The organism is Ostreibacterium oceani, assembly GCF_009362845.1.
Classification (GTDB): Bacteria; Pseudomonadota; Gammaproteobacteria; order Cardiobacteriales; family Ostreibacteriaceae; genus Ostreibacterium; species Ostreibacterium oceani.
This window is the reverse complement of record NZ_WHNW01000014.1, coordinates 1-52,882: the sequence shown is the minus strand read 5'-3', so window position 1 is coordinate 52,882 and position 52,882 is coordinate 1. Positions and strand designations below refer to the sequence as shown.

The 52,882-nt window shown below is 45.3% G+C and carries 40 protein-coding genes and 1 pseudogene; 14 read left to right on the top strand and 27 right to left on the bottom strand.

Translation table 11 applies throughout. The features are described 5' to 3' along the window. The first annotated feature begins 499 nt into the window (after positions 1-499). Together GCU85_RS09515 and GCU85_RS09510 are read left to right on the top strand one after the other, a co-directional pair. Positions 500-1,105: a superoxide dismutase gene (locus tag GCU85_RS09515; RefSeq protein WP_152810947.1), complete on the top strand. Its 606-nt coding sequence runs from the start codon at positions 500-502 to the stop codon at positions 1,103-1,105. A 446-nt stretch (positions 1,106-1,551) separates the two neighbouring features. Next, positions 1,552-2,421 carry a DMT family transporter gene (locus GCU85_RS09510; protein ID WP_152810946.1) on the top strand — a complete coding sequence of 290 codons (870 nt, stop codon included), beginning with the start codon at positions 1,552-1,554 and terminating at the stop codon, positions 2,419-2,421. Positions 2,422-2,424: 3 nt separating this feature from the next. On the opposite strand, the gene GCU85_RS09505 is transcribed toward GCU85_RS09510, so the two are convergent. Both GCU85_RS09505 and GCU85_RS09500 read right to left on the bottom strand, forming a co-directional pair. Then, positions 2,425-2,781, bottom strand: a complete 357-nt coding sequence (locus GCU85_RS09505; RefSeq protein WP_152810945.1) for a chorismate mutase — start codon at positions 2,779-2,781, stop codon at positions 2,425-2,427. Positions 2,782-2,887: 106 nt separating this feature from the next. Further along, positions 2,888-4,882, bottom strand: coding sequence for a UvrD-helicase domain-containing protein (locus GCU85_RS09500; RefSeq protein ID WP_152810944.1), 1,995 nt, complete (start codon positions 4,880-4,882; stop codon positions 2,888-2,890). 381 nt (positions 4,883-5,263) lie between these two features. Here GCU85_RS09500 and GCU85_RS09495 point away from each other — a divergent pair, with 381 nt between their 5' ends. Continuing rightward, on the top strand, positions 5,264-6,424 hold the full coding sequence (locus GCU85_RS09495) for a phosphoserine transaminase (RefSeq protein ID WP_152810951.1): 1,161 nt from the start codon (positions 5,264-5,266) through the stop codon (positions 6,422-6,424). 24 nt (positions 6,425-6,448) lie between these two features. On the opposite strand, the gene mfd is transcribed toward GCU85_RS09495, so the two are convergent. Continuing rightward, positions 6,449-9,976, bottom strand: a complete 3,528-nt coding sequence (gene mfd, locus GCU85_RS09490; RefSeq protein WP_152810943.1) for a transcription-repair coupling factor — start codon at positions 9,974-9,976, stop codon at positions 6,449-6,451. 476 nt (positions 9,977-10,452) lie between these two features. Here mfd and GCU85_RS09485 point away from each other — a divergent pair, with 476 nt between their 5' ends. The 4 genes from GCU85_RS09485 (at position 10,453) to GCU85_RS09470 (ending at position 12,972) form a co-directional block, all read left to right on the top strand. Continuing rightward, positions 10,453-11,097 carry a response regulator gene (locus tag GCU85_RS09485; protein ID WP_152810942.1) on the top strand — a complete coding sequence of 215 codons (645 nt, stop codon included), beginning with the start codon at positions 10,453-10,455 and terminating at the stop codon, positions 11,095-11,097. 309 nt (positions 11,098-11,406) lie between these two features. Continuing rightward, positions 11,407-12,216: a septum site-determining protein MinD gene (minD, locus tag GCU85_RS09480; RefSeq protein WP_152810941.1), complete on the top strand. Its 810-nt coding sequence runs from the start codon at positions 11,407-11,409 to the stop codon at positions 12,214-12,216. A 1-nt stretch (position 12,217) separates the two neighbouring features. Continuing rightward, a complete protein-coding gene (minE, locus tag GCU85_RS09475) occupies positions 12,218-12,508 on the top strand; it encodes a cell division topological specificity factor MinE (RefSeq protein WP_152810940.1) in 291 nt (96 codons plus the stop codon). Positions 12,509-12,522: 14 nt separating this feature from the next. Then, on the top strand, positions 12,523-12,972 hold the full coding sequence (locus tag GCU85_RS09470; protein ID WP_218110657.1) for an RNA-binding S4 domain-containing protein: 450 nt from the start codon (positions 12,523-12,525) through the stop codon (positions 12,970-12,972). A gap of 36 nt (positions 12,973-13,008) precedes the next feature. Here the strand turns inward: GCU85_RS09470 and GCU85_RS09465 are convergent, their stop codons facing one another. Further along, positions 13,009-14,241, bottom strand: a complete 1,233-nt coding sequence (locus GCU85_RS09465) for a succinylglutamate desuccinylase/aspartoacylase family protein (protein ID WP_152810939.1) — start codon at positions 14,239-14,241, stop codon at positions 13,009-13,011. Between the two features lie 82 nt (positions 14,242-14,323). Here GCU85_RS09465 and gltX point away from each other — a divergent pair, with 82 nt between their 5' ends. Both gltX and GCU85_RS10075 read left to right on the top strand, forming a co-directional pair. Then, positions 14,324-15,778: a glutamate--tRNA ligase gene (gene gltX / locus GCU85_RS09460; protein WP_152810938.1), complete on the top strand. Its 1,455-nt coding sequence runs from the start codon at positions 14,324-14,326 to the stop codon at positions 15,776-15,778. Between the two features lie 21 nt (positions 15,779-15,799). Continuing rightward, positions 15,800-15,943: pseudogene (locus GCU85_RS10075) on the top strand (adenine methyltransferase); the annotation flags it as partial. A gap of 198 nt (positions 15,944-16,141) precedes the next feature. Here GCU85_RS10075 and GCU85_RS09450 read toward each other — a convergent pair. The 6 genes from GCU85_RS09450 to GCU85_RS09425 form a co-directional block, all read right to left on the bottom strand. Further along, on the bottom strand, positions 16,142-16,540 hold the full coding sequence (locus tag GCU85_RS09450) for a DUF2306 domain-containing protein (RefSeq protein WP_152810937.1): 399 nt from the start codon (positions 16,538-16,540) through the stop codon (positions 16,142-16,144). A 92-nt stretch (positions 16,541-16,632) separates the two neighbouring features. Then, positions 16,633-17,442, bottom strand: a complete 810-nt coding sequence (gene phnE / locus GCU85_RS09445) for a phosphonate ABC transporter, permease protein PhnE (RefSeq protein ID WP_152810936.1) — start codon at positions 17,440-17,442, stop codon at positions 16,633-16,635. Further along, positions 17,439-18,284, bottom strand: coding sequence for a phosphonate ABC transporter, permease protein PhnE (gene phnE / locus GCU85_RS09440; RefSeq protein ID WP_218110655.1), 846 nt, complete (start codon positions 18,282-18,284; stop codon positions 17,439-17,441). Before phnE (GCU85_RS09440) ends, phnE (GCU85_RS09445) begins: the two co-directional genes overlap by 4 nt. After that, a complete protein-coding gene (gene phnC / locus GCU85_RS09435; protein ID WP_152810935.1) occupies positions 18,281-19,138 on the bottom strand; it encodes a phosphonate ABC transporter ATP-binding protein in 858 nt (285 codons plus the stop codon). Before phnC ends, phnE (GCU85_RS09440) begins: the two co-directional genes overlap by 4 nt. A gap of 101 nt (positions 19,139-19,239) precedes the next feature. Beyond that, on the bottom strand, positions 19,240-20,190 hold the full coding sequence (gene phnD, locus GCU85_RS09430) for a phosphate/phosphite/phosphonate ABC transporter substrate-binding protein (RefSeq protein ID WP_152810934.1): 951 nt from the start codon (positions 20,188-20,190) through the stop codon (positions 19,240-19,242). 215 nt (positions 20,191-20,405) lie between these two features. Next, positions 20,406-21,701, bottom strand: a complete 1,296-nt coding sequence (locus GCU85_RS09425) for a glycerophosphodiester phosphodiesterase family protein (protein ID WP_152810933.1) — start codon at positions 21,699-21,701, stop codon at positions 20,406-20,408. Positions 21,702-22,044: 343 nt separating this feature from the next. On the opposite strand from GCU85_RS09425, the gene GCU85_RS09420 reads away from it, so the two are divergent. Beyond that, positions 22,045-23,190 (top strand): glycine cleavage T C-terminal barrel domain-containing protein, encoded by a 1,146-nt coding sequence (locus GCU85_RS09420; protein ID WP_152810932.1) that lies wholly within the window; start codon positions 22,045-22,047, stop codon positions 23,188-23,190. 103 nt (positions 23,191-23,293) lie between these two features. Here GCU85_RS09420 and GCU85_RS09415 read toward each other — a convergent pair whose 3' ends face one another. The 8 genes from GCU85_RS09415 to tal all read right to left on the bottom strand — a co-directional run bounded on the left by GCU85_RS09415 (position 23,294) and on the right by tal (position 35,656). Next, entirely contained in the window at positions 23,294-24,634 is a 1,341-nt protein-coding gene (locus tag GCU85_RS09415; protein WP_152810931.1) for a DUF58 domain-containing protein, read from the bottom strand. Between the two features lie 22 nt (positions 24,635-24,656). Further along, positions 24,657-25,658 carry an AAA family ATPase gene (locus GCU85_RS09410; RefSeq protein WP_407944984.1) on the bottom strand — a complete coding sequence of 334 codons (1,002 nt, stop codon included), beginning with the start codon at positions 25,656-25,658 and terminating at the stop codon, positions 24,657-24,659. A gap of 71 nt (positions 25,659-25,729) precedes the next feature. Then, positions 25,730-27,244 carry a hypothetical protein gene (locus tag GCU85_RS09405; protein ID WP_152810929.1) on the bottom strand — a complete coding sequence of 505 codons (1,515 nt, stop codon included), beginning with the start codon at positions 27,242-27,244 and terminating at the stop codon, positions 25,730-25,732. Further along, complete coding sequence (locus GCU85_RS09400) at positions 27,244-28,827, bottom strand: hypothetical protein (RefSeq protein WP_152810928.1); 1,584 nt, start codon at positions 28,825-28,827, stop codon at positions 27,244-27,246. The genes GCU85_RS09405 and GCU85_RS09400 overlap by 1 nt, the downstream gene beginning before the upstream one ends. Further along, a complete protein-coding gene (locus tag GCU85_RS09395) occupies positions 28,817-29,812 on the bottom strand; it encodes a stage II sporulation protein M (RefSeq protein WP_152810927.1) in 996 nt (331 codons plus the stop codon). The genes GCU85_RS09400 and GCU85_RS09395 overlap by 11 nt, the downstream gene beginning before the upstream one ends. Further along, the gene (locus tag GCU85_RS09390) at positions 29,812-30,519 is read right to left on the bottom strand and encodes an RDD family protein (RefSeq protein ID WP_152810926.1); all 708 of its coding nucleotides are present in this window, start codon (positions 30,517-30,519) and stop codon (positions 29,812-29,814) included. Before GCU85_RS09390 ends, GCU85_RS09395 begins: the two co-directional genes overlap by 1 nt. Before the next feature lie 37 nt (positions 30,520-30,556). Then, the gene (locus GCU85_RS09385) at positions 30,557-31,927 is read right to left on the bottom strand and encodes a TolC family protein (protein WP_218110654.1); all 1,371 of its coding nucleotides are present in this window, start codon (positions 31,925-31,927) and stop codon (positions 30,557-30,559) included. A gap of 84 nt (positions 31,928-32,011) precedes the next feature. Continuing rightward, complete coding sequence (gene tal / locus GCU85_RS09380) at positions 32,012-35,656, bottom strand: transaldolase (protein ID WP_152810924.1); 3,645 nt, start codon at positions 35,654-35,656, stop codon at positions 32,012-32,014. 469 nt (positions 35,657-36,125) lie between these two features. Here tal and GCU85_RS09375 point away from each other — a divergent pair, with 469 nt between their 5' ends. The 3 genes from GCU85_RS09375 to GCU85_RS09365 all read left to right on the top strand — a co-directional run bounded on the left by GCU85_RS09375 (position 36,126) and on the right by GCU85_RS09365 (position 39,607). After that, the gene (locus tag GCU85_RS09375) at positions 36,126-37,346 is read left to right on the top strand and encodes an NADP-dependent isocitrate dehydrogenase (protein WP_152810923.1); all 1,221 of its coding nucleotides are present in this window, start codon (positions 36,126-36,128) and stop codon (positions 37,344-37,346) included. Between the two features lie 372 nt (positions 37,347-37,718). Beyond that, a complete protein-coding gene (locus tag GCU85_RS09370; RefSeq protein ID WP_152810922.1) occupies positions 37,719-38,642 on the top strand; it encodes an AEC family transporter in 924 nt (307 codons plus the stop codon). Between the two features lie 305 nt (positions 38,643-38,947). Then, positions 38,948-39,607, top strand: coding sequence for a hypothetical protein (locus GCU85_RS09365; RefSeq protein ID WP_152810921.1), 660 nt, complete (start codon positions 38,948-38,950; stop codon positions 39,605-39,607). 314 nt (positions 39,608-39,921) lie between these two features. Here GCU85_RS09365 and katG read toward each other — a convergent pair whose 3' ends face one another. The 8 genes from katG to GCU85_RS10070 all read right to left on the bottom strand — a co-directional run bounded on the left by katG (position 39,922) and on the right by GCU85_RS10070 (position 50,040). Then, positions 39,922-42,102: a catalase/peroxidase HPI gene (gene katG, locus GCU85_RS09360; protein WP_152810920.1), complete on the bottom strand. Its 2,181-nt coding sequence runs from the start codon at positions 42,100-42,102 to the stop codon at positions 39,922-39,924. Positions 42,103-42,562: 460 nt separating this feature from the next. After that, positions 42,563-43,246: a hypothetical protein gene (locus tag GCU85_RS09355; RefSeq protein WP_152810919.1), complete on the bottom strand. Its 684-nt coding sequence runs from the start codon at positions 43,244-43,246 to the stop codon at positions 42,563-42,565. 102 nt (positions 43,247-43,348) lie between these two features. Next, positions 43,349-44,428: a lipoyl synthase gene (gene lipA, locus GCU85_RS09350; protein ID WP_235896283.1), complete on the bottom strand. Its 1,080-nt coding sequence runs from the start codon at positions 44,426-44,428 to the stop codon at positions 43,349-43,351. Positions 44,429-44,640: 212 nt separating this feature from the next. Then, the gene (locus GCU85_RS09345) at positions 44,641-45,171 is read right to left on the bottom strand and encodes a glycine cleavage system protein R (RefSeq protein ID WP_152810918.1); all 531 of its coding nucleotides are present in this window, start codon (positions 45,169-45,171) and stop codon (positions 44,641-44,643) included. Positions 45,172-45,183: 12 nt separating this feature from the next. After that, the gene (gcvP, locus tag GCU85_RS09340; protein ID WP_152810917.1) at positions 45,184-48,099 is read right to left on the bottom strand and encodes an aminomethyl-transferring glycine dehydrogenase; all 2,916 of its coding nucleotides are present in this window, start codon (positions 48,097-48,099) and stop codon (positions 45,184-45,186) included. Positions 48,100-48,212: 113 nt separating this feature from the next. After that, positions 48,213-48,578, bottom strand: a complete 366-nt coding sequence (gene gcvH / locus GCU85_RS09335) for a glycine cleavage system protein GcvH (protein WP_152810916.1) — start codon at positions 48,576-48,578, stop codon at positions 48,213-48,215. Positions 48,579-48,654: 76 nt separating this feature from the next. Then, positions 48,655-49,767, bottom strand: a complete 1,113-nt coding sequence (gcvT, locus tag GCU85_RS09330) for a glycine cleavage system aminomethyltransferase GcvT (protein ID WP_152810915.1) — start codon at positions 49,765-49,767, stop codon at positions 48,655-48,657. A gap of 111 nt (positions 49,768-49,878) precedes the next feature. Beyond that, complete coding sequence (locus tag GCU85_RS10070) at positions 49,879-50,040, bottom strand: hypothetical protein (protein WP_218110653.1); 162 nt, start codon at positions 50,038-50,040, stop codon at positions 49,879-49,881. Between the two features lie 91 nt (positions 50,041-50,131). On the opposite strand from GCU85_RS10070, the gene GCU85_RS09325 reads away from it, so the two are divergent. Continuing rightward, a complete protein-coding gene (locus GCU85_RS09325; protein WP_152810914.1) occupies positions 50,132-51,640 on the top strand; it encodes an N-acetylmuramoyl-L-alanine amidase in 1,509 nt (502 codons plus the stop codon). 62 nt (positions 51,641-51,702) lie between these two features. Here the strand turns inward: GCU85_RS09325 and GCU85_RS09320 are convergent, their stop codons facing one another. Then, positions 51,703-52,611, bottom strand: coding sequence for a hypothetical protein (locus GCU85_RS09320; protein WP_152810913.1), 909 nt, complete (start codon positions 52,609-52,611; stop codon positions 51,703-51,705). Positions 52,612-52,882: the final 271 nt, after the last annotated feature.

Genomic DNA, 52,882 nt, shown 5'->3' with positions numbered 1-52,882 from the left:
TTTTTGAATTGACAAGTAAAATACTCGCACAAATTATTTTGTCTACCATCTGTTAAAGATCTGCCCCAAAAGGCGAGGATGCGTATTATACACCCCAGCAAACACCCGTCAAATACTTTTTGATAAGTTTTTGCAGAAAACGAACGATTAATGGCTGACTTTCTGTTTTTAAAGGCTATTTATTTTGCACTTTATAATGGCAATCCACGATTAATCTATTTGCTGCGCTTTTTCGGTGCTTTTCTGCGTGTTTTTTTATGGTTTTTGTGTCGGTTTTTTGTGTCGGTTTTTTGCGTGGCTTTTTTCGCAGACTTTTGTATAGACAATCGAGCGATTGCTCACCTGCTGCCTGGCGCGAATATGGTTTGGCTTTGTTGTATTGCCCTTTAGCTGTTCGACTCTTATTTATTTACTCAAGGCTATTTCTTATCTCAGTGCATTTTGTTACTATGGTGATGCAATACTTAAATACGACTTATCAATCTTCTGGAGGAAATTCATGAGCTTTCAATTTGCTGACCTACCCTACGATTACAACGCACTTGAGCCCTATATTGATGCGCAGACAATGGAAATCCATTACGACCGCCATCATCGGACCTACTATAATAACTTCGTCAATGCGATTCAGGATACCCCGCTAGCCGATCAATCACTCAACGATATTCTAAGTAACATTTCATCGCATTCTGTTGCTATTCGTAATAATGCAGGTGGTTTTTATAACCATAACCTATTCTGGCAATGCATGAGCAACAGCAGCAGCGGTCAGCCGACAGGCGAACTCGCTTTGGCAATTGATAGCGCATTTGGTGCATTTGACACCCTCAAAGAAAAAATGACCCAAGCAGGCATCACGCGGTTTGGCTCTGGCTTTGCTTGGTTAATCGTCAAAGACGGACAGCTTGAAATCACCTCAACACCTAACCAAGACAACCCACTGATGGATGTTGCTGATGTCAAAGGACAGCCTATCCTCGCACTGGATGTCTGGGAACATGCGTACTACTTAAAGTATCAAAACAAGCGTCCAGACTATATTAATAATTGGTGGAATGTCGTTAACTGGGATTTTGTTGCCAGTGAGTTCGCTAAGGCTAAATAAACCCTAGATAAGTACATGGCAAATGTGAGCTTATTATTTTAGCTTACCAATAGTTTACTAAACGCTATTTGCCTGTAGGTTTTTTGCTGGTTCGTTAACACCCTAACGACGACCTAACGACACCCTAACGACCAAACTAAAGCAGTGTCATCTTGATGGCGCTGCTTTTTTTATTCTAATTTTTATTCTAAAACGGCAATACCCGCGTGTTTTTACTAGCTATAGTAGACTGACTCCCTTATAATCGCGTATAGATGACAGGCGTCAATTTACCCGAAACAACATACTTGAGATAACGTAACTGAGATAACACGACAAAATCTAACCAATTAACCTAATTAATCTAATTAACCTATACCGCCTGTTAGATTCTAGATTCTCTCAACTGAGATTATTTACTGAGACTGCTTACTTAGCCCTTACCACTTAACCGCTTAACATTTCTAATGCCTGTTTATCAAATTGTTGGTTATTTTTTATACATGGCCGCCGCTTGGGGCGCGTCTTTTATGTTTATGCGCATTGGCGTCCCTGAATTTGGTGCGTTTAGCTTTGCAGGGCTGCGCTTGCTAATGGCAGGATTAATCTTATCCCCCATGCTATTTCTCGTTGCACGACGACGCCAAGAATTCAAAGCCAACTGGCTAAGACTATCGGCTATTGCACTACTGAATCTGGCCATTCCATTTACCTTGTTTGCCATTGCTGCACACAGCATCAATGCAAGCACAGCATCGGTGCTAAACGCGACCACGCCGATGCTCACAGGCATCATTGCGCATTTAATTTTTAAGGACTACCTGACAAGATGGCAATTTTTAGGGCTTTTTATTGGTGTTGTTGGCGTGGCGCTACTGATGCTAGATAGCGCCAAACAACATCCTAGCCATTTGAACGCGGCTTTTCTTATCTTGATTGCATGCTTGCTTTATGCAATTAGTGGCAATCTAACCAAGCGTTACTTGGCGCATATTGGCCCCATGACAACGGCAGCAAGCGGGTTATTGGTTTCGGGTATTGCGATGCTGCCACTGACTTTTTATCATTTCCCCGCACAAACGATTTCGTTGAGCGCTTGGGGGGCTGTTTTCGGCATTGCGGTCTTATCGACAGCACTCGCTATGCTTGCCTATTACAGCGTCATCAAAATTGTCGGCCCAACGCGTACCAGCAGTGTTACGTTACTCGTGCCCGTATTTGGCATTTTCTGGGGGATGGTGCTGCTAAACGAGCAAGTTACACTAAAAATGCTAATCGGCACCGTGATTATTATTGCAGGCACCAGTCTAACGCAATTTATGCGCCGCGCAAAATAAGTATTAACCCGAATGATTATCGGTGGGTTGCGTCTGTGCTGCTTGGGTGGCTTGAGTCGCTAGCCAAACGGCTTTTTCCTGGCGAATCGATTCATCAATCAAGTGGCGATAAACCGATTCGATATAATCTTCACTAACACCCATCGCATTCGCATAGGCCTTGGCGCGCGTTATTATCGCTTCGATACGTCCATAAATACGCACATCGGACGCCGTTTCTTTAAAGGCTGCTGCTTGCACAATATACTGGATGCGCTCACACAACAACGGGATAATTTGCGCATCTAAGGCATCAACCGCTTGACGCACTTCATCCAAATCTCGACAGCGCTGTATCGTTGGCTTTGCTAATTTTGACATGGTGTTTATATCCTCATTCTTTTTATCGTATTACGGGTTATTGTTGAGCAGGCATTGCTGAGCGGGCATTGCTAACCAGACATTACTATTGATATTATTGACATGACTATTCATCCGCATCACCCACCATCGCCAGTAACTCATCAAACATACTATCCAATTTTTCTTGCTTTTCCTCTGGTGACAAGTCGGGCTCATTAATGCCTTCCCACACAATTTCTTCATAAGGCAACTCTGACAAAAAACGACTCGCCGTTGTCTCGATACGGTTGCCCCCGATTTGACGATGCTTGGCCAGCGTTAACCACAACTGGTATTGCGCGCGCGTCATCCCGACATACAACAAGCGCCGCTCTTCTTCGACTAATGCGTCCTCCTCAACACAATTGTGGTGTGGCAACAATCCTTCTTCTAAGCCGACAACAAAAACACACGGGAACTCCAATCCTTTGGCGGAATGTAGCGTCATCAACGACACTGCTGGTTGCAACTCGTTATTCTCGGCTTGTTGCTCTAACATATCCAGCAACAACATCCGTTGCACAACATCCGATAAGTCATTAATCTCTTCATGGTCTTGTAAGCGGCTAATCCAATCTTGCAATTCGGCGATTAACTCAACGCGTTTTTCGCCACCACGCCCATGTAATGCCTTCACATAATCAATATACTCGGTATCGCCAATCACCCAGTCCAACAGCTGGCGCGGGGATTCACCGCGTTCACTTTTTTCATGCAGCGACATCAGCCACTTCGCAAACGTATAAAGCGTTTCTTGTGATTTTTTAGACACCACTTCCGTCAAGCCCATTTCCAAGCAAGCAGGCAACATCGCCACACCGCGCTGTCTGGCGTATTCACTGAGCTTTTGCAGCGTAACCGTGCCGATTTCACGCTTAGGCGTATTAATAATGCGCGCAAAGGCGCGTTGATCATCAGGATTAGCAATCACCCGCAAATACGCGATTAAATCACGAATTTCAGCATGCTCAAAAAACGACGTCGAGCCGTTAATGACATAAGGAACACGTTGAAGCCGTAGCTGCTTTTCAATCGCGCGCGATTGATAGTTGCCCCGATACAAAATCGCATAGTCTGTCAGCTTAGTTGCATGGCGACTGTGGTGTGCTAACAATTGCGTGACAACGGTTTGTGCTTCTTCCGTTTCGTCTTGGCAAGCAATAACGCGAATCTTATCACCCCGATTAATCTCTGACCATAGCGTTTTTTCAAACAAGTGGCTATTATTGGCGATAACGGCATTGCTTGCCGATAAAATACGGCGATCACAGCGATAGTTTTGTTCTAACTTAATGACCTCTAGCGTGGGGAAATCATTGGCTAACAATAACAAATTCTCTGCCTCGGCACCACGCCACGAATAAATCGATTGGTCGTCATCCCCAACGGCAGTGAACTGCCCTGACAAACCTGCCAAGTCTTTAATTAATTGATACTGCGCGGCATTGGTGTCTTGGTACTCATCGACCAATAAATAACGAATACGCTGCCGCCATTTAGCCAACACAGCAGGCTGCTCGGCAAATAGCGTCAAACAATGACCGATTAAATCATCAAAATCGACGGCATTCAATGCCAATAGATGTTGATTATAATGTTGTGCAATGCGGCGAATTTCATCGGTAAATTCGCCTTTGTTCAAAATATCGTTTTTGCATTGTGATAGTTGTGATTGAACCGTTTTGAGTGTTTTATCGTCTAATTGGGTAATGTCTTTTAGGATGGACAAGCAGTCACGTTGGTCAAAAATACTAAATGATTTGGATAGCCCCACATGATGCCCATCTTCTTTTAAGATTCGCAACCCCAGCGTGTGAAAAGTCGATACCCACAGGCCTTTGCGCTGTGCTTTGTCTAGCTTTTCACTGGCGCGTTTTTTCATCTCTTGCGCGGCTTTGTTCGTAAACGTGATAGCCACGACTTGATTGGCCTTATAACCACAAGTTTTTATCAGATAATTAATTTTTTCTGTGATAACCCCTGTTTTACCGCTGCCCGCACCAGCCAACACTAAAACAGGGCCGCTAATGTAATGCACAGCAGCCAATTGTTGCGGGTTTAACGATTTTGTCGGTTTCATTTTACTCAGGCCACATTTACAACAAACATTCACAACAAAAAACAAACGCGCGCTTAAGCGCTCGCTTGTCAAAAAATATCACACCAACATCTGGTGTCCAGACGCATTGTTGGCGTATTTACGCCACAAAGACGCACATGATAGCACTTTGTTCGCCATTCAGGAATAAAACTGACGTATTCAGACTAAGACACCTATAGTCAATGACAAGAAAATTTGGCATAATTAGCACAGACCTTTTGAAAAAAGATAGTCTGCCGTCACACCTGTTATATTGGTTGATTGATAGCGAAGGTTTTTTATTAGATGCCAGTCAGTTATGACAGCAACCCCATCACACTCAACCCAGCGAACCTTATGAATAACACCACAAAACCCACAATGAAGCCCACAATGAAGCCAACAACCAAACCCAATAACCCCAATTTTTCCTCTGGCCCTTGCGCCAAACGACCTGGCTGGTCACTAGACCAGCTCAATGGCGCCGTACTGGGTCGCTCGCATCGCGGCAAAGCAGGCAAAGCCAAGCTCGCTGAAGTCATTAATTTATCCAAAACCATTTTGGCGATTCCCGACGACTATCACGTGGGTATTGTTCCCGCATCAGATACGGGGGCAGTTGAAATGGCACTGTGGTCATTGCTGGGCCCAAAAACCGTTGATATTTATGCGTGGGAAGCCTTTTCAAAAACGTGGTTAGGTGACATTGTCAACCAATTAAAATTAACCAACAACCAGTACACTGCGCCCTATGGCGAACTGCCCGATTTGGCTAACTATCATTCAGATAACGATAGCGTTTTTGTTTTTAACGGCACGACATCAGGTGTTCGTTTGCCGCATCTAGATTGGATTGCAGATAACCGTACGGGACTTACCATTTGTGATGCCACTTCAGCGGTTTTTTCGCAAACCTTAGACTTTAATAAACTGGATGTTGTCACTTGGTCTTGGCAAAAAGTGCTGGGCGGCGAAGCCGCACATGGCATGATTGCACTGTCTCCGCGCGCCGTAGAACGCTTAGAAACGTACACACCGCCTTGGCCATTACCTAAAATTTTTACACTCAGCAAATCGGGTAAACTCATTGCCGATATTTTTGAAGGGGCAACAATTAACACGCCGTCTATGCTCTGTGTCGAAGACGCCATTGATAGCATGCAATGGGTCAATACGATTGGCGGCCAATCCGCGTGTCAGGCGATTAGCGATAAAAATCTCGCGATAATCAAGGCGTGGGTCGCGCGTACTGACTGGGTTGATTTTTTAGCCAAAGCCCCCGATACCTATTCCAATACGTCTATTTGTTTGGTTATTACCGATACCCAATTTAATGCAATGGAAGAAGGCGAGCAACGTAATAAAATCAAATCGTTGTGCGCACTACTTGAATCAGAAAACGCGGCTTACGATATCAATGCGTATAAATCTGCGCCACCGGGATTACGTATTTGGGGGGGCGCAACCGTCGCCAACGATGATATCAGCGCGCTACTGCCTTGGATTGAATGGGCTTACCACACCGTCATGACGGCAGACTAACTAAATCTAACTAACCGCAGCCAACTAACTAACCGCGGCCAACCAAGATTTTAACGCAGCAAGGCGTTCGTCTATGGTTGGCATTTCCTGGCTGATTTGTAGCTTATTGTTGGCTTTGAGCTGGTATTTCGCTGGGTCACTCTGCAATAACGCAATCAGTTTTTGGTTATCTAATTGATGGTTATCGGCGAGTACCACTACCCATTGGCTGTCGCTTGCATTTAATTTGCTAACGCCTGAATCGCGTAGTAGCAGTTTGGCTTCACTAACGGCAAATAGTGTTTTGGTGGCATCGGGTAGCAGACCAAATCGATCAATCAATTCAACACGAATCGTATCAAAGGATTCTACCTCTTGACAGCTAGCGATGCGTTTATAAAACAGTAAACGCGTATGCACATCATAGATATAGTCATCGGGAATCAACGCAGGCAACCCTAAATCAACGTCTATCGTTGATTGAACTGCATCCAAATCAAGCACCGTGTTGTTTTTCATGGCTTCAATCGTTTGCGCGAGCATCTCATGGTACAAACTAAACCCTATCTCTGTGACGTGTCCGCTTTGGTTATCCCCTAGCAACTCACCCGCGCCGCGAATTTCCATATCCTGAGATGCCAACATAAACCCAACACCCAGTCCGTTTAGTGTAGAAAATGCCGCTATCCTTTTTTGTGCATCACGCGACATAAGTGCCGTATCAGGCACAATCAGGTAGGCATAAGCTTGGTGATGAGAACGCCCCACGCGCCCGCGAAGCTGGTGTAATTGCGCCAGACCAAATCGGTCCGCTCGATTAATAAAAATCGTATTGGCGTTGGGGTTATCGATGCCTGACTCAATGATAGTAGTGGTCAACAAGATATCAAATCGGTGATTGTGAAAATCTTGCATAATTTGTGCCAGTTCACGCTCTGGCATTTTGCCGTGTGCATGGCGAATGCTTAATGCTGGAAATAGCGCAGCCAAATTTGCTTCGACACGCATCATGGTATTGATATCATTATGTAAAAAATAAATTTGTCCGCCACGACTGGTTTCACGCATAACGCCTTCGTGGATGATGGATTCATCGTAGGGCGAAAATATGGTGTGGACTGGCGTACGCTTAGGCGGTGGGCTGGCTATAATCGACAAATCACGCAAATCCGCGAGTGTCATAGACAAGGTTCTGGGTATCGGTGTTGCTGTCATGGTTAAAATATTGACATCGGTTCTTAGTGCTTTGAGCTTTTCTTTTTGTTTCACGCCAAATTTGTGTTCTTCGTCGATAATGACTAAACGCAATTCAGCAAAGGCCACGTCTTTTTGAATTAAGCGGTGCGTACCGATCACAATATCCACTTGCCCTGATTGGACTTGCGCTAAAATTTCTGCTTGCGCTTTTGCACTTCTAAACCGAGACAGCCCCGCAATGTTTATTGGAAATGCTGAAAATCTATCCACAAAATGTTGGTAATGTTGCTCTGCGAGTAACGTTGTCGGCACAATGACGGCCACTTGATAACCCGCATTAGCCACAGCAAATGCCGCACGCAAGGCAACTTCGGTTTTACCAAACCCCACATCGCCACAAACAATACGATCCATCGGTTTTTCCGATTGCAAGTCTTGATAAACCGCATTAAATGCCGCTTTTTGATCGGCAGTAGGGGCAAAATCAAACCCTGAGGCAAATTCAGCCAACTCGCTATCAATCACCGAAATTGACTGCCCTTTTGCTTGGGCGCGTTCTGCGTAGATGCCTAGCAGCTCGGCAGCGGTGTCGTAAATCCTCGCTTTGGCTTTGGCTTTGGCTTTTTTCCACTGCTTGCCATCCAAACGGTGTAACGGCGCATTATCTGCCGACACACCAGTATAACGACTAACACGTGCCAACTCGGTAATTGGAATAAAGAGTTTTTCATCATTTGCATAGTTTAGTGTGATGTATTCGTTGGTTTCATCATCAATCGTCACGCGTTCTAAGCCGAGATAGCGCCCTACGCCATGCTCAATATCGACAACAGGATCACCGATTTCAATCTGGCTTAAATCATTAATGATGGCGGCTAAATCGGGGGCTTCTTCTGCCGTAGGCTCTGTCGGTCGCCGCAATAAGTCTTGAGCGGCCAATAACGTGGCGGTGCCTAGCGGATAAGTTGACGCATTTTTGTCTACGCTGCCTTGCCTTTTCTCTCGCCCGCCATTTTGCCCGCCCTCTTGTCCACCCTCTTGATGGTATTGCAAAACAAAAGATTGAACAAACGCGCCGCCTGTACCACTTACACTATTGGCACTATCGGTAATATTGGCACTATCGGCGCTATTGCTACTATTTGTAGCGTTTGCAACGCCGATTCCGATAGCGGGACTTTGCCTATCCCATGCCATAAAATCAACGCCATCTAGACGTACCGATAATTTGTCTTGGATCGCGTTATACTGTCCTTCGCCTTGACAAAAAACATAAACTGGCGCTTGGCTTTCGACCATTGCTTCTAATTGCGCCCAGCGTTTCTCAGTCGTCTCTGCCCACGCAAATGGTTGTAAATCATACTCGCTGGCGCGCGAATCAACTGGTATTAGTCGCGATTTTATCACCGCCAAAAAGGTACTTTCATCGATATACAACTGCTCAGGCGCGGGTAAAGATTGCCCTCTGAGCAATTGAATTTGCTCATGACGTCGGCTAATACCCGCCATTAAATCTCGCCAATAATCGGCATAACCCGTCTGTACCGACAGCAATGCCTGCTGAGGCAAATAGTCAAACAACGTCACGGTTTGATCAAAAAATAACGGCAGATAATACTCCATGCCGCCCGTCAATCGCCCATTGGATACGGCTTGATAGACGCTGTGGCTTTCAGCCTCTACGCCCAGCCAACTGCGCATATGTTGACGAAAACAAATACGACCCGCGTCCGACAAATCAATCTCTCGGCTTGGGATGATTTCTACCCGCTCGATTTTGGCGGCCGTTAGCTGTGTCTTTACATCAAACACACGCAGGCTTTCAACCTCATCGTCAAAAAAGTCAATTCGTATAGGGAATTTGGCACCAGGTGGGAATACATCAATCAAGGCACCTCGCCGACTGAATTGACCTTTTTCAATGACTTGGCTAACCATCTGAAACCCTGCTTGAGTTAATCTTTTGCTTAACCTATCCATGGGTAATGTATCGCCAATGGCGAGTAAAAATCCTTGCTGGTACAAATAATCGGGGGGGCATAATCGAGAAATCAGCGCATCAACGGAGGTCACTACGATGCCTTGCTGCAAATCACGCAATCGATATAATGTATGGAGCCTTATCGACACAATATTAGGGCTTGGCGAATACTGATCGTATGGCAACGTTTCCCAATGCGGAAAGTGATAGATCGGCAAGTCTAATCGCAATGCAATCAGCATATCGTAGAGTTTTTCCGCATCAGCGGCGTGCTGTGTGATAAATACCCTTACTTGCGTTTGAGTGGGGTTGTCTGCAACGGCGAGCAGCGCCTCGTGTATGTTGTTAAATTGCGCAGATAATGGCCAATTAAATGAAGAACGATTATTTACCATATTAAATTAACAACTCGCTTAACAGTAGATGGATAGTGGATTAGATAGTGGATAGATAGTAGATAAAGGGTGCTCGATGGATAATGGCGGGGTGTTATATTAACGACCTGTATAGTAAAGCGCTTATGTTTCGGGTAACTAAGTTTCGCGCTGCCAAATAACAGGTTAACTTGTCATAGTTTAACTTGAAACTTCCCTCATCGTTGAAATACCCATACTGATACTTAACACCAAAGATTTCACTAGCAGTTTTATCTAATTACTGCTAAAATCGCTCGCATTATAGCGGTAATTAAGCGTAAATGATAGTTTTGCAAGGCATAAGGACGGCAGTTATTGCACTGTTATGCGATGCAACACTTTCTTTTTTATTTATTTTTAACTAAAATAAATAGCCTTACTAGGAATAGACAAGGTCAATTTTTGACATCAACCACCTTGTTTACCGCCTATAAAAACAATTAAAAGGAGCGTTTATGATAAATGTGGTTATTATTGATGATCACGAGTTAATACGGATCGCCACGGCTAGCTTATTAGAGCAACAAGCCGATATTAGTGTTATTGGTGATGCAGCAACTGGTGAAGAAGGACTTGAGTTAATCAAAACACTCAAACCCCATATCGTCATTACGGATATTTCAATGCCAGGCATTGATGGCATTGAAGTCACTAGAAAAATCAAAAAAAGCCACAAAAAAGTACACGTCATTGTGCTGTCCCGATTTGACAACAGCCCTTATCCTGAAAAAGTCTTAGCTGCAGGTGCCAGTGGGTATATCAATAAAGGAGCAAGCCCCGACAGCATTACCGAAGCCATATACAAGGTCATGGCAGGCGAAAAATACATGTCACCTGATGTTGCCGCCAACCTCATCTTTGGTCATGTAGACGGCACCAAACAAATCGATACCGTTCGCGACAATCCGTTTGAAAAACTCACTAAACGTGAATTTCAAATTGTTAAGTACTTGATTGATGGCATTCGCCCAAACGACATCGCCGACTTACTCGACATTAGCGTCAAAACTGTCTTTACGCATCGTTCTCGCCTACACAACAAATTAGGCACAAAAAATGATGTCGAATTAACCAAATTAGCCAACAAATACAATCTGTAGCATTGCCGCGACAGTGCATAAAGCAACATAGGCGACGACCATGCTTGCTTCGCTGGGATAGTTTGCTGCGGTTTAGTTTGCTGTGGGTGTTTGGAATGCTTGGCATTGACAATGCATTAGATTCAGTATTACTTATTTCTTATCCGCTTTTTTTGCTTTATAATACAGAGCAATTTTAGTGCGGTTTTATGCGATGGCTATCGACATGGTACCACTGTAGTACTACTGTAGTACACGCTAGCGATACGCGATAAGCGATAGGCAATAAAACAAACAACCCAAAAATTTATCACGACTTAAGGAGTTCTAATGGCCAAAGTTATTGTTGTCACTTCCGGTAAAGGCGGTGTCGGAAAGACCACAACCAGTGCAAGTTTTGCCACTGGGCTAGCACTGCGCGGACACAAAACCGCAGTAATTGATTTTGATGTAGGGTTACGTAACCTCGATTTGATTATGGGGTGTGAACGGCGTGTTGTTTATGATTTTGTCAATGTCACTCAGGGCGAAGCCAGCATTAAACAAGCACTCATTCGTGATAAACGCGTTGAAAACCTCTATATCCTACCTGCCTCACAAACCCGCGATAAAGACGCCTTAGAAAAGGATGCGGTGGGCAAAGCCATCGAAGACTTAATTGCCGATGGCTTTGAATATATCGTTTGCGACAGCCCAGCGGGTATTGAGCGTGGCGCTTACTTGGCGCTCTACTTTGCAGATGAAGCATTGATTGTCACCAACCCTGAAGTGTCTTCTGTCCGCGACTCCGATCGTATTTTGGGCATTTTAGATAGCAAATCCAAAGCCGCCGAAGAAGGCCGAGAACTCAAACAACACTTAGTTGTCACGCGTTATGCGCCAGATCGCGTGGGTGCTGGCGAAATGATTTCTGTCGAAGACATTATTGAAATTCTAAACATCAAATTACTGGGCGTTATTCCTGAATCAGAGTCTGTCTTATCCTCGTCAAACAAAGGTGCGCCCGTTATTTTAGACAGCACCACGACAGCAGGACAAGCTTATTTGGATTTGGTATCTCGGTTTATGGGCGAAAGCGTGCCACACCGTTTTTTAACTGCCAAGAAAAAAGGCATCCTCTCTCGGATTTTAGGAGGGTAAGATGGGATTGTTTGATTTATTCAAAAAGAAAGAAACCAAATCCGCCAACCTCGCCAAAGAGCGTTTAAAAATCATTGTTGAGCACTCGCGCGCCGATGCCAATCGCCCTGAATTTCTCAATAAAATGCGGCTAGAGATTCTCGCGGTGGTTAAAAAATACGTGGATATTGACATTGACGATATTAGTACCAATATCGCGCACCAAGGGGATTCTGAAGTGCTAGAGTTAAATGTTATTTTGCCTGAAGAGGCGACAAAAACAGAAACGACAGAGACCAGCGATACCGCATAATAAAGCATAATCGCGTGAACCCAACCCGCAACAAACAACAAAAAGACACAGACGAGCCCGAAATTCGCTTAGATAAATGGTTGTGGGCTGCGCGTTTTTATAAAACGCGTAGCCTCGCAACGGACGCCATCAAAGGCGGAAAAGTCCACGTCAACGGTCAACGCGTCAAACCAAGCAAGCTGGTCGCGGTTGGTCAGTGTATTACTATCAACAAAGCCCCTGAGCGGATGACAATCGAAGTCATCGCTTTGTCAGACCGCCGTCAAAACTATACCATCGCACAGACGCGCTACGAAGAAACTGCCGAATCCATTGCCCAACGTGCAAAGGAAAGCGAATTGCGAAAACTCGCCAATCATGCCGTAACTCCTGCCAAATATGACGGCAAAGGACGTCCAACCAAAAAAAACCGACGAAAACTGACACAGTTGACGGACACAGACGATGACGCTGCATCGTCATGAAATACCCAGCTAAGCCGCCCAGCTAAAGCCGCCCAATCAAAACGCCAATAAGTTTCCCTGCCGATACGTCAGCGGCGTATCCCCGACTATTTTAACGACAGTATGCCCTGGACGCACCAGATTATTCGTTATCTGCGTAAATACAATCCCGTCGGCATTTGCCACTAACGGTATGCGAGGGCTTGCGCTTGGGGGCTGCGTAATATCGATAAGCTCTGCGACAACATCGCCTGCTTTGACTGCCTCACCTAGGGCTTTTTTATAAACCACCAAGCCCGCACTCGGCGCGATAATCGTATCAACGGCAGTCAGTAATTTACTGATTGATTGGGCTGGCACTGATGCTGTCTGCGCTGCGATTAAGCCGACATCCTCGTCTTGAACCACGCCAATCTGCACCAAATAGCGATACAAATTCGCGGCATCCTGCGCGTTAATGACATCATCGACATCGCCTTGCCCACGCAGCTCCACTGTGCTGCTAAAGCACGGCATACCTACAGGGCTTTCTATACCGCGTTGCTTGAGCAAATCTGATAATTTCCACCAAGCACCCGCCCCAGCAATATCAAATCCGATACAACCAGGATCGTCCTCCAGCAATACCAAGTCACAATCCAAACAAGCGGCCAACAACTCACCTTGTGTTTGCTGCCGTTGATTGCAATACAGGTGTAAAATAGATTTGGTGTCGCAATGTAAATCCAACACATAATCGCTATCAAATGATAACAATAACAATTGTTTTTTTAAGTAATCAATTGCAAGGCTGGGCTGATAAGCGTTTAATTTATCGGCAAAGACCTTGCGAATACGTTGTTGATTATCCAATTTATTTTCAGTCAATTGGAGACTAACTTCATCGACTGCCCAATTCGCCAAATCGACATAATCTCGGTTAAAATTCCCCGTCATGTCAAAATCGAATCGCCCGATATGGTAGCCTTTTAAAAACTGCGCCATCCCCATTGGATTAGCATAAGGCAACAACACAATTTCCCCGACAATATTGCCCTTAGCATCCGCGGCATCTAACAGTATTTGCAAGTGGTTTAGCGCTAAAATACCTGGCCATTCATCGGCGTGCAACCCCGCCTGTAGGTAAACTTTGGGCGGTCTTTGTCTGTTATCTTGCGTATTCTCTTGCGTATTAGTTTGAGCGCCGCTGCGACCCTCGTTGTGCCCCCCGTAGCGTACCACGGTTAAATACGTTTCAACACCGGGGGTTGCCGATAACAAGTTGATTTTTTCAATGCGTCGTGTCTTCATTAGGATTTTTCCGCCACTATTAGGGTTTTGAGATTATATGCTATAAAATACGTATTTTGCATCAAAACGGCAAGAGGTTTGCATGATTATTACTCGATTTCCACCATCGCCCACTGGTGATTTGCATATTGGTGGCGTTCGCACCGCCCTATATAATTGGTTAGTCGCCAGACAAGCCAACGGTCAATTTATTCTGCGCATCGAAGACACCGATAGCCAGCGCGAAAAAACAAACGCCGTTGCTGGTATTATCGAAGGGATGCAATGGTTAGGTCTAGACTATGACGCGGGCCCCATCTTTCAAAGCGACCGCTATGACCGCTATCGCCAAGCGGTTCAACAGTTACTTGACGAAGGCAAGGCCTATTATTGCTATTGCAGTCGTGAGCGCCTAGATAAGCTACGCGAAGAGCAAATGGCTAACAAAGAAAAACCAAAATACGATGGCCATTGCCGTGATAACGCAAGCCGTGATAACGTAAATGGCGATAGTGCAAGCCATGCTAATCACAGCCCCAAAACGGATAACGCACAACCAGTCGTACGCTTTAAAAACCCCACCGAAGGCGATGTCGTTTGGCAAGATATGGTCCACGGGGAAATTCGTTTTGCCAATACTGAGCTTGATGATTTAATTATTCAACGCGCCGATGGCTCACCCACGTATAATTTTTGTGTGGTGGTCGATGATATTGATATGCAAATGACGCATATCATTCGCGGTGACGACCACATCAACAATACACCGAGACAAATCAATATTTTCAAGGCATTCGACGCGACGCTACCCCAGTTTGGTCATGTCGGTATGATTTTGGGTGATGATGGCAAAAAACTCTCCAAACGCCACGGTGCATCGTCAGTTTTGGCCTTTCGTGATGCGGGTTATCTACCCGCTGCGATTATTAATTACTTGGTGCGATTAGGGTGGTCGCATGGCGATCAAGAGATTTTCTCTGTCACCGAACTACTCGAAAAATTCGACATTAATACGGTCAACACAGCAGCCTCAGCATTTAACACCGAAAAACTCAACTGGCTCAACCAGCATTATATGAAAACACTACCGCCCGAGCAGTTATTGCCTGGGCTTACCTATCAATATCAAACACTAGGCATCGACACAGGTGATACGGATTTGACCACGATAATCCCCTACTACAGCGAGCGTGCCAAGACGCTCAAAGAAATGGCGCAACAGACACGGTGGTTATTTGAGCCTGTCAGCGAATACCCTGAAAAAGCCGCCAAAAAAGCATTTCACTCAGACGCTGGTCGTTACTTGGGCTTTATCCACGAACAATTAGCCGCCATTGACCCGATACATTGGCAATCCGAAGCATTACACCAAGCGCTTGAAACGACGGCTAGCCATTTCGATGTCGGCTTTGGTAAGGTTGGCATGCCACTACGATTAGCCTTAACAGGTGGCAGCCCAAGCCCCAATATCGACGACATTTTGATACTACTAGGGAAAACCAAATCACTACATGCAATTAACACCGCAGTAGATTATTTGAATCAAGCGACGACATAACTAAAAAGGATTGGGGCTGGCATGACACTCGAGCAATATATCAACAATCTCAACCAGCGTTACCAACTCGGTAACGCAACTGAGCACACCTTTCGAGGTGATTTGCAGCTTTTGTTAGAGACGTTAGTCCCTACTATCCGCGCAACCAACGAAACTAACGGACAACAAACCATCGAGCAAACTACCACCCCGCCCAAAAATGGCTCAAAGACCGCAAAGACCGCACGCTAGAATTTGATGATATTTTGCACTATCAAAAAATCATTGTGGCACTTACCGAAACAGATAGGGTAATGAAAGCGATTGATGAAATCACGTAGTGAAATTATCAGCGTAACTGATCGTACTGGGAACGCACACCGACTAACCGCCTATCAACACGGCGTTCATGATACGCCCTGGTAAAAAGGTAAATCCACCAGCAACAATTAAGCCAAAGCAATACGTAGACAACATCGCCGCTTTGTGCTCACGTACACGCGCGTTTTTGATTGCCCAAATCGCGTATGCCAAGCTCACTAGCGTTACGATTGAAAGGATATGGATTGGACTCCACACACCCCATAATTGAATTTCATGTATAAAAAATGAACTCGCCGAAACGGTGGTGATTAAACACACCCAAATCCAGCCCATTGTTTTATGGTACTTTGTGCCTTTGGTCAATAAAAATTGAAAAATCCCAACGACTAATGCGAGCATGGCTGCAAAGGCGTGAATCTGAATTGACAATGGACTTTGTAATAAAGGGCCTAGCGTCATGAATATTCTCCTGTAGATTGTGGCTACTACCTCATTAATAAAAGCAGTCTACAATCTGAATCAGGCAATATCAAGCGCAACTTGCACATCGGTTAAATCACCGCTGACCGTACTTTGGCAGAAACCCATTCGCTGACGACCACTGTCGCGAGAATTACTAATAAAATTAGCGTGACTTGTGGCCAAGCAAGCACATTCATCGAGGCTTGTAGTTTAAGACCAATACCGCCTGCACCAACGAGCCCGAGTATGGTGCTTTCGCGGATATTAATATCCCAACGAAACACACTAATACCAAAAAAGGCAGGCATAATCTGCGGTACAATAGCATAGTTTAGCACTTGCATGCGACTTGCGCCTGTTGCCATGACAGCCTCGACTTGGTGTTCGTCAATCTCTTCAATCGCCTCGTACAACAATTTGCCGATAAAACCAATCGAGCGCAGTGCAATGGCAATAATACCTGCCAACAATCCAGGGCCAATAATGGCCACCAGCAATAACGCCCAAATTAAGGAATTAATAGATCGCGAAGCCACAATAATCCACAGCGCCAAAGGTCGAATAAATAAACGCGATGGCGTGGTGTTTTGTGCGGCTAAAAAGGCAATGGGTACCGCTAAAACAATGCCACCAAGTGTCCCTAGGGTTGCAATATTAAGCGTGTCCCATAATGGCACCAGCAATTCAGAAAAGTATGACCAACGTGGTGGAAACATGCGCGAGCCAATGTCGGCGGCTTGCGTCGGAGCATCCCACACAAACAGCCAAATCGTATTGGCATTCATCACCTGCCAACACCAAACAAATAGCGCCACCAAAGCCAACCAAGCAAACCATGCTGCCAAGCGATGATTCCGCGAGCGAAACTCCCAATTATCTGAATAGGCTAATTTTTTCATTGCATTTTCTTACGTAAGTAACTTGAGCTGTATTCCACCAACAATACAATCACAATAATAATTAACAAAATCGCACCCGCACTGTCGTATTCATAGCGATCAATGGCGGTGTTTAAGGTGGCACCAATACCACCTGCGCCAACAATGCCTATAACCGAACTTTCGCGAAAGTTGATATCCAAACGATACAGCGACAGCCCCACTAAACGTGGCATGACCTGCGGTTGCACGGCGTAATTGATTAATTGCCACCATGATGCGCCAGTGGCCTTTATCGCTTCAACTTGGCTTTCGTCTAAGTCTTCGATATCTTCGGCTAAGAGTTTTGATAAAAAACCAATGGTAGCAAATGCTAACGTTAAAAAGCCAGCAAACGGTCCAAAGCCAAACATGGCGACAAAGAATATGGCAATGATGATTTCTTGTAACGAGCGTGAGACCGCCACAATACTGCGACAAATCATATATACATAACGCGGGGCTATATTTCTAGCAGCACCGATTCCTATCGGGACACTAATCAAAATACCGATAACGGTAGAGGTCAGCGTCATAGTCAAACTTTCGACCAATCCAACAGAAATATCTTTCCAGCGACTGGTGAAATCGGGCGTTAAAAAACCCATAACAAAATCACCGCCACGCGAAAGGCCTTCGGCGACTCTCACCCAATTTATTTCTAGCGTACCAAGGGCAAACGCCAAATAAATCACAAAGGCGCTGAGGATAATTTTACGCCATAGCGGGTGAGTTAAAATCTGCGGTGGTTTTTTCCACGCCGTCGGATAATGGGTATTTGCTGGCGACGTCGCAGGCGGTGTCGTCGTCGATGGCCTCATCATGCTGCAATTCCCTTTTCAGTCATTTTTTTTAATACCTGCGCATCAGATTCATGGGTCGTTGTTTCATGGGCCGTTGTTTCATCGTCATCATGCTCGGCTTGATTAACTGCATGCCAATCTTCTTCGCCGTAAATTTGCGTTAAAACGTTTTCGTCGAGCTCGCTTGGCAATCCGTCAAATACAACCTCGCCTTGGCGTAGGCCAATAATGCGCTGCATAAACTGTTTGGCGAGCGGCACATCGTGAATATTGATAATCGCGGGTAAATTGCGCTCTTGGCAAATTTCGGTGAGTAATCGCATAATTTGGCGACTGGTTTTGGGGTCGAGACTCGCCGTGGGTTCATCGATTAACAGCACATCGGGCTCTTGAGATAAAGCACGCGCAATACCGACGCGCTGGCGTTGCCCACCCGATAATGCATCCGCACGTTTATCAGCATGCGCCAACAACCCTACGCGATCAAGTAGCGCATAAGCACGCTGGATATCCTGTGCTGGAAATTTCCGTAGAAAAGAGCGCCAAAACGACACATAACCCAAGCGCCCAGAGAGGACATTTTCCATCACGGTTAAGCGCTCAACTAAAGCATATTCTTGGAAAATCATCCCAATACGACGACGTTCACGGCGTAGGTTTTTGGCAGACAGCGCCACCAAATCCACATCATTAAGCAGTACTTTGCCATCAGTGGGTGCAACCAGACGATTAATACAGCGAATCAACGTGGACTTACCAGCACCAGAAGGGCCAATCAATCCAACGACCTGTCCACGCTCGATATTTAGTGACACGTCGGATAAGGCTTTATCGCCTGTGGCATAAGTTTTGGTTAAATTTTCTATTTTAAGCATGAGTACGAATCTCTAAAGAGACGGCCAAGCCCGTACGTGCTTGACCGTCTCTGGTTTGACAAAGTGGTTTGACAAAGTGACTCAACAATTAACTGGCTTTATTACTGACAGTTGTAAGACACGTTATTTGCGGCATCAATTTTACGGATGACATCCCAATGTTCCTTAAACGTAATTGGAATAAACTTGTCTTCGCCACTTTTTTCAAATTCGGCTTTGAGCTTGGTGCCTTCCCAGTTAAAGCTAAAAAATGCTTGCTGGATTTTCTCTTGTAACTCTGGCGTCAAGTTATGTGCCGTTCCATAACCCGTTGTTGGAAAGGTTTGTGAGGTATAGATGATGTTGTATTGATCTTCAGCAATCACCTCACGCGCGACCATACGGTTGCGGACTGAGTTGGCAATGGCTGCTGCTGGGTAATCTTTGTTCACAACACCCAGTATCGAATTATCATGCTTGCCTGAAAAAACGGGTTCAAATTCTTTGCCAGCTTCCATATTGTAATCGGCTTTTAGGATAGCAGACGGTGCTTTAAATCCTGAATTAGATGTCTCAGAGGTAAACGCTAACTTGTTGCCTTTGATATCTTCGACTTTTTCGATACCAGAGCCTGGGTAGGTGATAATTTCCATTTCATAGCCGAAGCTATCATCAGCACGTGCCATCATAGTAAAGGGACGAAAACCCGCACACGCTACCGCCAACGGATTAGAGCCTGTATTAAACCCTGAAATATGTAGTCGGCCAGAACGCATGGCTTCGATTTGTGCGGCATTGGATTGCACAGGGAAAAATTGGACTTTTTTACCCGTCTCAGTAGCCAAATGTTCGATAAACTCCGACCACACGTCAGCATATACTGATGGGTCTTCAACGGGAGTATAAGCAAAAACCAGTGTATCAGGGTCGATCAGTTTTGTGGCGTCCGTTGGAATATCAGCAATCAAATCACCGTCTGCGTCTTGGTAGCGTGAGTCTAGCGTAAATTCTGCGGTCGCGACTGAACTAAGCACGACAGAACTTGCCAAAATTGTTTTTAACCATACTTGCATAATTTTACTCCAGTGAGTTATTTATAAAGGAAGCCATATCATAAAAGCAAAATATGACCGTTTTATGACATCGGCAAAAAAAATGGCAATTGCCAACACTAGACAATCGCCAAAGTCGAGAGGAAAAATTAATTATTTGTTTTATATAGCTTATTGATTTATGGCTTATTGATTTAGTTGATTGCGTGTAATTGATTAAATTTAATTACGATAGTTTACAATCCCATGCAGTTTGCATAAAAAGTCGTTGTGGCAGGCCAGTCAGAAAACAGCCCCACAATGCCAACATCACGCGCCAATATATCGACTAATTCATACGTATCCCCACTTTTACTAATCACCGAATTTACTGGCTCGTAATACCAACCACCGCCATCGGTTAACGTACCTGAACGCTCTAGTGTCCAACTGATTAATTTTAATCCGTTGGCTTTGGCGGCTTTGGCGTAGGCCGAAGGTACAATCTGATTGTTGTCGTCTAGGCTGACTAACGTACGAATGGGTGGCGCGATATACTGGATACCACTTTCGACAAACGCAGGCATACTATCGATTTGTTTTTGTATGCCGTTTTCTACTTCGTAGACAACATCATCTAAATAAACGGCCTGTTTGCCGAATTCAGGGGCGTTTTTAATCCAATATTTCACATCCTCGATATTAAACGACTGTGCAAAAACATCGCTTGCTGGCACACGTGCAGCAATGTACTCATCAATCAGCTGCTGCGCATAATCGGCTTGTGAATAGTCACCACCATAAGGCATATCCACCGAAGCTGATTTAAGCTCTGGTGTCATTTTAACGCCGTGTTTTTTGAACAAGGCAATGCTTTCTGCGTGTGTCATCAGCGTACCACGGCTGGCGTACAAATCAGTACGCCAATTGGCCGTACCATTGAGGTAATCATCAACTGTCGTTGCGGCTGTATTGGCTGCATCCATTTTGCCTTGCAGTGTTTTAAATTCAGCCACAGTAATATCTGAGGTGCAGCATTTGGCCGTTGCTTCGGTTTTTAGGCTGCCATCTGCGTTAAACGTTGCTGGCTGAAAATTTTGTGAGCATTTATTCGCTAGATCGGTCGCCAAAATATTAGTCGTCGTATGTAAATCGCATTGGGAATGCCGACAAACTAAGGCTTTGTCCTGCGTAAACGTCACATCACACTCTAAAATGCCTGCTCCCATTTGTATGGCAGCTTCGTAAGATTCTTGGGTGTGCTCGGGGAACTGCATCGGCGCACCACGATGACCGATAGAAAAATCACTTCGCTTAGCAGGTTGTGACAAGCAGCCTTGTAGTTTGGTTTTTAACGCCGAGTCTGTCATATCATTGACCAAAAACGCGGGGCGTGGACCTAATTGGATGCTTGAGTGAAGCGAATGTTCTGCCTCACTTGCAAGCACAGGCTGCACTGCAATCGGGGAAAAAAAGAGACCCAAGGCAAATAGATTCAGGGTAAAAATAGCAACCGCGCGACTTTTTTTAACGAACTTATTTTTAACAAACATTATATCCTCCGTTGGATGATGGCATAAATAGGTATGGCGTTTTACTATAATCGACACTGATGACAGTAATATGACAGCTTGAATTTTTTGATTTTTTATTCCCGCTATCCTACTCTCGTTATTGCTACTCTCGTTATTGATACTTCCCTATTTTAATCCCTGTCGCTAATGGCTTTGTTTTTGACCATCAAACGATTTTGCGGTTGATTGCGCTTTTTTACAAAAAAACGATTGGTTATATCTCCTATTCGCATTAGAATAAGAAAAATCTAAACGTGCAGTATCTACCATTTTATTAACCTATTCATAGGCTAACCGTTTCATTACAACAAAAGAGGTTATTATGAGTTTTTATATTGCCATGGGGGCACGAGAGAGAAAATCACCCTATTTCAAATCAACCGTCAAAGCAGGCGTCACCCATTTTACCGTTTATAATCATATGTATATGCCTGTGTCTTATGGTGATATGTTAGCAGAATATAATCGACTTATTTATGATGTAGCGATTTGGGATGTCGCCGCCGAACGCCAAGTACAGATTATTGGTCCCGATGCCAAAAAATTCATTCAATACCTCACCCCGCGAAGCCTAAATAAATTTTCGATTGGACAGGGAAAATATGTGCCGATTTGCGATCATTTGGGCAATCTAATCAATGATCCTATTGCCATGAAACTGGATGAAAATAAATACTGGCTGTCCATCGCTGATCAAGATTTACTCTATGTGGCACGTGCGATTGCCGCCGAAAAAGGATTCGATGTCGACGTTGACGAGCCCGATGTCTCTCCACTCGCCGTCCAAGGTCCCAAAGCTGAGGATTTAATCGTCGATTTATTTGGTGAACACGTTCGCGATATTAATTATTTTTGGTTTAGAGAGACCGAACTAGACGGCATTCCACTCGTTTTAATGCGCTCTGGGTGGAGCAAACAAGGGGGATTCGAATTATTTTTACAGGACTCCCAGTATGGCGATGTCCTTTGGGATAAAGTCGTCGCTGCTGGGCAAAAATACAATATCGGGCCAGGCGCACCCAACTATATAGAGCGTATTGAAAGTGGGTTGCTCTCGTTTGGGGCGGATAATTTCCCTGACTGTGATCCGTTTGAAGTCGGGCTAGGTAAGCTCGTCAATTTGGAGCGCGAAGACGATTTTGTCGGTAAAGCTGCCCTACAAAAACGATTTAACACAGGCGTTCGGCGTAGTTTAACTGGGTTGGTTTTAGATGGTGAGCCAATCCAGCCTAACGCGCACCCGTGGGGGGTTTATGCAGGCGAAAAGCGCATTGGTAAAATCTCTGCGGTGGCATACTCACCGCGATTAGAAATGAACATCGCTATTGCCCTCATTGACAGCAACTACACCGATATCGGCACTGAACTTACCGTTGATGACGATGCCGAATTCTATAAAGCGGTAGTCCACGAACTACCCTTTGGCAAACGCTGGCGCTCCACCAATCCCACTGAATCGACAACCTAGTCATTTTATGCTGATTTGGCCACATCATCCTGATTAGTGCCCTAATTATTGCCCTAATTATTATACTGATGTTGCGGTCGATGCTGTGGTCAAATCAGACTAGTTAAAAAATACCCGATTGCTTAATATTTAAATAGAGATTAATTAATTTTGCGTTCAAAGCATCTGGGTAAGTGTCTAGTAAAATTAATCGGTTGTTTTTTATTTTAGCAAACATCTGCTGACGGTAATGCTGGTAGGTCTCGCGTGCAGCAAAAAAAACTGCCTCGTCTAAATTATTAACGCGCAAATCGGCATCCAGTAACGGCTCTTTGATATTGGCAATCAACACAATATGGCGTTTTTGCAATGTTTTTATCATCATTTTAACGGCATCGATATCTTCATCATTGAGACTGGTCACGACAATGACCAAGCTCCGACGTTTTTGCCGTAACAGCACATTTTCGGCCGCCTTGACGTAGTCAGGGGCATAGCGCGAACTGTCTAAATCGTAGACTTGATTGAGTAATTGATTGACGCTATTGCGGCCTTTACGTGGCTTGACATAACGCTCAACATCACCGCTAAAACTCATTAAACCAACGGCATCGCCCTGCTTTAATATAGTACGCGCTAAAAAGATAGTCGCATTCAGTGCATGGTCAAAATGCGATAATCGACCTTGCCCGGCGCGCAATCGCCTAGAGCAATCCAACAAAATGAGTACTTGTTGGTCTCGCTCTATTTCATATTCTTTGGATATTAGCTTATTCAGTCGTGCGGTCGCTTTGTAGTCAATTTGTTTTAGCGAGTCGTCCATGCGGTATTCGCGTAATTGAGAAAACTCAGTCCCTGTTCCCCGTTTGCGTTGTTTGGTTAATTGCCCTGTGCTGTTTTCATTTTCTGACAAAATGTCATTTTGATCAATTTTTCTAAAATCTGGGTAGGTCTTGACGGCGGTTTCATTGTCGACTGAAAAGTCAACAGACCAAAGCGCCCAAGGTGAGTGCATCCGACATTGTGTTTGGCTAAAAAGGGCTGGTCCGCGTTGATTAGCAATGACTTCGTAGCGGTAGTCTGCATAGCTGTTGGCGGCGATTTGAACAGCAAATGGCATGACCTTACTTTCGCAAGCGATACCAAATGTTTCGGGCAAATGGTCAAACACCAACAAATCAATTGGCGCATCAGTCAAATTTTTTAGTATCAAGTGCACGGGCGTAGGAATACCAACCGCAACATGGCGCGGCATTTTCCTGCTGGCAAGTATCTGAATCGGTTGGATTCGTCTGTACAATGCGCTGGCGTCATAAACCAATAACACACCCGTCATGACCAGTAATAGCAAAATCCCCCAGCCAAATACGGGGTAATATAAGCGCAATATCGATAACATCGTCGTTGCCGCGATAACCGCACCAAGTAGGATGAGTTGCTTTTTGCTCGGGATTAGCCGCATCATTATGCCTATTCGTTGCAGTTATTTATTGGCGTGGCGCATCAACACCACTCATTAACTGTTTTAATATATCGTCTGGGGTTAACCCTTCGATTTCGACGTCAGCAGTCAATGCAATACGATGGCGCAATACTGGTAATGCCAACGATTTCACATCATCTGGAATCACATGACTGCGACCATTTATCAATGCCTTGGCACGCGCGCAGGCTAATAAGGCAATACCACCACGCGGCCCAGCACCAACAGCAACCCCATGAAAGTCGCGGGTTTTTCTAACGATATCTAACGCATATTGAATCACTCGCTCATCAACGGTGATTTTATGGGTCGCTTGCTGTATTTTGATGAGCTGTTCGGCGTTAATTACTTGTGTCAATTCATCGGTGTAAATATCCATGACTTGTTTAAGTGACAACATATACCCCATTAACTGTTGTTCTTCGGCGGCGGATAAGTGTGTTAAATTGATTTTCATCAAAAATCGATCCAATTGCGCTTCTGGTAATGGGTAGGTGCCTTCTTGCTCCAACGGGTTTTGCGTTGCTAACACCATAAATGGGCGTGTCACGGGTAGCGATTCACCTTCGATCGTGACTTGCTTTTCTTGCATGACCTCAAGTAGTGCCGCTTGGGTTTTGGCTGGGGCGCGGTTAATTTCATCGGCCAGTAAGAGATTAGTAAACACAGGGCCTCTGCGCAAACTAAATTCGCCTTCTTTCGGATTAAATAACATATGCCCTGTGACATCGGCGGGCATTAAGTCAGGCGTAAATTGAATGCGCGAAAAATCCCCCCCAAACGTTTTAGCAATGGCTTTGACAATCAGTGTTTTGCCAAGCCCTGGTACGCCCTCTAACAACACATGCCCGCCAGCAATCAAACTGATTAAAATCAACTCGACAGGCTCACGCTGTCCGATAACGGCCTTATTAATTTCGCGATGCATTGCTTGGAGTTTTTGCTCTATCGCACCAAACACGTTGGTTTGTGCAGTTGGCGCCGTCGATGAATCCGCGTGAGAGATGGCGTTTTCGGTAGTATTCTCAGGCGTGTTTTCGGCGATATTTTCAGGGGTATTTTCAGGCGTTTCTGGTCTCATAGTCGTTTCCTAAGTAAATCAATAAAATGAATTAATTCCACAAACTCAGCATCCGTTTGTGCATATTGTCGTTTTAATACGTGCGCGATTTTATCGCGAGGGAGTGTGGTCTTTTCGTGCAAAATCATTGTCAGCTGCGCATGGTCAAGGGCCTTTGCATTCGGTATTACTTGTGCGATACGTTGATGCAATCGTGTATAACAGTATGATAATAAAGCACTCTTACCCTCATTACGATAATAAAAATCACCGCTACTACGTAGATGGGCTTCTAAAGACATTCTGCTCGGTTTACTCTCAGTTTTTAGCGAACCCAAGCGCACACTGTTTTTCCACAACCACGCCAACAACAACCAGAAGGCGGCAATGATTACCCAAAATCCAATATCAACTGATTTAACTAATAACGGATTGGGGCCAGGTATTGGGGTTTCTGTTAACCATAAAACGGCATCCACCGATTGGGGATAATTAACTAGCGTATGCAAAAACGGCGCATGGTGTAATTCAAAAATACTCTGCGAGTAATAAGCGGTATCGTTGGAAAAAGCGTCGCTGTCTAAGTGGTAGACAACAACATGCCCCTGCCCATAGGTAAAGTGTGAAAGCAAATAACCTGTGTTTTTGGCAGGAAATGCGGCTATTTTTCGCAGAGAAGACCCTGCCAGTATCTCGGCTTTCCAGCCTTCGTCCTCTGCTACCGCGAACCGCTTACCCGCAATTGTCACGTCAGTACAGGGATACCAATCTCCAGCATAGCGCTTTTTAAATAATAATCCGTCTAACTGCGTTTCGTCAGATTGCAAATACGTATCCGTCGTGTCGGCTGTATTCGCCATACCGCCCCAGCCAGAAAACGGATTAGCATCATAATCACGACTCGAAATTGATTGGCAAAGCGATGCAGCCATATCCGATGCGGTCGTATCCGATGCGGGGGCATCTAATATTGGGGTATCTTTCGGCACGTCTGTACGGTATTCATGCTGGTAATAAACAGCAAGCCCCAAGCGGGTAAATAACGACTGACGATTGCGATACTGATTCTCGCTGAGCGCCGTAAAGTCCTCAGGATTAGCTGCCAACGAAAAGGCATTATCACCGTTGTTCACATCGTCATTATCCTCTTCGCTGCTTTGTTCTGCTGATGCGTTGATTCGGTAGTTTGCTGCACCCATCACTACCAATTGGCCGCCTGCATTAAGCCAATCAACGAGTACGGACTGGTCATGATTATCGAGTGCCTTATGGCTATGTGTAATCAGTACCGTATCAATGGTACTGAGCTTTTCAGGTGTTAGCGACTCTACTGTTTTTTGCCGTATCACGGCTAACCCTTTGCGGTTCAAATACTGCTCAGCGATGTAAAACTCATCGTCTTTGGCGTCGCCTTTCAGCCCCGTCCATTCGTTAACTTGGATATAGGTGTGTGTTGCTAAATAGAACACAGCAAACAACCCAATAATACCCAGTGTAATACCTGTTAAGACCCATTCTTTGCGTGTGAGCATCAGCTTCCCCTGCCGTGCAGCAGCTCATCAGATGGCGGCATTGCTTGATCTCGGTGGTTGGTAAAATTAACATGCCACTGCGTAATGAGCTGGTTGATCAATTCGTTTTGCGGCAGTTGATGCGCATAAACGAGATTTTGCCACGTCTGTGTCAGCTGAGAAAAATAGCCAAACACCTGCGTTGACAAGTGTTTTTTTGCCATTGCCAAGCAATCACCTTCGGTATGGCTTTCTTTGATTACCATCCCATAATCAAACATCAAACTGACGAGACTACCCCGATACAATAACGATAAAGCGCCGACTATATCCCCATCGCAAAGCAGTTGATTGGCCTCACTGGTAATATCATCAGGCAACGTTGCTTTACTCACATTCAGCCCAAACAGCGTCGTTGGTGCCTCATAATTATCCAACACAGGTTTTTTACCCAATAAATTCATTAGTTGTAATTTATAACGCAAAATCAACCAAATAATCCCACCAATGCTTGCGACAATTAATAAAAATCGTAGTAGCGCGGCAAATCCCTCTAGGTGTTCAAACGCAAAACCGTCCTTATCACGATTTAAAGATGCATCGGTGACTTTTTCATTAGCGACCCATTTGCCTTTAACTTCGAATGGGTTGACGGATTCATCCAAGATAATATCAGACAACAAGGCTTTGTCTTCGGCAAAAAAATCGTCCGTTTGTGAAGCTTCTCCTGATGATTGACCAAAATTATCATTGCGGCTGCCATCCGAAGCCAGCGCATAACCGCCCGCAGAAACACCGCCGAGAATACTACTGACAACCAGCACTCCCCACATAAAAGTCATCTGACCAATAGACTGAAATCGTTTTGCCATTTGCTTAAATGCCATTTCAATAGACCAGCCTTCGTTCATAATTCGGCGATTTAAATACAGCATAAACCCCGCACAAGTATAAAAAACACCAATCGTCATCATCGCAACTGCATAAAAAAACAAATTGATCACATTGGCAATGACACTCGTATCAGCCAAATAAAAATTAGAGAAAAAGTTCGATAACCAATAATCAGGTAACAACCAAGTCAGCAAAATATAGCAGTTGATATAAATCAGGACCTCGATATGGACTAAACCGATAGTCAATCCCGTAGATGGACTGCCAATACGCAAAAATTTAACCCGTTCGGCATATTCACGTCCAGCAAGCCCTTCTAGCAATTTAACTGGCATGGTCGCCGAGCGCGAAGGCGACAATCGATACAGGCTAAGATTTAGCCACAATCCATTTTTTGCCGCTTGCGTAAAGCTCGTGAGTAACTCGATGGCGCCAATCGATTGACCAAAAATCAAGCGACTCACATTAAACAAAACCACCCGTTCATAGTAGGGTTTAAACCACCACGGTATAAGCAAGGCAATAAAGGCAACCCAGTTTTGTTCAAATGTTAATAACAATAATAAACTCAATAACAAAAAAGGTAGCATTGCTAGACCATAAGCCAACAGCAAGATACCCTTGTAGCGACGGGCGACAACAAAGCCTAAATTAGCTGCCTGAGCGTCAGTACGCGCAGATAAATCAATGGTTATTTGATTAAAATTCACGTGACCGACCTTGCCAAAAAAAGTAATACAGCACCAATAACCAACACAGTCCACCGACAAAATACTTAATACCAATCGGCATCACGATTGCAGACCAAAATGCCTCGATTAACGCGGCCAAAAGCAGCATCACGCTAAACCCAATAATAATAGGCACCAGTGAGCGTGCCGTCATCACCAATGATTCAGCCCGCCGAAAACGTCCGGGTAGCAGCCAAGACAGCCCCAGCCTAATCCCTGCACCGCATGCAATGACAATGGCGGTTAATTCAAATGCCCCATGAGTAATCACAAAAGGGTATAGCGTTTGATAAGCATAACCTTGGTTCGATAAATGGGCAAAAATGGCACCCAAATAGATACCATTAAACACCGCAACAAAAATCGGCAACACCCCAAAAACGATTCCGCTGGCAAAACTACGCAGCGCAATCCCGATGTTGTTATAAACATAAACACCAAACATCATAACATCACTGTCTGCACCGCGACTCTCCCCTAGGCGATCATCGCGATTGTCTGGATTATACATGTCCTCCATACTTAACAAGGTATATTCCCCTAACACATCAAGCGCCAGCTCAGGGAAAAATTTAATCAACATAAACAAGACAATCGCAGGCCCAGCAAACGCCGCTAAGGCCGCTAGCATCACGCGTTTTTCGCGTCGTACTGCGCACGGAAAATCAGTTAAAACAAAACGATACACTTGCGCCCAATCAACACGCCGTTTTTTATGCAACACATGATGTCCATCCGCCACTAAATGATTCAGGCGTTCGATAATGTGCTGGGAAAAATTACGCGTTTTTGCCAAAGCAAGCTGATTGCATAGTCGTCTATATTTCGCTGGAAAATCAATACTATCAATAACTGGCTTGGGGGTTTTCTTTTGCTGCCGGCTAGGTAAGCGTTGATAATCCAAATAGTCTGCCATGTGCTGCCATTCAGATTCATACTGGATAATAAAATGCTGCTCACGCATCAGTGTCTATCTCCCAAAAACCATTTGGCATAGCGCCGTAATTTATGCACTAGTTGGTCGATGTTGTCTTCGTTTAATGTCGTGCGCAAATGCCAAGCAATCTCATGCGCACGTTCGGTTGCGCCCGCTTCGTAATAGCGAGCAAACTCGATAATCGCGCGTTGCTCTTGCTCTGTAAAAGCCATTTCAGGTGGCAAGGCTTTGGCTTGAATCTGCAAATCACGAAAATATTTTTTCTGGGTATTAATGACGATGGTTTTTGCTGCCAAATCACCTAGCCGCTGATTTTTATTAGAAAACAACACACTCACCGCACCAAAGCCATAAAACCCTGGCAGTATATCGGCGGTTCTCAGCAAATTTCTAATTAGTGACCCCGTAAAACTAATGGGGGTAAAGTCTTCGTAAACGACTTGTAACGACATTGCACGTTTACCTGGGCTTTGTCCGTTCATCAGCAGCTCGCAAATAATGTAGTAACCCCACCAAATCAAAAAAAGCAATACCAACAAAATACCCGTCTGTGTCTTACCTGCGCCTGTAAAAAGCAACGCGAGACTAGCAAGCCAAATGATGAGCAGTCGGATGACAAAATCGATGGTAAAGGCAAACGCACGTTGCACTGGATTTGCAATAGGCAACGCCAGCTCGATGCCTTCGGCTGTTTCAATATGGCTGTCTGAGTCCATTCGTTGTTTCATTATCATAAGTTAAATCGCCTTGCCGACTAAATTGCCTTACCCGTTAAATTGCCTTGCCTAACGCCAGCGCCAATGATACCCGATTTTGATAGCTGGCGTAGCGTAAATTTTCGACACTCCTTTGTGCATTGTACTTGGATTGCTGCGCATTTAATAATTCAAAAATACTGACCAGTCCATTGGCATAATCACTACGGGCGTTTGTTTCCGCTATCTCAGCATAGTGAAGACTTTGTTTCATCGCTTGTTGCTGCGCAATTAATGCGTTGTGGGTGCTCAGTAAAATTTCCACCTCGGTCAATGCCGCCAAAATCGTTTCTTGATAGCGATAATAAGCAGCTTCAGCCAATGCTGAATTTTGACCTAATACGGCTTTGCGGCGACCATTATCAAATAATGGCTGGACAATTCCTGCTGCCAACTGCCATACATTTAGGTTGCCGCTTGTCAATCCTGACAGCGTATCGCTAGAACGGCCTAAGCTCCCCGTCAAACGAAAACTGGGAAACAAGGCTTTATAAGCAATTTTTGCTCGCGTATCTGCCTGCTTGACTGCGAGATACGCCTGCTGTATATCGGGGCGGCGCATGAGTAATTCAGACGGTACACCCGCGTCAATCTGAGCGACGACTTGCGGGTACGCATCACCCACCGCAACTGGCTCACCTGGATAGATTGCAAGCAGTTGATTTAATGATTTTTTGGCGCGCGTTATTTCGAGCTGATCTGCTGTTAGTCGATTTTTCGCAGCATAGCGTGCGCTGCGGGCGTTATCTAAATCTTGTGCGCCAGCAAGCCCTAGCGAAAATTGGTTTGAAATGGCCGCCTCAATCGAGACATAGCTTTGCCACTCATTGTCTGCAATCTCAGCCAAGCGTTTTGCCTGAATAACACGCAAATACGCTTGTGTCATTTGGGCAGCAACGGATTGTTTCGCTGCTGCTAAGGCCCATTCAGCTTGTTCGACACCTTTTTCGGCAAGCAATACGCTGGCGCTTACTGAACCCCATATATCGACCTCCCATTGGCTGTCTAAAGACACGGCAAATTGATTGGACGCGGCGGAGACTGCGTTATTGCGTTGGCGGCTGGCCTGACCACCCAACGTCAAATCAGGTAACTGACTAGCGCTTGCCACATTGACATCAAAGCCGGCTGCCTTTAACTGTGCTTTTGCCAATAAAATCGAAAAATTTTCAGCCGTGGCGCGTGCTAACAAATCGCGCAACTTGTCGTCTTTGAATATTTCGCTTAATGACTGCGCAATCTCAATGCCACCCGATGCCGCTAGCACCTCGGCATAGCCCTCAGGCAATGGTGCGACAAAGCCCAAACGATGCGGCTCAGGTTTGGTCGCACAGCCTGCCAGTAATATCGTAATCAGCCCCGAAATCGCTAATTTTTTCACTGCCATTCTCATTGGTTTCATCATTACGCTATTAAAAGCATTTGAACAAATTAACGTGAGCAGCCAATCTTATTAGTTCAAATACGCCAATCAGGTATTCTCGCTACCCATTTTTTCGGCCACGATTGCCAATAAACCGGCAAACGATTGCTCAAATGCCTGCACGCCATCCCGTTCGAGTTTTTGCGTAATTAAATCTAAATCAACGCCATACTGCGGCAATAATTCAATCAATGCACGCGCCTCAGATACGCCCTGTGTCAATGTGTTGGCAATGCTCCCTTTGGCCTTAAAAGCGGCATAGGTATTAGGTGGCAGCGTGTTGACCGTATCGGGACCAATCAATTGATCAACATACAACACTTCGGGGTAGGCTGGATTTTTTGTACTCGTACTCGCCCACAATAGACGCTGGGGTTTTGCTCCCACTAACGCCAATCGTTGCCAGGCTTTTGATTGGATAAGGCGCTCATATTCGTTATACGCTACTTTAGCATTGGCTATCGCCACTTTACCCATGATTTCTGGGTTGGTTTTTTCCAACACCGTATCTGCCGCCGCATCAATACGAGAAACAAAAAAGCTCGCAACGCTACGGATGTTATCCACTGGCAACCCCATTTCTGCGCGTTTTTGCAAACCGCGCATATAGGCTTCGAACACCTCAACATAACGCGAGACAGAAAACAGCAGCGTCACATTAATGTTTAACCCTAAGTAAGTTAATTGCTCAATAGCAACCAACCCTGGCTGCGTACCAGGCACTTTGATCATGGCGTTAGGGGCATTTAATTGATGCTGCAAAATCAACGCTTGCTCGATGGTTTTATCTGCATCATAAGCGAAATTCGGCGAGACTTCTAAACTCACCATCCCGTCGTTGCCCCCAGTACGCTCATAGGTCGCCTTAAATGCATGGCAAGCGGTTTGAATATCCTTGACGGCCAAGGCAAAAAATGCCTCGTTTGGATCGCTAACCTTGCCAACTAACGACTTTAACTGTTCAAGATAACCTGGATGATTGCTCGCTAGTGCTTTTTCAAAAATAGCTGGGTTTGACGTGATACCCCGCAAATCGTCCTCTGCAATCAGCTGGGTTAATTCGCCTGTCTCAAGCATATCGCGGTTAATGTTATCTAACCAGATACTTTGTCCAAACGCCGATAAATCAGCAATACGATTGCCCGTGTTAGGCACGGCAGTTGGTGCTGCTGTGGCTGATGTTGTTACCCCTTCGGCAACCCCTTCGGCAACTTCTTCAGGCATATCGTCAGATATTGCCATAGCAGGCACTGCATCGTTAATTGCACGCGGCACATAGACGCGCTCACTGGCCAAAGCCGCATTGGTTGCTGCATTGGCTGGTGCATTGGCTGATGTATTGCTGGCAACTGTTGTTTTAGCGTCTTTGTCATTGCCTTTGTTATCGCCTTTGTCATCGTCTTTACTAGCCGCTTTTTCAGTGGTTGAAATTGCCGCTTGGTTTGTCGCGCCAGCAAAATTTGCCTTGCCGCTGCCACGTACCGCATCCTCGCTCACTGGTCGGCCCGCATGCAATAGACTCTTGTCTTTCATATGTGGATTAACGGTAGCGCTTGGTCGGTTTGCCTGTCTTTCTGGTTGCCCCTGCTTTTGTTTAGGGGCTTGATTTTCGGCTTTATTTTCGGCTTGCTTCCCCGCTTGTCTTTCTGTTTGTTCGTCTAATGGACGAGATGACGCTGTGGATTTTGCCTCTGACGGCTGTCGATCTGATGACTGTCCCGTTTTTTGGCGCCGCGCATTGTTGCCTGGCTGCGAATTACCTGACTGCGAAGCGCGCTGCGATGTATTTTGTCCTCGCGTATTATTATCGTTTTTTGCTGCGCTATCTTGCGCGTTTCCCTGTGTTTTTTCCTGAGGCTTATCCTGTGATTGCCTTGGTTTTCTGGCCGTTGCTGCATTGGCCGATTTACCTCGGCTTGTTTGTTGGCTTGTTTGTTGGCTAGCTGGCTGGTTTTTTTTCGTTGTTTGCCGAGAATTGCCATGCCCGCCCTGTTCATCGCGCTTAGTCGCTTGAGCCGTTGCAGAACCTATACCCAATACTTGTTTAATCAGCTTAAAGAATCCTGTTTTGGATTTTGGAAGCGGGTCAGCTGGTTGGATATTGCTCACGGCTGGCTCTTCAACCGCTGGTGCGGTTTGCTGTGGGGCTAACGCATCTTCATCAATACGGAAATCTTTGCTGAGTTTATAGCTGACCGCATCAATACTGGCCTCGTCATCATGGCGCAAACGCTGAATATCAAAATTCGGCGTATCTAAACTTTCGTTAGCAATCAGCACAATACTGACGTTGTTGCTTTTTTCTATCGCAGAAATTGCCGCACGCTTTTCATTTGACAAGAAAATTGCCACTTTAACGGGCAATTGCACCACGATTTTTTGTGTGTTTTCTTTCATTGCGTCTTCTTCTATCAAGCGCAAAACCGACAGCGCAACGGATTGCGTCGAACGAATACTACCCTGCCCTTTACAACGCGGACAAACGATATGGCTCGCCTCGTCAATCGAGGGGCGTAAGCGCTGACGCGACATTTCTAACAAACCAAACTTGGATATTCGCGCAAGCTGGACGCGTGCACGGTCGATGTGAATGGCATCTCTGATTTTATCTTCGACTTGGCGGCGGTGTCTTGCCTCGTACATATCAATAAAGTCAATGACGATCAAACCACCAATGTCGCGCAAGCGAAGTTGGCGCGCTATCTCTTCTGCGGCTTCTAGGTTGGTATTGAATGCAGTCTCTTCGACATCAGTCCCTTTAGTTGCACGCGCTGAGTTAATATCAATGGATACCATCGCTTCGGTATAATCGATAACGAGTTCACCGCCAGAGGGTAGCCTGACATTACGACCATAAGCCGAATCAATCTGCGCCTCGATTTGATAACGGGTAAATAGCGGCAATTCATCTTGATAAAAACTCAACCGCTTGAGTTTATCTGGCATAACCAAAGACATAAAGCCTTTGGCCTGCTGGTACACATTTTCGTTATCGATAATGATTTGCACGATATCATCACGAAAATAGTCTCGCAATGCACGGACAATAATGTTGCTTTCTTTATAAAGCAGTGTTCCAACCGCGGCATTTTCATATTCGTTAGAAATGGCGTTCCAGACTTGCATCTGGTAGTTTAGATCCCAGTTTAGTTCGTCTTCGCTGCGATCAACGCCAGCGGTACGAATAATCACACCAACGCCCTCTGGAATATTGACTTTGTCCATGGTTTGGCGTAGCTCTTTGCGTTCGTCGCCTTGTATGCGCCGCGAGACACCACCGCCACGTGGATTATTAGGCATCACCACTAAATAACGCCCTGCCAAACTGATATAAGTGGTCAGTGCTGCGCCTTTGTTTCCACGCTCTTCTTTATCAACCTGCACCATAACAGGCTGACCTTCTTTGATTAATTTTTTATAGTCTGGTTTACCATTATTGCCCACATTGGTCGCACCAGAAAAATACGTCTTCGCAATTTCTTTTAGTGGCAAAAACCCGTGTCGCTCTGCGCCGTAATCCACAAATGCCGCTTCTAAACTGGGCTCTATTCGGGTGATTCGCCCTTTGTAAATATTGGCTTTTTTTTGCTTATTACTGATGGTTTCGATATCTAGATCATAAAGCCTCTGCCCATCGACAAGTGCCACACGTAATTCTTCTTTTTGTGTGGCATTGATTAACATACGTTTCATTTGTTTTATTCTCCAAGCTGCACCGCCCGAAGTGAACTAAAATCGTCCCTGTTCGTTTGTCCTCGATACTAAGCATTATATCTTCCTCGGGTGTGTGTGATATTTAGAAATGGTGCTTTGTGCACAATTTAAACAACGTTTCAAGGTACTAGGCAAAATCCGAACGCCTTGCACAAATCTTCGCTAGACAAATAACAGCCCCTGCGCGACTTGACAATCACACAGAATCTGCTTTTAGCAAGGCTACTAATCTATTAACAATCAATAACCTATTAAAATAATTTGGTTTTTTACACGACTTTTGTCGTACGCAAACTATACCAGTGATTGCACGACTTGACAAGCAATTACCACCAGCAATTACGCTCAGCAACGCAAATTAACCTAACGAGATTTTTGGGTATTTGCGCAAAAAGCAGTACACTATCTCTCTGCACTCTCTATTCATTAATCTTACAAGAGGTCCGTCATGGAAAAAATTAAAGTGAAAAACCCAATTGTTGAACTTGATGGCGATGAAATGACACGCATTATTTGGTCATTTATCAAAGAAAAACTGATTCTCCCTTATTTAGATGTCGATTTAAAATATTATGACTTAGGTGTTGAGAGCCGTGACGCGACCAATGATCAAATTACCGTTGATGCCGCCGAAGCCATCAAACAATATCGCGTCGGGGTCAAGTGCGCAACGATTACCCCCGACGAAGCACGCGTCGAAGAATTTAACCTAAAGCAAATGTGGCGCTCACCCAATGGCACCATTCGTAACATCATTGGCGGCACCGTCTTTCGTCAGCCTATTATCTGTCAGAACATTCCACGCTACGTCCCCGGCTGGACAAAACCAATCGTCATTGGCCGTCACGCTTTTGGTGACCAATATCGTGCGACCGACTTTTTAATCCCAAGTGCTGGTAAACTCACCATGACCTTTACACCCACCGATGGCGGCGCGCCGATTGAGCATGAAATTTTCGCATTCGATCAACCAGGTGTTGCCATGGGTATGTATAACGTTGATGAGTCTATTCGTGGCTTTGCACGCTCGTGCTTTAACTATGGACTCAACCTCGGCTGGCCTGTTTACCTATCAACCAAAAACACCATCTTGAAAAAATACGATGGCCGTTTCAAAGACTTATTCCAAGAAATTTTCGACCAAGAATTTAAAACAGCGTTCGAGCAAGCAGGCATTACCTATGAGCATCGCTTAATCGATGACATGGTTGCAAGTGCCATGAAATGGAACGGGGGATTTGTCTGGGCATGCAAAAACTACGACGGCGATGTCCAATCAGACACCGTTGCACAAGGATTTGGTTCGCTGGGACTCATGACATCTGTGCTAATGACACCTGATGGCAATACCATCGAAGCAGAAGCCGCCCACGGTACAGTGACACGCCATTTCCGCGCACACCAGCGTGGCGAAAAAACCTCAACCAATCCCATTGCGTCAATTTTTGCATGGACTCAGGGGCTAAAATACCGTGGTAAATTCGATGACACGCCTGAAGTGGTTCATTTTGCAGAGACGTTAGAGAATGTCTGCATTGAGACAGTAGAGTCAGGCAAAATGACCAAAGATTTAGCATTGCTCATTGGTAAAGACCAAGCTTATTTAAGCACCGAGGAATTCCTTGCCGCCTTAGACGAGAATCTGCAGAAAAAATACCAGACAAACTAAATCAATTTGATACAACAACTGGACTGTCGGCACCTGCCCATAATCGAGCCTGCCCATAATCGAGGGATAGCCGACTAAACCCCGACTAAACCCCGACTAAACCCAATCAACCGCCGACAGTTCGCTATCGGCGGTTGATTCAATGGGTGTCAATCTGGCATCAATCTAGCATCAATCGTCGCGTCGGCATCGCCTCAAACGCCACAGTCGCCGCAGTCGCCAGTTCGTCATAACCACATGATACAACGGCTTTAACCGTCGCTATATTGGAGGGTAATAAAAAATGACTATGATTATGTCGCCTTTGTGAGATACTTTATACGTCACGCAAATAACCGATTTGCCCCTAATTACTAACCAGACACCTGCATTATGTCAATTATTCTGCACGCCATTTTTCCGATTATTCTACTCCTTGGGCTAGGCAATATCTTACGCCGCCTAAATTTTGTCACCGCAGAATTTTGGCGCGCTAGCGACAAACTGACTTATTACGTATTATTTCCTGGCCTGCTGATTAGTAAAATGGCCGATATTGACATTGCTCGAACTCCTTTCACCCCAGTTTTTGGTTTTTTATCGGGTTATTTTATTATCATGAGTTTAATGGCTTATGGCATTTATCGCTTTTGCCGCTGCCGACCAGCTCAGCTCAGCTCAGTGTATCAAGGCATCATTCGATTCAATAGCTATATTTATTTCGCCCTAGTTGAAGCCCTATGGGGAACAGACAGTCTAGGCTATGCTGCCATATTGGCTGGATTAGTTATCCCGATTGTCAACGTCTGTTGCGTGTCGTCATTTTTTGTCGGCAAGGGGGCGTTTTCATGGCGGCTACTCCTTCAATCGCTGGCGATTAATCCGCTCATTATCGGTGTGATTTTAGGATTTATCATCAACCAGTACCCCATACTCATGCCGCGAATTGGTATGCAATCTTTGGAGATTTTAGGTAACGCTGCACTTCCGCTGGCACTATTGTCTGTCGGCGCGGCGCTGAAAATCAAACGCCTATGGCAACCCTTCGAGGGCTTTAGTTTAACCAGCATTTGGCTAACTACGTTAGGCAAACTCGTCATTGCCCCTAGCGTCGCCTATCTTCTCGTTTGGGCACTCGGTATAGATCCATTTACTGGGCAGTTACTTATTTTATTGACAGCAATCCCCACGGCAACGGCGGCCTATATTCTCGCCAAACAACTCAAAGGCGATGCCGATATGATGGTCGTCATTATTAGCCTGCAAACCATCACTGCCATCGCCACACTGACATTTTGGTTGGCGATGATTATTTAGCGATAATTCTTCACCCGCCCGAAACATTAAGTAAAGTTAACCTATGCTACCATGAACTCTATAATCATGTATCACCAAGGTTATCGCCAAAACAGCGGTAGTGATTGGTTGGGCTATGTCTATCCCATATAATGAAGAAATAGGAGCAATAACATGAAAAAATATTACTATTTTCTCTGCTATTTGCAGGTAACGCAATGGCATATGTCGCGAATTCTACTTTTACCATTGATAAAACACAATTAGATTCCGATAAAGCAGAGGTTGCGAATATAACTCTTTCGTCCTACGGCAGTATCCACTATTTGGGAAAAGTTATCACCTATGATTCAGGAAAACTATTCTTTGATTTTATTCTACAAGACCCAGAGGTTGATTTCGGAGTTCCTCCCGGATTTGAATTATCAACTCAGTTACTTCCTGATGAATATGGGATATCGTTTTCAGATGAGCCTACGTTAGTTGTTCGAGCCTATAATAATTTTTCCGAAGAAACATCTTTTCCAAATGGCAGCCCTATTGTTCTTGGCTCAGAAACTTTGCATATTACAAGAACGGTGCAAAATGCACAAAGCATCACAGACCCCAGTGGCACATGGTACGAACCATCGCTCAGTGGCACGGGTTTCTTTATTATGCAATACGGTAACGGGACCCAGATTTGGTATAACGGTTATGATGCTGAAGGACAACCTTTGTGGTTATCGTCTAGTGTGATTAACGAAACGTGGGTAACGGATGAACCTAAGACATTTGTTATGTACGAGGGCGCGCCGGATGCAACGACAAACTTCACCACCCCGCCAGCAAACGCCCCAGGTATTGCCGAATGGGGGAGTTTACAGCTACAATTTGATACCTGTACCACCGGATCGGCAACCTTAACGGGTGCCGATGGCACGCAAACCTATCAGCTAGAAAAACTCGCTAATCCCATTAATGTGAATTGTTTACAAGGATACTAGCTGAATATCAATCAAAGACCGCATATAATTAAAGCGCGGTCTTTGATTACAGGTTAATCTATGGCAATCATAGTGATAGATATTCTTAACCAGCTTATACCCCAATCACACAAAATCACACAGTAATCATACCATAACACTGCAATAGGCAACTGACACAAAAATGCAATAGCCGATGGCTTTTTATGCCAATCAGCTATTGCATTTAGCGTTATATTATCGATTCATGAAATGCTAGTTGAACTATCTTTCTATCGTTTGCGTTGACTAAAACCCTCAATAAATTATCGCAAATTATCGCAAATTATCGCAAATTATCGCAAATCAAAGTGATCCGCATTCATCACTTTAGTCCACGCGTTAGCAAAATCGCGCACAAATTTTTCCTTATTATCATCTTGGGCATAACACTCGGCATAAGCACGCAGTATCGAGTTAGAACCAAAGACCAAATCAACACGCGTCGCGGTCCATTTAACATCGCCACTTTGTCTGTCAATCAAATGGTACAAATTATCCGCCACAGGTTGCCAGTGATAGCGCATATCCGTTAGATTAACAAAGAAATCTGTACTCAACGTTCCAACTCGGTCTGTAAATACACCATGTTGGCTACCGCCGTAATTGGTCCCCAACACCCGCATCCCACCGATTAATACCGTCATTTCAGGAGCGCTCAACCCCAATAATTGGGTTTTATCCAACAATAAGGACTCAGGATCGACGGCATAGTCGGCTTTTAGCCAATTGCGATAGCCGTCGTGTAACGGCTCTAACACGGCAAACGATTCGACATCGGTCATTTCAGGTGTTGCATCACCACGCCCTGGCATAAACGGCACATTGATTGAAACGCCTGCCCGCGCTGCGGCTTTTTCTACCGCTGCCGTCCCGCCTAACACAATCAAATCCGCAAGACTGACCTTTTTGCTCAATTGTGATTGAATATTCGTCAACGTGTCGAGTACAGATTGCAGACGTGTGGGTTCGTTAGCAATCCAATCTTTTTGTGGTGCCAAGCGAATGCGTGCGCCATTTGCACCACCACGATAGTCTGAGTTTCTAAAGGTTCTGGCACTATCCCAGGCGGTATTAATCAAGTCAACTTCGGCCAGCCCTGAATTTAACAGCGTTTGCTTTAAATCAGTAATTTCACTCTCTGATAGCGTATAATCAACCGCAGGTACAGGGTCTTGCCAGATTAGGTCTTCTTTGGGTACATCCGCGCCCAAATAACGGCTTTTCGGCCCCAAATCACGGTGCGTTAACTTAAACCAAGCACGCGCAAATGTGGCTTTAAAATACGCTGAGTCTTGATAGAAGCGTTCTGAAATTTTACGGTACTCAGGGTCCATTTTCATCGCCATGTCGGCATCGGTCATAATCGGGTTTCTGCGTACACTGGGGTCATGCGCATCAACGGGTTTGTCTTCTTCTTTGATGTCAATTGGCTCCCATTGCCATGCACCTGCTGGGCTTTTTTTCAATTCCCAATCGTAATCAAGCAGCAAATGAAAGTAACTGTGATTCCATCGGTCGGGGGTCGTTGTCCATGCGCCTTCTATACCGCTCGTCACCGTATCGCCTGCATTACCGCTGCCTTTAGGGTTCATCCAACCCAACCCTTGTTCGTGAACTTCAGCGCCTTCGGGGCTTTCGCCAAGCAAGCTGGCATCACCGTTGCCATGCGCTTTACCAACCGTATGACCGCCTGCCGTGAGTGCCACCGTTTCTTCATCGTTCATCGCCATCCGCTCAAAGGTCATGCGAACATCCTGTGCCGTGCGTAGCGGATCAGGATTACCGTCAACCCCTTCAGGGTTAACATAAATTAACCCCATTTGCACCGCCGCCAATGGATTATCCAGAGACTCTCTGTCGTCAACGGCTTTGTAGCGCGTTTTTGTCGGTGCTAGCCACTCCGTTTCTGCGCCCCAATTGATGTCTTTTTCAGGATGCCAAATGTCTTCACGACCACCCGCAAAACCAAATGTCTCAAAGCCCATTGACTCATATGCCATATTTCCTGCCAAAATAAACAAATCTGCCCAGGAAATTTGATTGCCGTATTTTTTCTTAATCGGCCACAATAATCGTCTTGCTTTATCTAAGTTGGCATTATCTGGCCAGCTATTTAATGGCGCAAAACGTTGATTTCCAGTACCTGCGCCGCCTCTGCCATCGGCAATACGATAAGTGCCTGCTGCGTGCCACGCCATACGAATCATTAAACCACCATAATGCCCCCAATCCGCAGGCCACCAGTCTTGACTGTCTGTCATAAATTGCTTGAGATCGGATTTCAGCGCTGCCAAATCCAATTGTTTAAAGGCTTCACGATAATCAAAATCTTCATCCATTGGGTTAGGTTTTTTGTCGTGCTGATGCAAAATATCCACATTGAGCGCCTTGGGCCACCAGTCCATGACAGAGTGATTGGTTTCAGTATTTGCGCCCTGATGAAATGGACATTTACCCGTACTTGATTGATTCATAATTCTTCTCCCCTAGTCATAAATAAAGCCTACCCATCAACCTAGTCCTAATTCAATGCGCGGGCGATTGGTATTATCGACTAGTATATTGTCAATAATGCATTGCCAATAGCGCTTTGCCAATAATGTTTTGCCAATAGCCAAATCGGTTAGATTAAACGCATACAGCCCATTTCGTTGATAGGTAAAATACCTAATTAATATACCATGAAATATTAATCAACAAAGTAAATTAATCTTATCAATTCGATAGTTAAAATCTATTAGTGTTGAATGATGAGATGAAATGGAGTGGGAATGGAGTGGGATTGGCTGCTGGCTGCTGGAATTAGTGATAAAAAGGATACTGATGGCTTGTTGAGGCTTGTTGAGGCCTGTGCTAAGTTTTTATTGTGGCGGCAAAGTGTGTATTACTGCACAACCAATAGACCCTTTAATGGGCAGCTTTTAATGGGCACTTTTAATATCCAGACTTCAAATTCGCCAGTTCTTCCTCTAGCATCACTTGATAATCATACAACAATGCATTCCACTGGCTTGTGTCGAAAATCTGTGGCGACGTATTTTTTTGTAAATGATCGAGCACCTCACATTGCTGTGTCAAACGCTGTTGCAGCAAGTCTTTTTTTTGTGCCAGTAGGCGCGGATTGGTTTGCCAGTGATAGCTCTCGGCAAAGGCTTGCCCACTTTCTAGCTCGAACAACCAAGTTTCAACGGCAAGCACATCACGCGCACGGTAGGCCGCAGTTAACTGGTGAAAAATCGCCTCACCACGACGGATTAAATGTGACGGCAAATAATCAGGATGGCAATACTTGGCTGCTTGTCGGTACATGGCTTTAAGCCGTGCTTGTTCTGGCGCGGTCAACACCATTGCCGTATGCGCCGTGGTGTCTGACTCGATCAATCCTAATGTGGCTTTTAAGGCACTAATGGCATCGATATAATCATAAAACCGAGCACGATAGGCGGCATCAAACGCCGCAATCTGGCTCTCCAACTCATTGATTTTATGATTAGTCAGTGCTAGATTACTTTGCAGCGCTAAAATCAAATGTCTCGTGCGTTGATGTAACGGTGATTCATACACAATGGGGAGCTGTGATTGCGGAACCAGTTGCGGTTTAGATTTAGCTTGGTACATGGCTTAGGCTTTATCTACCTAAGCGTAATTTAAGGTAAGCATGGATAAATTCGCCACCCAATTTACGGTCAGTCCAGTTATTTTAAGGACGCACATGAGTGCTTATAAAATCTCCTGCGCATGCTCATCAGCAAAATACGATGAACGGACCAAGGGACCAGCAGCAACGTGGGTGAATCCTAATTCAATAGCGGTCGCTTCATAGCGTTCAAATTGTGCTGGTGTCACATAGCGTTTGACCGGCAAATGATAATTGCTGGGTTGTAAATATTGTCCAATCGTCAGCATATCAACGTCATGCGCACGCATATCACGCATCACAGCATACACTTCGTCATCGGTCTCACCCAATCCAACCATCAATCCTGATTTTGTTGGCACGGATGGACAGGCTTTTTTGAAATTTTTCAATAAATCCAAAGAGACTTGATAATCCGAACCCGGTCTTGCATCACGATAAAGCCGTTCTGTCGTCTCTAGGTTGTGATTGAAAATATCTGGCGGTTCTGTTAATAAAATGTCTAACGCTTTTTGTTCACGTCCGCGAAAATCGGGGGTTAACGTTTCAACTGTTGTATTCGGTGCGTATTCACGGACTTTGCGAATACAATCGACAAAATGCTGTGCACCGCCATCCAATAAATCATCACGATCGACCGATGTGATAACAACATGACGCAGCTTCATTTCAGCGATGGTACGTGCCAAATTTTCGGGTTCATTTGGGTCTAGTAAATTCGGACGTCCATGCGCAACCGCACAAAACGTACACCGTCGGGTACAAATAGCCCCCATAATCATAAAACTCGCCACGCCTTTGCCAAAACACTCCCCTAAATTGGGGCAATTAGCCTCTTCGCAGACCGAATGCAAATTATTTTTACGCAGGGTTTCTTTGAGTTCGCGAACGGCTTTTCCCCCTGGGAATTTAGCACGGATCCAATTGGGTTTTTGGATGCGTGTTTCATTGGTTGTTGGTGTGATATTGGCAGGCGCTCTGGCGATTTTGTCTTTGCCCAATAGCTTAATACCCGCCTGCAGTGGTTGCGGACGCACTTTACCATCACGGGTTAGTGCTGGCTTATTCAGCGTTGCCGTTGCAACTGGAATATTCGCCAGCTTTTTATTAACGTGGCTCATCTCAGCGGATGGGGTTTCCTGTTGTGATGTTTTATCTGTCATCGTTTTGTTTACCATCTATAAATCTACTAAAAGCCAACATTTTGCCAAAGCCAAAGTGACAACCAGTCAGGTTAAATAACCCTTCACATTCATCACCCTTCACATTCGTCACTTTAACTACAGCCGATTAACTCAGACGATTAACTACAGACGGTTTGAAAAGGTAATTTTAAGTAGCTAAACGTATTCTAAACGTATTATCAGGTCAACGCCTAAATATGCGCCGTCCATTCGATATCAAGCGACAACGCATCCGCCAATTCATGCAAATAATCTAATAACTCGTCTAAATCGATTGATTTATCTACCCCAACAACCGCATCAGCATTAAACAACACACCACCTGCCATCGATGCATCACTAATTTGCGTATCTAGTTCAAAAATATTAATCTGACGGCTTGAGAATAGTCGAGATAGTTCCGTCACAATACCTGGGCGATCTTGACCAATCAGTTGAATTTGGTGCAATCTGAGCCCTGCATGCTTGGTGTTCGTTTGTGCAGCTGATTGACGAATTTCTACCGTAATGCCTTTGTCGGATAATGCCAATAAAGCCGTTTCTAAGCTGGATTTTTTATCCAAATCGACGCCAACATGGACTATCCCCACAAACTCGCCTGCCAACTGTGACATCCGACTATCTAGCCAATTCCCGCCATGCTCGCTTACCACCGTTGAAATAGTCGTCACAATGCCAGGGGTATCTTGGGCGCTTAGGGTAAATACAATCTGTTGTTGCATGGGTGTTCTCCGCTAAATATCGTCGTCTTGCCAAGCACTCATCGGTGGGCAAGTGCAGACCAAGTGTCTATCGCCATAGACGTTATCTACTCGATTCACTGGGGTAAAGTATTTATTGTAGCGCAAAGTCTCGACTGGGTAAATGGCAACCGCCCTTGAGTAAGGACGATTCCAATCCCCCACCAAATCACTAATCGTATGCGGCGCATTGACTAGTGGATTATTGTCAGCAGGGTACTTGCCCGATTCGACTGCCTGAATTTCTTGGTAAATTTGTGCCATGGCGTCACAAAACCGATCCAGTTCGGCTTTACTCTCAGACTCGGTTGGCTCAATCATCAACGTACCAGGCACAGGAAATGACATAGTCGGCGCATGAAAGCCAAAATCCATCAACCGCTTAGCAATATCGTCTACTGAAACCGAAGCCGATTCTTTGAATGGTCTGACATCAATAATACACTCGTGCGCCACCAAATTGTTTTCATCGGCGTATAAGACCTGATAACCAACCTCGCGTAATCGTTGCGCAATGTAGTTCGCATTTAGCATCGAAACAATCGAGGCTAAGGTTAACCCTTGCCCCCCTAACATCGTGATATACATCCACGATATAGGCAGGATTGAAGCGCTACCCCACGGTGCGGCACTCACCGCTGCGCCTTGGTGTGACAAATCTGTCAACACGTGGTTTGGCAAAAACGGGGCCAAATGCTTACGCACGCCAATAGGCCCTACCCCTGGACCACCGCCACCATGCGGAATGGCGAAGGTTTTATGTAGATTTAAATGCGACACATCCGCCCCATAATGCCCAGGTGCTGCAAGCCCGACTTGCGCCTGCAAATTTGCACCGTCTAAATAAACCTGACCGCCATACTGGTGTGTAATGTCACAGATTTCGCGAATCGCTTTTTCATACACCCCATGTGTCGATGGATAAGTGACCATGGTTGCCGCGAGTTCGGTTGCATATTTTTCGGCCTTTTCACGTAAATCATTGACATCGACATTGCCTTGTTCATCGGTTTTAACGACCACGACCTTCATATCGACCATAGCGGCAGAAGCTGCATTCGTCCCATGCGCAGACTCTGGGATTAAACAAACCTTACGGTGGGATTCGTCACGGCTTTGGTGGTAAGCATTTATCGCCAATAAACCCGCATATTCACCCTGAGCGCCAGAATTTGGCTGCAATGATATCGCCTCATAACCAGTACATTCGCATAGCATGGCCTCTAAATCTTTAAACAATTCGATATAGCCTTGGTATTGTGAAGACGGTGAAAAGGGATGAATACGATTGAATTGCGGCCATGAGACTGGTATTAATTCGGAAGCCGCATTGAGTTTCATCGTACAAGAACCCAATGGAATCATCGTCCGATCCAGTGCTAAATCTTTGTCACAAAGCTGTCGCAAATACCGCATCATGGACGTTTCGGAATGATAACGGTTAAACACAGGGTGGGTTAAATACGTCGAGGTACGCCATAATTTTTTTGGCAAACTGTCAGGCAACGTCGCTGGCTCATCGCCCGCCGCACTGTCGTCAACGGCACTGCCCTCAACGCTGACCAAATCCGCCTCAGGCGCAATAATGGCGACAATTGTCGCTAACTCTTGGGCCGTTGTCACTTCATCCAAAGACAATGAAATTTGGTGATTCGCACGGTAGGCAAAATTAATTTGCTGTTTTTCTGCGCGTGCTTTAATCGCATCGACCTGCGCGGTTTGTTCGCTAAAATCTAACGTAAGGGTATCAAATGCCGATGAATTGACCACCGTCAAGCCTGCTTTTATCAGCGTTGCTTTTAATTGTGCCGTATAATGTGCAATCTGTGTCGCGAGTTCTTTGAGCTTTGCAGGGCCGTGATAAACGGCATAAGCACCCGCCATAATCGCGAGTAATGCCTGCGCCGTACAGATATTCGATGTTGCTTTTTCACGGCGAATATGCTGTTCGCGTGTTTGCAACGCTAAGCGATAGGCAGGTTGCCCACGGCTATCGATTGAAACACCGACAATACGCCCTGGGAGGTTGCGCTTTTCTTTTTCGGACGTCGCCATATAAGCCGCGTGCGGCCCACCAAAACCTAACGGCACGCCAAAACGCTGCGTATTTCCAACGGCAATATCGGCACCCAATTCACCTGGTGGCGTCAATAACGTCAAGGCCAACAAATCAGCCGCCATAGCGACCTTCCCTTTGTGTTGTTGTACGCTCGCAATTAATTCGCGATAATCTCGGATTTCACCCGTTGTATCTGGATATTGCAACAGGACACCGAATACGGCTTCAGGCTGTAAGTCTGTCATGGCGTTGCCGACAACCACGTCAATCCCCAACGGCACGGCGCGTGTTTTAACCACATCGAGCGTCTGTGGATGCACGCCCTTGTCAACAAAAAATTGAGTCGCTTTGGATTTACTGGCGCGCTGACAAAATGTCATGGCCTCTGCCGCAGCCGTTGCTTCATCGAGCATGGATGCATTGGCAATATCAAACCCTGTCAAGTCAGACACCATCGTCTGAAAATTCATCAGCGCCTCAAGCCGCCCCTGAGAAATTTCAGGTTGATACGGCGTGTACGACGTGTACCACCCGGGATTTTCAAAAATATTACGCGCAATAACCGCTGGTGTATGGGTATCATAGTACCCCATACCAATTAATGAGCGGTATACCTGATTTTTGTCGGCGAGTGTTTTTAGCCGACTCAACGCATCTACCTCGCTAATAGCGGGCGCAATATCAAGGGGTGTCGTGCGCTCAATATCATCAGGCACAATTCGATGTGCTAATTCAGTCAGACTATCAAAGCCTAAATAATCTAGCATCGTCTGTTGGTCTTTGACTCTAGGCCCTAAGTGACGGCGAACAAACGACTGTATCGACTGATGATCAGTAATTGGAGTAGACATGGTTATATATCCTCGTAAAACGTAGTACGCAAGCGGTCTATGCGTAAAAATCGCACAGTAATATTACACAGCAAATTACACAATAAATTACACAGCAAATTGCACAGAAAAACCTAGGCTAAAAAGTCTTGGTAAGCCGCTGTATCCATCAATTCATCTAACTCCGATGGGTCTGTGACGGTCATCTTGTAAACCCAGCCATCGCTTTCGGCCGCACGATTAATCAAGCCTGGTTCATCTTCTAATTGGCTATTGACTTCGACTACTTTGCCACTAACAGGCGAATGCACTTCCCCTGCGGCTTTGACTGATTCAATGACGCAAGCTTCATCGCCTTGCGCAACCTCGTCATCGATCTCTGGTAATTCGACAAAAACCACATCGCCAAGTTGGTCTTGTGCATAGTCGGTGATTCCGACCGTTGCCGTGTCTCCGTCAATAGCAATCCATTCATGATCTTGGGTGAAATATTTTTTCATTTTATGTTACCTCTTTAACTGACATTAAATTAAAACGAGTGTATAAGCATTTAGATATAACGCATTAGCTATACACTCATCCACGATAATAGCGATGCGGCACAAACGGCAAATCGGTCAGTGTCACTGGAATTTGTTTTTGCCTAAGTGCTGCAAATATTGGCTGCTGACTGGCTAAAAAAGCCGTATCAACGTAGCCCATAGCAATCGGCGCATCAACTGTGGCGGCAAAACACCCCGAAGTAATGCGCCCGATGGTATCGCCTTGCGCATTGACCAACAAGCCCCCTGTGCGAACGGGGGCTTTGCCCGATACCGTCAAGCCAACTAATTGTTGAGCGGTACCGTGTTGCATTTCTGACAAAATCACTGTATCGCCAATAAAGCCACCAGCGCGCTCACCGCCTGCACGGCGTACGGGTTGAATCGCCCACTGAAGACCCGCCGCAATCGGTGTGGTTGATTCGTCAATATCATTTCCGTACAAGCAAAGCCCTGCCTCTAACCGCAACGAATCACGCGCACCAAGCCCTGCCATTTCAACCGCTTCGTCGGCGAGCAACAACCGCGCAAATTGCTCGGCATGCGTTGCGGGCAGTGAAATCTCAAACCCGTCTTCACCCGTGTAGCCCGAGCGTGAAATTCGTAGCGCCGTCCCTTGCCAATCAAATGACTGTGAATCCATAAACCGCATCGCTTCAACGCCTGGAATGTGTTTGCCCAGTGCGTCAACAGCGTTGGGCCCTTGCAATGCCAGCAGCGCATAATCCGCTAGCGGCGTCATCGTAAATTGTGCTAAATGTTGGCGCAAATGCGCGGTATCTTCGGCTTGGCGAGAGGCATTAATCACTAGGTAAAACGTGTTGTCATCGACCTTAGCCAGCATCAAATCATCCAAAATACCGCCATTGTCTAATGTGAAAAAACCATAGCGTTGGCGATTGACTTTTAAGCCCTTGACTGAAATCGGTAGGATAGCCTCTAATGCATCATCCACGCCTTCGCCCGATAGCAGTATTTGCCCCATATGCGATACATCAAAAAGGCTTGCGCTGGTTCGGGTTTGCCGATGCTCTTGTAAAATACCAGCTGGGTATTGCACGGGCATCTCATAGCCTGCAAATGCGACCAGTTTGGCACCGAGCTGCTGATGCAACGAATTTAATGGAGTTGTTAATAATTCAGGCATGCGACCTCGCTAAATTCTGTTATAATGCAAAATGTTAGTGTTTAACCCAAGTGAATTAAATCTAGCGGTTATCATAAGTGCCTTTTGGGCGTTTATCAAGTAAAGTTTTCGCTAGACTTTTTTGCACTGCTTTTTTGCGCCGCTGTTGGCAGTATCACAGCAAGATGACGCAGTAAATGCCGCAGTAAATGCCGCAGTAAATGCCGCAGTAAATGCCGCAGTAAATGCCGCAGTAAATGCCGCAGTGAATGCCGCAGTGGAATGCCATAGCATCTGCAAAAAACCGCACAAAAAGCAGCACATAACGACAATCAATTGACAACTAATCTCTTGATAAAAAATAACTAATTAACATTATAAAATAATGATAGATAAAAAAACGCTTTACCCATTGTTTGCGCCATTCTCAGTACCACGTCTTCCGCTGCGTTGTTCGTCGCGTTGTTCGTCGCGTTTTGCGCTTCGGCTTGCCCCATGGTTGACTGCGCTGACCCTCATTCTGCTTGCCTGTTTTTCGACCTTAGCACAGGCAAATAATCAAATCGATCAACTTCGAGCCAACGCCAGAGAAGACAAACTACAAATCGTCCTCGACACCAAAACAGCACCGACATTTAATGCGTTTGCTTTGTCCAACCCCACACGAATCGTTGTCGACGTTACCGCCACACCGGCAACAGGGTACAAAAACACACTTGCCTTCAAAAACCGTGGCGTATCCCGCGTTCGCACGGGACAACGGTCGGATAATGAGACACGTATTGTCCTAGATTTGAATGTCGATTATCGCTGGCAGGTCTATGCCATGCGCCCAGAAGGTAGCCGCGGCCACCGTGTGGTTATTGACGTATTTGATCAGGGTGGCCAGCAAAATAAGCAACCAACACGGCAACCAACACCTAACCCAAACACCGCCAATCAAGGCCTTTTGGCGATTCAACTGGAGTCACTGACACCAGGTGACCCCGACATAAAACAAACACCAACACCGCAACCCGCATCACAACCAAGCCCAGCAGCCACGAATGCTTCGATCGCGCTAGCAACAACAGCACCTAAAAGCGCACCGCCACGACAAGACAACAACTCTAACAATAGCAACACGATTGCCAGCATCAATGCACCAACGATTGACACAACGGCTGTCGTACCCAATAAAAACCAAATCGTTATCATGATAGATCCAGGTCATGGCGGCAAGGACCCAGGTGCGATTGGCCCTGGCGGCACCTATGAAAAAGATATCGTGCTACAGGTGGGTAAACGCTTACAGAAAAAAATTGATGCCATGCCAAACAAACGCGCGGTCATGACACGTTCAACCGACAAATACCTAACCCTGCGCCAACGCCTAGCACTAGCACGCAAGCACAATGCAGATTTATTCGTGAGTATTCATGCAGACGCTTGCGCACAGTGCAGCGCCAGCGGCTCTTCTGTTTATATTCTATCAACCCGTGGTGCCTCATCCGAAGCCGCCAGATGGCTCGCACAAAAACACACCGCCGATGAACTCAAATACGGCGTGGATATTAATGACTACGACAAAGATATCAGCAAAGTTCTGATGCAAATTCAACAAGACGCGACCATAGAATCAAGCTATGTATTAGCCAAAAAAACCCTACGCCATATGAAAGCAGTCGGGCGCAACCACAAAAAACAAGTTGAACGCGCGGGCTTTGCGGTATTGAAGTCACCCGACATTCCGTCTATTTTGGTTGAAACGGCGTTTATTTCAAACGCAGAAGAGGAGAAAAAACTCAAAACGACGCGTTACCAAGAGAAAATTGCCACCGCCATCGCTGAAGGGGTCGAGGCCTATTTCCAAGAGCATTTACCTCAGCACTTACTGCTGATTAATGCGCCGTAATGAGAGCATAATGAGACATAATGAAACCGTAAAACCCATTTTTTACACAGTTGCCCCAAAGCCTATGAAAAACAACGCCCTGATAATAATCGCCCTGATAATAATCGAATTGCTAACAGCCCCATCACACCCATAAGAGCGAATAGGCTGACCCAATTGATACTAGGTACTGGGCTTGGTGTTATGTTTAGCCCGACAAAACACGCACCCGATTGTCGATTAGTCGCCGCGTTAATAAAGGCCGGGGCAAAGTTATCTTTGACATCCATATCATAATATTGGCTAGCAGCCTGCCAAAACATCGTCATATCCGCCATGTAGTAAACACACGACCCCCGACTTTCATTAATTGGATAAAAAACCCCCAGCGCATTGGCATCCGTCGTTGATGTATCAATAATCGCTTCAGAATAAAGAATATTATTGATCGTTGCGCCAGCAATGGGACGATAATTAAAGCTATCCATCGTCGGCATCGCGGTAAAATCACCTGCAAATTCAGACACGGTATTCAAATTGGCTGTAAATCGATTTCGGCCAGCCTCGTAGGTCAACGCGCCACCGACCGTTTTGACATTATTAATAATGGGCAATACGGCATTGACATTGGGGCCACATGCCACACTACACCCATCGATTAAAAACACAAATGCTGTTGATAATTGGTCAATAATACCCTGCTCAATTACCGCCAAATCAGCCAGCTCAATGGCGACATTATGTCCATGAACAATGACCATATCATAGCCCGTAATCACCGCTGAATCCATTGTTGCTGCATTAGAGAATTCGGTTAGATTGACGGTGACATTCGCACCACTGGCTTGAAACTCTGCAATCATCGTATCGCGCTGATTGACTGTGTGATTCCGCGTTTCAGCCGTAGCCAAAATCAACACCTCTTGCGCTTGACTCGTGCCGACTGCCAATATAAATAAACACAAACCGATTTTTTTCATTATTTTTTCCATTTTGTTCACCTGCAAACGATTAATTCGCTGTTATTAATTCGCTATTACTTGACTACTCTTATTTGTCGTTTTTATTCAACTGCTTTTACATTTTAGCTTTTAATATACTTTTTCAATATACTTAACTTATTTGTAAGATTTCTTCGGGTTGTTTACAGTATTTTTTGAGAGAATACTGTAATGAACATGCACAAACGAATACGCTTAACACCGCTTGATCGCCAAGAGATTTGGCGTCTTTATCAAACCAGACAATGGCGAGTAACCGATT

What these genes read in the sequence shown, in the direction of transcription:
- minD (WP_152810941.1), top strand. Translation starts at nt 11,407, where the DNA reads ATGGCCAAAGTTATTGTTGTCACTTCCGGTAAAGGCGGTGTCGGAAAG.
- gcvP (WP_152810917.1), bottom strand. Translation starts at nt 48,099, where the DNA reads ATGTCTACTCCAATTACTGATCATCAGTCGATACAGTCGTTTGTTCGC.
- gcvH (WP_152810916.1), bottom strand. Translation starts at nt 48,578, where the DNA reads ATGAAAAAATATTTCACCCAAGATCATGAATGGATTGCTATTGACGGA.
- GCU85_RS09510 (WP_152810946.1), top strand. Translation starts at nt 1,552, where the DNA reads ATGCCTGTTTATCAAATTGTTGGTTATTTTTTATACATGGCCGCCGCT.
- GCU85_RS09505 (WP_152810945.1), bottom strand. Translation starts at nt 2,781, where the DNA reads ATGTCAAAATTAGCAAAGCCAACGATACAGCGCTGTCGAGATTTGGAT.
- GCU85_RS09485 (WP_152810942.1), top strand. Translation starts at nt 10,453, where the DNA reads ATGATAAATGTGGTTATTATTGATGATCACGAGTTAATACGGATCGCC.
- GCU85_RS09390 (WP_152810926.1), bottom strand. Translation starts at nt 30,519, where the DNA reads ATGATAATGAAACAACGAATGGACTCAGACAGCCATATTGAAACAGCC.
- GCU85_RS09375 (WP_152810923.1), top strand. Translation starts at nt 36,126, where the DNA reads ATGGAAAAAATTAAAGTGAAAAACCCAATTGTTGAACTTGATGGCGAT.
- gcvT (WP_152810915.1), bottom strand. Translation starts at nt 49,767, where the DNA reads ATGCCTGAATTATTAACAACTCCATTAAATTCGTTGCATCAGCAGCTC.
- phnE (WP_152810936.1), bottom strand. Translation starts at nt 17,442, where the DNA reads ATGAAAAAATTAGCCTATTCAGATAATTGGGAGTTTCGCTCGCGGAAT.
- gltX (WP_152810938.1), top strand. Translation starts at nt 14,324, where the DNA reads ATGATTATTACTCGATTTCCACCATCGCCCACTGGTGATTTGCATATT.
- GCU85_RS09370 (WP_152810922.1), top strand. Translation starts at nt 37,719, where the DNA reads ATGTCAATTATTCTGCACGCCATTTTTCCGATTATTCTACTCCTTGGG.
- GCU85_RS09420 (WP_152810932.1), top strand. Translation starts at nt 22,045, where the DNA reads ATGAGTTTTTATATTGCCATGGGGGCACGAGAGAGAAAATCACCCTAT.
- GCU85_RS09320 (WP_152810913.1), bottom strand. Translation starts at nt 52,611, where the DNA reads ATGGAAAAAATAATGAAAAAAATCGGTTTGTGTTTATTTATATTGGCA.
- GCU85_RS09355 (WP_152810919.1), bottom strand. Translation starts at nt 43,246, where the DNA reads ATGTACCAAGCTAAATCTAAACCGCAACTGGTTCCGCAATCACAGCTC.
- GCU85_RS09415 (WP_152810931.1), bottom strand. Translation starts at nt 24,634, where the DNA reads ATGATGCGGCTAATCCCGAGCAAAAAGCAACTCATCCTACTTGGTGCG.
- GCU85_RS09425 (WP_152810933.1), bottom strand. Translation starts at nt 21,701, where the DNA reads ATGTTTGTTAAAAATAAGTTCGTTAAAAAAAGTCGCGCGGTTGCTATT.
- GCU85_RS09405 (WP_152810929.1), bottom strand. Translation starts at nt 27,244, where the DNA reads ATGCTCACACGCAAAGAATGGGTCTTAACAGGTATTACACTGGGTATT.
- GCU85_RS09345 (WP_152810918.1), bottom strand. Translation starts at nt 45,171, where the DNA reads ATGCAACAACAGATTGTATTTACCCTAAGCGCCCAAGATACCCCTGGC.
- GCU85_RS09450 (WP_152810937.1), bottom strand. Translation starts at nt 16,540, where the DNA reads ATGACGCTAGGCCCTTTATTACAAAGTCCATTGTCAATTCAGATTCAC.
- phnC (WP_152810935.1), bottom strand. Translation starts at nt 19,138, where the DNA reads ATGCTTAAAATAGAAAATTTAACCAAAACTTATGCCACAGGCGATAAA.
- GCU85_RS09495 (WP_152810951.1), top strand. Translation starts at nt 5,264, where the DNA reads ATGAAGCCCACAATGAAGCCAACAACCAAACCCAATAACCCCAATTTT.
- katG (WP_152810920.1), bottom strand. Translation starts at nt 42,102, where the DNA reads ATGAATCAATCAAGTACGGGTAAATGTCCATTTCATCAGGGCGCAAAT.
- GCU85_RS09465 (WP_152810939.1), bottom strand. Translation starts at nt 14,241, where the DNA reads ATGAAGACACGACGCATTGAAAAAATCAACTTGTTATCGGCAACCCCC.
- minE (WP_152810940.1), top strand. Translation starts at nt 12,218, where the DNA reads ATGGGATTGTTTGATTTATTCAAAAAGAAAGAAACCAAATCCGCCAAC.
- GCU85_RS09325 (WP_152810914.1), top strand. Translation starts at nt 50,132, where the DNA reads ATGATAGATAAAAAAACGCTTTACCCATTGTTTGCGCCATTCTCAGTA.
- GCU85_RS09395 (WP_152810927.1), bottom strand. Translation starts at nt 29,812, where the DNA reads ATGCGTGAGCAGCATTTTATTATCCAGTATGAATCTGAATGGCAGCAC.
- GCU85_RS10070 (WP_218110653.1), bottom strand. Translation starts at nt 50,040, where the DNA reads ATGCTATGGCATTCCACTGCGGCATTCACTGCGGCATTTACTGCGGCA.
- phnE (WP_218110655.1), bottom strand. Translation starts at nt 18,284, where the DNA reads ATGATGAGGCCATCGACGACGACACCGCCTGCGACGTCGCCAGCAAAT.
- phnD (WP_152810934.1), bottom strand. Translation starts at nt 20,190, where the DNA reads ATGCAAGTATGGTTAAAAACAATTTTGGCAAGTTCTGTCGTGCTTAGT.
- GCU85_RS09500 (WP_152810944.1), bottom strand. Translation starts at nt 4,882, where the DNA reads ATGAAACCGACAAAATCGTTAAACCCGCAACAATTGGCTGCTGTGCAT.
- mfd (WP_152810943.1), bottom strand. Translation starts at nt 9,976, where the DNA reads ATGGTAAATAATCGTTCTTCATTTAATTGGCCATTATCTGCGCAATTT.
- lipA (WP_235896283.1), bottom strand. Translation starts at nt 44,428, where the DNA reads ATGACAGATAAAACATCACAACAGGAAACCCCATCCGCTGAGATGAGC.
- GCU85_RS09385 (WP_218110654.1), bottom strand. Translation starts at nt 31,927, where the DNA reads ATGGCAGTGAAAAAATTAGCGATTTCGGGGCTGATTACGATATTACTG.
- tal (WP_152810924.1), bottom strand. Translation starts at nt 35,656, where the DNA reads ATGAAACGTATGTTAATCAATGCCACACAAAAAGAAGAATTACGTGTG.
- GCU85_RS09515 (WP_152810947.1), top strand. Translation starts at nt 500, where the DNA reads ATGAGCTTTCAATTTGCTGACCTACCCTACGATTACAACGCACTTGAG.